The sequence below is a fragment of the Pseudomonas sp. NFPP12 genome, assembly GCF_900103205.1.
GTDB classification, from domain to species: Bacteria; Pseudomonadota; Gammaproteobacteria; order Pseudomonadales; family Pseudomonadaceae; genus Aquipseudomonas; species Aquipseudomonas protegens.
The window spans coordinates 230,687-287,053 of record NZ_FMWW01000002.1; the positions used below are offsets into that span (position 1 = coordinate 230,687).

Consider the following 56,367-nt stretch of genomic DNA (forward strand, 5'->3'; position numbering starts at 1 on the left):
GATCGGCGAGTTTTCCAGCAACTTGCCCACCTGGGCCTTCATGGCCGGGGTCGGCCCTCGGAAGGAGTCCAGCAGGTTGGTCTGGAAGAACGACGGGCAGACCACATGCACGCCGATTTCATGCTGCGCGAGCTCGATCAACAGGCTCTCGGAAAGCGCCACCACTCCGGCCTTGGCCACGTTGTAGTTGCTCATGGCCGGGCCCTGCATCAAGGCCGCCATGGAAGCGATATTGATGATCTTGCCCTTGCTCTGCTCCAGCAGCGGCAGGAAGGCCTTGCAGCCCTTGACCACCCCCATCAGGTTGATCGCGATCTGCCAGTCCCAATCCTCCAGCGACAGTTCACTGAAGAACCCGCCAGAGGCCACGCCGGCGTTGTTGACGATGATGTCGATACCGCCGAACTTCACCTCGCAGGCCTGAGCGAAGGCGGTCAACTGGCTGTAGTCACGCACATCGCAACGCTGCACAAAACCGTCACCACCGGCTGCACGCACCAGCTTCAGGGTTTCCTGCAGGCCCGCCTCGCTGACATCGGACAAGGCCAGCCGCCAGCCCTCGCGGGCCCAGCGCAAAGCGATTTCGCGACCCAGGCCGGAGCCGGCGCCAGTGATCATCATGCGATTTTGCATAAGAGTTGCCTTGTTGTTCCGGGGAAGATGAGCCGCAGTGTAGCGAAGGCCCCTGCGCCACCCACGCACCATCAGGGTGCTGAATGCCCCGGGCAAACCGCCGGCCCGGTGCCCCCGACCTGTCATCCGCCCCCCTGCTCCGGGCAGGCGCAAAGGAAATAAGACCGAAAGCGGAAAGCTTTAAAAATACTTGGAATTTTCTGGAGGGGCGCAGAGTCGGATTTATTAAGCGGTTCGCTTTATCCCTAAAACGAACTTGTCCTTGAATAACTGCGTTGTTCAACTCTATTCCAATAAGGAAACAGCCATGGGCACCATTCTGATCGTTATTCTGATTCTGCTGCTGATTGGCGGCCTGCCAGTATTCCCGCACTCCAGAAGCTGGGGTTATGGGCCTTCAGGAATCATTGGCGTCGTGCTGGTGGTGCTGTTGGTACTCTTGCTGCTGGGCAGGATATAACGCCCTTATTGCTCGCCCCAGAGCATGTTTGAACGTAAAAAGGCGCCGGTCTTCACCGGCGCCTTTTTATTAGCCCGAATAAAAAACACCCCACTTGTGGGGTGTTTTATTCACGCGGGCAACTTGCGCCAACCCCGCATGACAGGGCCGGCGCTACAGCGTTTAGTCCGGTTTCCCGTTGACCACGCCTGCGGTGTTGTCGAGCAAGCTCTTGGTCGCCGTCTGCAGGAAGGATTCCAGCTTCTGCTTGAGCTGCGCCTCATCGGCAGAATCCGGGATCAGTTCGCCCCCCGGTGCCGAACCCAGTTCGTACTTGTACAGCCGTGGCGGCATTTCCTTGGGCAATACCAGCACCCGGTCCGCCGTCAGCAGCGCTACGGTCTGGTCACTGCCCGAAGGCTTGATCACGCCGAAGCCCTTGTCGCCTTCCGGCAGGTTGAGCAGGTCGCGCCCCCAGCACTGGTGCAGTACGTCGCCACCCAGGCGGCCCATGATGGTGGGCACGATGTCGATCTGGGTGCCCACGGTGTGGTCACGCTGGCCGAACTTTTCCTGGATGCCCGGAGCGATCATCAGCATGGGCACGTTGAAGCGCCCCAGGTCCATTTCGGTGATCTGCTGCTCGTTGCCGAAGCCATGGTCGCCCACCACCACGAACAGGGTTTCCTTGAAGTAAGGCTCCTTGCGCGCTTTCTCGAAGAACTGGCCCAGGGCCCAGTCGGAGTAGCGCATGGCCGTCAGGTGTTCGTTGAGGCTGCCGCGGTCGGTCACCTTGTCCACCGGCAAAGGCGTGGGCAGGGCATACGGCGTGTGGTTGGACAGGGTCTGCAGCAGGGCATAGAACGGCCCCTTGCCTTCCCGGGCCTTCAACTCTTCCAGGCCGCGGTTGAACATGTCCTGGTCGGACACGCCCCAGGTCGGGTCGGAGAACACCGGATTGACGAAGTCGTTACGGCCGATGAAGTTGGTCATGCCCTGGTTGCTGAAGAACCCCGACTGGTTGTCCCAGGCGAAATCGCCGTTGTAGACATACACGTCATCGTAGTTGCGAGCACTGAGCAGTTGCGGCAGGCCGGACAGCTTGTGGCTGCCTTCCGGGGTCTGCATCAGGTATTCGAAGCCAGGCAGGTTGGGGAAGCACGCCATGGTGGCGAACATGCCCTGGTGGGTGTGGGTGCCGTTGGAGAAGAAGCGGTCGAACAGCAGGCCTTCCTTGGACAGTTTGTCGAAGTACGGAGTGATCTCCCCCGGACGTCCCAGGGCGCCCACCGAATGCCCGGCGAAGCTTTCCATCAGGATCACCACGACGTTCTTGATCGGCAGGGTCTTTTCCCCATCCGGCGTGTAGGTGCGGCGTACAGCGGCGATGTCGGCATCCACCAGCTTGTCACTCGGCACCAGCAGCATGTCGCGCACGGTCTGCTGCGCCAGAGGCTGAGGCAAGGTGGCCTTCCAGATATTGGTGCGGTCCTCGGACAGACGATCCTTGGCCGCCGCCATCAATTGCAGCGTGCCATTGAGGCCCAACTGGTTGGCGAAGTTGGATTCGGTGGTGTAGACGTCACCCCAACGCATCGGCGGGCCCTGGCGCAGAGTGCCACGGGCTGCAACCACGCAGATCAGCAGACACACCACGAACACCGCAATGCGCGCATACCAGGGGGCAATCTGCCGGGTGCCGACATTGCCGCCGCTGAACGGGCCGCGGGGCCGGGTGGCGCGGTCGGCCCCCTTGAATGCCAGGCTCAGGATCCAGGTGCCCACGGCCCAGGCCAGCAGGTAGCGGACCACCGGGAAGCCGTACCAGAGCATGCTCATCACGGTTTTCGGGTCTTCCTTCACATACTGGAAGACCAGGCCGTTGAGGCGCTGGTGGAACTCGCGGTAGAAGTCCATCTCCATCAGGCCGAGGAACAGCGCGATGCTGGAGGTGACCGTCAGCCAGAAGCGCAACACCCCGCGAGCCGCCATGGCCCGGGCGCTGAACAGCGCCAGCAGCAGCGGTACGCTGAGGTAGACCACCAGCCGCAGGTCAAAACGCAGCCCGTTAGCAAACGCTTCGAGGAAGGTCGAGGCCGGAGTGTCGAGAATCATCTCGCGGTTGTAGATCAGCAGCGCGACGCGCAACAGGGAAAGCATCACCATCATGACCAGGGCGCACAATAGCGTGTAGGCCAGATGGGATTTAACGGTCGGTTGCAGCAGGCGATTCGAGGATCGCTGCTGACTCAGGGCATCCGAGTTTGCCATGTGGTTTTAGGACCCATTGGAAGTTTAAGTTGCAAAGATAAAGCTGCGTTCTGCCCTCTTGTTGCCGCCAGGGCGACGGGGGAATTCGCGGTGCGCAAATGTTGCACGATCACTCAAGGCATTGCCATTGATTAGTGGGCAGCACCGAAAAACCCACTGCCAACGGCTCTGGGACAAGAGATTGCAGAGAGTTATACCGGGGGAAAAGCGCCGGCGAATTGTCTTAGAGCGTTTGTGAAAATTTCGTTCAACGCATGTTTAGTCACACAAAAAAGGGCCTGACGGCCCTTTTCCCTGTGCAACCTGCGTCTTCCGCTTCAGAGCCGCACATTGCCTCGCGGCCCGGCGATCGCCCAGATGATCAGCCCCAGCACCGGCAGGAGAATGATCAAGAGCACCCAGAGGATCTTCATCCCGGTTTCGGCGCCGCTTTTGAGTACGTTGATGATGGCCCAGATATCCAGGGCCAGAATGATCAGGCCAACCAGGCCATTGAAGGTGGAACCCATGGTGTCGCTCCCTAAATGATGGCGTGCCTCTTTAGGATAGCCGTGCTGGATCAGGGTTCCGTTTTATTCCACAGCCGCTCGGGCTTCAGACATGAACGGCGATCTTCAAGGCTTCCAGGGCCGGCGCTGCGGCGATCCCGACCTCGGCGCACAGCTCCAGCACCCGCGGCACGTCGTTGCCGTAGACCAGTACCATCTGCAACTCGTCATCCAGCAACTGGCTGAAGTTCATCAACACATAGCCGCCGTTTTCCGGGTTCATGCTGCCCATCTGGATCTGGATGCGGTTCAAGGCCGTCAGGGCTTCGATCTTGGCCAACTGCTTGGGCTTGATGTTGAAAGCCACGTCCTTGCCGAACGAGGCGACGATCTGGGCGAACAGGTCGACATAGGTATCGGCCTGAAACAACACGGTTTCCGGCAGGCTGCCGACCACCACCCATTCCCCCAGGGAAATGGGGAAGCTGTCGTCGTAGTTGATATCCGGGTTGGCTGCCAGGAATCCCTGAGGGTCGGCGTAGGCCTGGCTCGCCTCCTCGGCGATCTGCTGGATCTCGGCATCGCCCATGCACCCGGAGCTGATCTTGCTAATGAGTTCGATAAGGGCGGTTTTCATGGGCACATCCTGGAAGCTAGGAAATCAAGGGGCGCGAAGGATAGCCTAAAGTGCCCGAGCTATCACGCCAGGCAGCATCTGACGCCTGCACGCCCTGATCATCGCCGGCTCAGGCCAGGAGTTTTTCGAGCTGCGCCGTGGTATCCATGGCGCCCATGGTCTTGGCCGCTTCCAGGGCACTCACGCCATTGCTGTCGCGGGCCTTGGGGTCGGCGCCCTGGCTGATCAGGTAGGTGACGATTTCCGTGCGATTGAACATCGCCGCCATCATCAGCGCGGTACGTCCGTCGAAGGACGAGCCTTCCACCTGGGCGCCCCCCTCCACCAGCGCCTTGACCACCGCCAGGTCGCCCTTGAAGGCAGCCCCGGCAATCGGGCTCTGGCCGTTATCGTTGCGGATCTCGGGGTCGGCCTGGTGCTTGAGCAGCACCTGCACCGCGTCCACATGGCCGTGATAGGCGGCGAGCATCAGCAGCGTGTCGCCCTTGTGATTGCGCAAGTTGACCGGCAGGCCACTGGCAGCCAGCTTGTCGAGCATCTGTGCGTCGCCCTGGCGGGCCACGTTGAACACCTGTTCGACAAACTGGGCGGCCTCTTCTTCAGTCATCTGGCGGCTTTTGTCGGTCATCGGAAACTCCAGGTTCGGCAATTCGGAAAGGCGCTAGTTTCCCCAAGCCGGCGCCAGCCTGTCATCCCTTTTTTCCCGAGAGCCACCATAGGCAGAATCAATAACGCAGGCGCCCACCCTGAATGTCCGCGAGAATCTGCGGGGTCAGCCGCACATAGGTATCCGAGCCCGGCAACCAGGCATACACCGGCTCGTCCCCGATTTGCTGCAGATCGAATGCCTGCTCCTTGAGGCGACTCTTCTGGTACTTGAAGGTGCCGGTGGTGTCCATCTTCACTTTGATCCGCAGGAACAGCGGCACTGCATAGGCCGGCAACTGCTGCCGGGCGAACTGCAGCAACTCGCTGAAATCCAGGGTCGCCAGGGATTCTGCCGGAGTGATCGCCACCATCCCGGCCCGACCGTTGGTGTTGTGGATCTCGACCCCATAGGCCACCACCTCGGCAACCTGCGGGTGCCCCAGGAGGACGTTCTCCACCTCGGTGGTGGAAACGTTCTCTCCCTTCCAGCGATAGGTATCTCCCAGCCGGTCGACGAACTGCACATGGCCAAAGCCGATATCGCGCAGCAGATCGCCGGTGTTGAAGTAGCAGTCGCCCTTCTCGAATACGTCCTTGAGAATCACCTTGAGGTTCTTTTCCGGGTCGGTGTAGCCATCCAGGGGCGCCTTGTCGTCGATCTTCGCCAGCAACAGCCCCTGGCCGCCCTTGGCCACCTTCTGCATGAAGCCCTGGCTGTTGCGTAGTGGCGCACCGGTGTCGTGGGCGTATTCCACCAGCGCCCAGGGGATCAGGGAAAAGCCCACGGTATTGTCGAAGTTGAGGATGTTGCTGAAACCGATATTGCCGTCACTGGCGGCATACAACTCACAGATATGACCGACGCCGAAACGTTGCTTGAACTCGCTCCAGACGCCCGGGCGCAGCCCGTTGCCGATCATCTTCGAGACCCCGTGCTCGGTATCCCGTGCGCAAGCCGGCTGGTCGATCAGGTAGCGGCACAACTCCCCGACATAACCCACGGTCGTGGCCTTGTAGCGGCGCACGTCATCCCAGAACTGGCTGGCGCTGAATTTGCGGCGGATGGCAAAGCCCGAGGCGCCGGTAATCGCCGAGCCCCAGCACACGCACAGACCCGTGGCGTGGTACAGCGGCAAGGTGCAATACACCACGTCGCCGGGCTGCATATCCAGGGCGATGGTGCCGAAGCCGGCAGAGGTGCGCATCCAGCGCCCATGCTTGAAGATCCCGGCCTTGGGCAACCCCGTGGTGCCGGAGGTATAGATGTAGAAGCAAGGGTCGTTGAGGAAGATGCGCTGGGTCTGCGCCAGGTTGTCCGATGGGTAACCGGCGCTCTCGGCCATCAGGTTGCGCATTCCCTCGGGGGTCGTCCCGGGGTCGGCAAAGGTGTCCTGATCGGCCACGAACCAGGTGCGCTGCGGATCGATGCCCACCTGCTCGCGTACCGCCGAGTAAGCGGCCTGCAGCTCGCCGCCGAGGATGATCGCCGCCGGTTTCACCAACGCCAGGCTGTGCGCCAGCACGCCCTGGGTCTGCGCGGTGTTGAGCATCGCGCAAATGCCTCCGAGCTTGGCCACCGCCAGCACCGTGACCAGCAATTCCGGGCGGTTCTCGATGAAGATCGCCAGCACATCACCCTTGCCGATGCCCTGCTCCTGCAGGTAGGCAGCAATGCGGTTGGCCCATTGATTGACCTGTGCATAACTGAGCACCCGATCACCGTACAGCAAGGCCGGCCCCTCGGGGTTGCGCAGGGTCGCCTGCTCAAAGCTCCAGCCCAGGCCGCAGGGCTGGTCCGGGTTGTCGATATTGCCCGCCTTCATGCCCCGCACCACCCGCGGCAGTGCCCTGGCAATGGAGGGCACCTTACGCAGCATCATGCCCCAGGTGATCATGTCGCTCTTGTGCTTGTTCATGGTTGCTCCGGTTGCACAGCAAGGATCTGGGCCCGGGCCTGGCCGGCCGGGCGTTGGCAACAGCGGCGCAAGGCTCAACCGGGGGTAGCGATCCAGGGTGCGGCGAGCGGCACGCGGGAGCTGTGGATATCTCTCGCAACGGGATGAAGGCAGGACAAGCGCAGGGCTGCAAAGAGCACCGGCGATGAGGCGCAGGAAAGGTTCATGGAGAGCGTCCTATGTTCTTATTATTGGTCGGGCGGGATCGCAAGATCGCGCCACAACACATTCCATGTCGCAGAAACGCCGTTCAAGCCGCTTTCGCGGGGCCGCCGAGGCCAGGTTGAACCAACGTGACTGGCTGGAAAATACGTCAGCTCTCGCGACGCTGTACACGGGGTTTTTGCAAACTTTTGTATCTACCCTCGGTCTCCCCACGCAGCGTACTTGTCCCCGCTTCAACGATTGAATTTTCCACCCTGGCCCGCGGTCACAACACTGCCACGGCACCCGCCAACACCCCCTGCGGACCTGCAAAATGCAGGATGCACGATGGCCATTCATGCAATTTGCACGAACAGGCGCTTTTTTGATTTTTATAAGTTGTTGTTTTTAAAGCATATTTTAAAAAAACAATACTGGCACAATCGCTGCACCTATCACTCCACGCTTGCCCTTCAAGAGCTAACGGAGCTGATAGACATGAGCCTGATCCAAGAAAAATTTTCTTCCCTGTTCTCCAACTTCGAAGTGACCACCCAGCCACGCCCTGACGGTGGCATCCTGTTGACCCTGCGCAGCAGCGAAGGCAAACAGTTCAAGCGTTCGATCTCCTACGCACAGTTGCACGCCGCCGACCAACTGTCGTGGGTCATCAGCGCAATTCGTCGGGACTTGGCCGAACAGGCCAGTGAGTTGCCACAGATCTCCATGCTGCAAAGCCAGAACCGCTTTGCCCTGCCGACTTACCACTCCGCGTAAGCCGCTTGCGCTGCACCTGTCCGGGCCGGCCCCATCTTGCGTGGGTCCGGCCCGTTGACGTTGTGCTCCCCGCTCAATCGTCCAGGCGTGGGAACTGGCTGGCGATCGCGTCTCCGGTCAGGCTGGCGTTCCAGCCCTGGGGGTTGTTGAACAAGCGGATGGCTACCAGGTTCGGCCGCTCGCCCATGTCGAACCAATGGGCGGTGCCCGCCGGCACCGAGATCAGGTCATTCCTCTCGCACAGTACGGCGTACACATAGTCATCGATGTGCAGGTTGAACAGGCCCCGGCCCGCAACGAAGAAACGTACTTCATCCTCGCTGTGGCGGTGCTCATCGAGAAAGCTGGCGCGCAGTTCGGCCTTCTGCGGATGGTCTTCATCGAGGCTGATGACATCCACGCTGGCATAGCCACCCTCGGTCATCAGGCGATCGACCTGCTCCTGATAGGCGCTTATCACTTCTTGCTGGCCGGTGCCCGGTGCAACACGCGTGGTGGCAGGCCAGCGGTCGAAACGAATCCCCTGCTCGGCCAGGGTTGCAGCGATATCGTCGAAGTGGGTCAAGACCTTGTTCGGCAGGTCCGGACTGGATACGTGGTAGACGGACAGGCTGCTCATTACGGCAACTCCTCTTGCATGCGGGTGGCAATGATAACGGCTGCGGCCAAGGCTGCGACGCTGGCAATACTAAAGGTCAATGTGGGGCCCAGGACATTCCAGCTATAACCCGAATACAGGGCCCCCAGGGCGCCCCCGGTTCCCGCCAGGGCCGCGTACAACGCCTGGCCCTGGCCTTGCTGGCGGGCACCGAAACTGCGCTGCACAAAATGAATGGCGGCGGCGTGGAAACTGCCGAAGGTCGCCGCGTGCAGCACCTGAGCCAACAACAGCACCCCGAGGTGTTCCGCCAGGCTGCCCAGCAGCAACCAGCGCAGAGCCGCCAGCAGGAAGCTCGCCAGCAGCACCCGCCGCACGGAAAAGCGCGCCAGGAGCCAGCTCATCGCCAGAAACATCAACACTTCGGCCACCACACCCAGGGCCCAGAGCATGCCGATCAGCCCGCGGGTATAGCCCAGGCGCTCCAGGTGCAGAGTCAGGAAAGTGTAATAGGGGCCGTGGCTCATCTGCATCAGTGCCACGCACAGGTAGAAGGCCAGCACACCGGGGCTACGCAGTTGCCTGACAAAGCCCTCCCCGGCGTGCCGCGGCCCCTGCACCCGAGGCTGGGCGTTAGGCACCCACAGGCTGCTGAGGACGATGCCCGCCATGATCACCACCAGCGCTACCGGGTAGATGTCCAGGCTCAACCACTCGAACAAACGCCCCAGGGCCACCACGGTAAGAATGAAGCCGATGGAGCCCCAGAGGCGGATCTGGCTGTAGCGCGAGGCCTGGCCTTGCAGGTGCGCCAGGGTGATCACTTCGAACTGCGGCAGCACCGCGTGCCAGAAAAAAGCATGCAGGGCCATGACCATGGCCAGCCAGGCATAGCTCTTGTCGACGAAGATCAGGGAGAAACAGACCAGGGTGCAGAACGCACCAAAACGCACGATCGCCAGGCGCCGCCCGGTATAGTCCCCCAGCCAGCCCCAAAGGTTGGGCGCCACGCAGCGCATGAGCATGGGAATGGCCACCAGTTCGCCGATGCGCGCGCTGGAGAACCCCAGGTGATCGAAATACAGCGCCAGGAATGGCGCGGTCGAGCCCAGCAGCGCGAAATAGAACAGGTAGAAACTGGAAAGCCGCCAGTAGGGAAGTGCCGCCACGGCCTTCAGACCGTGGCGACTGGCAGGACCGGCATTACAGCTGGCCCAGCACCGGCGTGCTGACGCGCACGTCGGCATTCTGGCCGCGGTGGCGCAGCAGATGATCCATCAGCACGATGGCCATCATCGCCTCGGCGATCGGCGTGGCGCGAATGCCCACGCACGGGTCGTGGCGCCCCTTGGTGATCACGTCCACCGGGTTGCCGTCGATATCGATGGAGCGCCCGGGGGTGGTAATGCTGGAGGTCGGCTTGAGCGCCAGGTGAGCGACGATCGGCTGTCCCGAGGAGATGCCGCCCAGAATGCCGCCGGCGTTATTGCTGAGGAAACCTTGCGGGGTCAGTTCGTCACGGTGCTCGGTGCCGCGCTGGGCAACGCAGGCGAAACCGGCGCCGATCTCCACGCCCTTGACCGCGTTGATGCTCATCAGCGCATGGGCCAGCTCGGCGTCCAGGCGATCGAAAATCGGCTCGCCCAGGCCCGGCATCACCCCTTCGGCCACCACAGTGATCTTCGCTCCGACCGAATCCTGGTCTCGACGCAACTGGTCCATATAGGCTTCCAGTTCCGCAACCTTGTCCGGATCGGGGCTGAAGAAGGCGTTGTTCTCTACCGAATCCCAGGTCTTGAAGGGAATCTCGATCGGGCCCAGCTGGCTCATGTAGCCGCGAATCACGATGCCCTGGCTGGCCAGGTACTTCTTGGCGATGGCCCCGGCCGCCACGCGCATGGCGGTTTCCCGGGCCGAGCTGCGGCCGCCACCACGGTAGTCGCGGATGCCGTACTTGTGGTGGTAGCTGTAGTCGGCGTGAGCCGGGCGGAACAGGTCCTTGATCGCCGAATAGTCCTTGGACTTCTGATCGGTGTTGCGGATCAACAAGCCGATGGAACAGCCGGTGGTCTTGCCTTCGAACACCCCGGAGAGGATCTCGACCTCGTCGGGTTCCTGGCGCTGGGTGGTGTGGCGGCTGGTGCCAGGCTTGCGCCGGTCCAGGTCACGCTGCAGGTCCTCCAGCGTCAGTTCCAGGCCCGGCGGGCAGCCGTCGACAATGGCGACCAACGCCGGACCATGGCTTTCGCCCGCGGTGGTGACAGTGAACAGCTTGCCGTAGGTATTGCCGGACATGCAGGGAGCTCCGTGAAATCAGCCGAAATAACTCAATCTGGATTAGCGCGTGCGCCAGTATACGCAGGCTACCCAACTAGTTCATCCTCGAACCTTCTGCCTGTTACCGAGTCAAACCGGCACCTTATCCATGATGGCGCGATGATGCTGCGAGTTCTTCTCTTGAGCCTTTCCCTGTTCACCGGCCTGGTTCATGCGGCCGTCCTGCAACGCCCCGTGAGCCTGGACACCGGGCACGGTGAGCTGTACGGCTCGCTGCTGCTACCCAAGTCCGAGCAGCCGGTGCCGGTGGTGCTGATCATTTCCGGCTCCGGCCCCACTGACCGCGACGGCAACAACCCCGATGGCGGGCGCAACGACAGCCTCAAGCGCCTGGCCTGGGTACTGGCCAAGCACAACATCGCCAGCGTGCGTTATGACAAGCGCGGCGTGGCCGCCAGCCTCGCCGCGACCCCGGACGAACGCAACCTGACCCTGGACGCCTATGTCGCAGATGCCGTGGCCTGGGGCAACAAGCTCAAGGCCGATCCACGCCTGGGCCAACTGATAGTCCTGGGGCATAGCGAAGGCGCACTGATCGCCACGCTGGCGGCACCGCATCTGAATGCCGCAGGCGTTATCTCGATCTCCGGAACCGCCCGCCCGGTGGACCAGATCCTGCGCCAGCAGTTGAGCTACCGCCTGCCACCGGCGCTGATGCTGCGCAGCAATGAGCTGCTGGACAGCCTCAAGGCCGGCAAGGTCGACCCGGATGTACCCCCTGCCCTGCAAGTCATCTTTCGCCCCAGCGTGCAGCCTTACCTGATCACCCTGTTTCGCGAAGACCCGGCGGCGGCCTTCGCCCGCCTGAAGATGCCGGCGCTAATCATCCAGGGCAGCAACGACATCCAGGTCAGCGTCGATGACGCCAGGGTCCTCAAGGCCGCCAAACCGGATGCGCAACTGGCACTGATCGAGGGCATGAACCATGTAATGCGCATCGTGCCCAATGACCTCAAGCGCCAGCTGGCCTCCTACAAGGACCCGCAATTGCCCCTGGCAGCGGAACTGGGCAGCGCGATCATCGATTTTATTGACGGACTTCACACCCGTTAGGCTGTTTTTGCCCTCCAGTCCTGAAAAAAACGGCCGATAAGCCTTTGCCGGCCGTTCAATTGCTGTCGGCGCGCAGCGATTGGACAGGATCTCGCCGTTATGACTGATACCCCGAATTCACCCGCCACCGAGCAGGAAGCCGCCGCCCCTGAAGCGCCGCCGCTGCCGTGGGCCGATGTGCAGGCCGAGCACCACAAGATGCTGCGCCTGGCACCCTTGCAGACCGATCGCGCCACGGGCGGACGGCCTCTGCGCTTTGTCGAGTTCGGTTATGCCGAACGCAACAACAAAGAGCACAGCCTGCTGCGCATGACCATCAGCCTCCCCGGCCAACGGGTGCGCAAGGAACAGAATCACCTGGATGTGTGGGTCGAGCACGACACTCGCCGGGTGCACTTCGAGCCCGAAGGCGGCCTGCAGGTCGAACCGCTGAACCGCGGAATCGGCCGTTTCCTGCTGGCCCAGGCAGCGCAGTGGGCCCAGAAGAAGTGGCCGCACTACCGGGTCGACGGCTTCGACCTGGCAAACAAGGATGCCCTCAACGAAGACACGCGCCTGCGTCGCGACCACGTGCTGCGCACCCAGGGTTTCGATGTGGTGTATGCCGATGCCCAGCACCTCAAGGGCAGCGTCAAGGATGTCCAGGTGGGTGAACTGCTGGGCCAGTGGAATAGCGAAAAACTGCAGTTCGTGGAGATTCTGGAAGCGGCGCAGATGCTCCAGCAGGCCGAACAGAATCTTGAAGAACTGGAAGTGAAGCTGCGCAAGCAGGAAGAGAAAGTCACCAAGTACAAGCGCGAGGACACCGGTCTGCGCTTCACCATCACCTGCCTGGTGGCCTTTGCGGTGTTCCAGGCCGGGCTGCTGATCTGGATTGCGACTCATCGCTGAGCCGCAACGCCTGACCACCAGAGGCCCGCGCTGCGCGGGCCGGCAATCGGCTCAGACCCGGGACGCGAACAACGCCTGATGTTCGCGGCACTGCTCCGCGGTCAGCATGAACACACCGTGGCCACCGCGCTCGAAGTCCAGCCAGGCGAAGTCGACCTCCGGGTACAGCGCCTCGACATGCACCTGGCTGTTGCCCACCTCGACAATCAGCAAGCCCTTCTCGGTCAGGTGGTCCGCCGCCTCGGCTAGCATCCGCCGCACCAGGTTCAGGCCATCCTCGCCACAGGCCAGGCCCAGCTCGGGCTCGTGCTGGTATTCATCCGGCATGTCGGCGAAGTCTTCGGCATCGACATAGGGCGGGTTGGACACGATCAGGTCGAAGCGCTGCCCGGGCAGGCCATCGAAGCCGTCGCCCTGGACCGTGAACACCCGCTCATCGACGCCATGGCGCTCGATGTTCTGGTTGGCCACTTCGAGGGCTTCGAAGGACAGGTCCGCCAACACCACCTCGGCATCACGGAATTCATAGGCACAAGCGATACCGATGCAGCCGGAACCGGTACACAGGTCGAGAATCCGTGCCGGCTCGCTGCCCAGCCAGGGTTCGAAACGTTTTTCGATCAGCTCGCCAATCGGCGAACGGGGGATCAGCACGCGCTCATCGACAATGAACGACATGCCGCAGAACCAGGCCTCGCCCAGCAGGTAGGCGGTAGGCACGCGCTCCTGGATACGGCGCTTGAGCAGGTGCTGCACATGGACCAGCTCGTCGTCTTCCAACGCGCAATCAAGGTAACTGTCGGCAATTTCCCAAGGCAGGTGCAAGGCGCCGAGCACCAGTTGACGGGCCTCGTCCCAGGCATTGTCGGTACCATGGCCGAAGAACAGATCCTCCCCATGAAAGCGGCTGACAGCCCAGCGGATATGGTCGCGCAAGGTGCGCAGGCGGGAAGTGATCACGGGACAGACTCCTGACAAAACGACCGGCGATTCTAACAGCCAAAACGCTTGCCGACGACGAATGAAAAACCAGCGACGGGCAATGGTGTTCAAGCGTTTTTTTCTCGGGAAGGCTGCATACCTTGCCCCACTTGACAAGGCTACAGGCCAGCAACGGCGCACCTTACGTTAGTAGCGATTCACAGAAGCGCTCCGCCAGAGGACAATGGCGCAAAAGCCCCACTCACAGGAGCCCCAGAATGTCCGTTCCAAAGACGATGTTTCAACTCAGCGGTCGTGGTTATGCAGCGGCCAATTTGAGCCACGCGACCCTTGTGATCATCGACGCCCAGAAAGAATACCTCAGCGGCCCGCTGGCCCTGTCCGGCATGGACGCGGCAGTGGCCAACATCCGCCAACTGCTGGCCGCGGCCCGGGCTGCCGGTCGCCCAGTGGTGCACGTACGCCACCTCGGTACCGTCGGCGGCCTGTTCGACCCACAAGGCGAGCGCGGCGAGTTCATTCCCGGCCTTGAACCCCAAGGCGACGAAACCATCATCGGCAAACTGCTGCCCAGCGCGTTCCACGGCACCGAACTGGAAAAGCGCCTGCAAGACCTCGGTTCCCTGGACCTGATCGTCGCCGGTTTCATGAGCCACTCCAGCGTCAGCACCACCGTGCGCGCGGCCAAGAACCTGGGCTTTCGCTGCACCCTGGTAGAAGACGCCTGCGCCACCCGCGACCTGCCCTACAAGGGTGGCATCCTCAGCGCCGAGCACGTTCAGCAAACCGAAATGGCAATCATGGCCGACAACTTCGCCACCCTCGCCCAGACCGCAAGCCTGATCTGATCAGCCCTGGTGAGCGGCTGGCGGGCCGCTCATCCATAAACCCCTCGCCTTTGCAGCAATTGCCTTAGCCTCAGGAACCACCCGGTCAACTTCCGGTCGAAGGGCCGATACCCATTGAGGAAGGTCGGAATGAAGATATCCGATGGTTTTGACGCACGCCGATTGCGGCCCAAAAGCCCGCGAAACTGGCGGTTGCGCCTGGGTGCGGGATTCTCCGCGCTACTGGCGACATTTGGCGTGCTGCTGGCGATGGCCGGTACTGCGAGCCTGCTGGGCCGCGCCCCGGCGCTGGGGGAAATGAATGCCAGCCCGGCGGGCTCGGCGGTGATCCTGGTGGTCGGCCTGTTGCTGCTGTATGTCGGCGTACGCTTGTGGCGGCGCTGCCGGCGGCGCATGCGCCAGCCCCTGGCGCTGAACATGGCGCCGCACCTGATGAAAAAACACGACTGACATTCCCGAGGCGCGATTTGCGCGCCTTAAGGTGTTCCGAGTTGGGTAAACTAGCCGCCCTTCGCGGAGGCTGACATGCAAGACGACGATTTTTCCCTGTTCAAAAACGAGATCCGCGGCGTCAAGCCGATCAAGCACGATCGTGCCGATACGGGCAAACCCAAGAGCGACCGGGCGCAGATCGCCAAGTTGCGCCAGGCGGCCACCGTACGCAGCGAGACCACCACAGTGGACGGGCTGTCCGACCAGTTCGTCATCGACGTGGGGCCGGAAGATGAGCTGATGTGGGCCCGCGACGGGGTCCAGGAAAGCCAGATGCGCAAGCTGAAGATCGGCCAGATCCCCTTTGAAGGCAGCCTCGACCTGCATGGCATGACCGTGGAAAAGGCCCGGGAAACCCTCTGGGCCTTTCTCGCTGAAGCCACCCAGTTCGAAATCCGCTGCGTGCGCGTCACCCACGGCAAGGCTGTGCGCCTGGACGGCAAGCGACCGATGATCAAGAGCCACGTCAACACCTGGCTGCGCCAGCATCCGCAGGTGCTGGGCTTCACTTCCTGCCAGGCCAGGCATGGCGGTACCGGGGCGCTGTACGTCATGCTCAAGCGCACCATGATGGAAGGCCGTGACGAATAAAGCCGCTGCATCACGCTTGCAGCGTCGTGTCCGCCACCGTACCCTTGCCCTTTGCGTAAAATCCCACAGGTAGTTTCATGTCCCTGGAACAGAATTACACCGCGATCCTCGGCCAACTGGGCGAGGACGTCTCCCGCGAGGGCCTGCTCGACACGCCCAAGCGTGCCGCCAAAGCCATGCAGTACCTCTGCCGCGGTTATGCCCAAACCCTGGAAGAGGTCACCAACGGTGCCTTGTTCAGCTCCGACAACAGCGAAATGGTCCTGGTCAAGGACATCGAGCTCTACTCGTTGTGCGAACACCACCTGCTGCCGTTCATCGGCAAGGCCCATGTCGCCTACATTCCCAGCGGCAAGGTCCTGGGGCTGTCGAAAGTCGCGCGCATCGTCGATATGTACGCCCGCCGCCTGCAGATCCAGGAAAACCTCAGCCGGCAGATCGCCGACGCCGTCCAACAAGTGACCGGCGCCCTCGGGGTGGCCGTGGTGATCGAGGCCAAGCACATGTGCATGATGATGCGCGGTGTGGAGAAACAGAATTCGTCGATGATCACCTCGGTGATGCTGGGCGAGTTCCGCGAGAATGCCGCGACCCGCAGCGAATTCCTCAGCCTGATCAAGTAACAGGCTGCAGGCGAAAAAGCCGGCGTTGATCGCCGGTTTTTTTTCGCCCGGGAAAAATCAGGTAAGCTGCCGCCCCTTCATTCATGGGCAAGAGGCAATAACCGTGATCGTCAAAGCGCTGCGAGTCGGCCTGGGCCAACTCATCATTTTCATCGACTTCATCACCCGCCCACGCAAGCAGCAGCGGGACGCCGCCGCTCAGGCGCAAGTCGTGGAAGCCGCCAAGGGCCTGACCCTGTACCAGTTTCACGCCTGCCCGTTCTGCGTGAAGACCCGCCGTACCCTGCATCGCCTGAATGTGCCGGTGGCCTTGCGCGACGCAAAAAACAACGAGCAGGACCGCCAGGCCCTGTTGGAGCAGGGCGGCAAGATCAAGGTGCCGTGCCTGCGCATCGAAGAGAACGGCCAGACCACCTGGATGTATGAATCCAAGGTGATCATCGATTACCTGAACCAGCGCTTCGCGACCGTCTGACGCCCTCCCCGGGGCTCTTCAGCCCCGAGCCAACTGCAAGTCAAGCAAGGCCGCGCCCAAGCACTTGCCGTGGGCATCCAGCGCCAGGGAGCGGGTCACTCCGCCGCGCAGGATGCCCGGCAAGACAAAGTTCAAGGCCCGCACATTCTCCAGGACATAGCGCTGCACCGGCGCCGCATCGCTCCCCAGCAAGCCGGCGAAATATTGCGCCACGCGCTCGGCGGTAAGCTGCTCGCAAAGAAAGGCAAAGTCCTCGGCGCGGTAGGCAATCACCGAAATATTCGAAGTGTCGCCCTTGTCCCCCGTACGCGAGTGCGCCAAGTCACGCAATTTGACCTCATTCATGCCCGTACCTCCTGATGCAAGGTGACCCTGACGGCCTCCCGGGGCAGTAACAGCGAAGCCACCGCCACCACCTGCCGCAGGCTTTTACTGGCCCCGCCGCCACCAGCGGGCCCATTGGTATAGAGGGTTTCCACCTCATTGCCGACGCGCACCGCTTCGGCCTTGTCCGTGCAGCGAGCCGCCACCCGCAGGCGCACTTCCCAGGGTTCGGCAGGCGCTCGCTGGCCCAGTTCAACACCGTGCAAGGCATCGATGCCGATCAGCTCCGCGCGCACTTCCTGCATCTGTACCCCGGTCAGGGCCAGGCGCTCGAGCACGATATCCCGGGCCAGCCGCGCCCTGGCCACAGCCCCAGGGCCGCCATAGGAAATCTGCCCTTCGCCGATCCAGCCATCCAGGTAGCCGACGCTGACCTTGAGCCGCTCAGGCCGTGGGCTGCCTGCCGCCCCTTGCAGCCGCACCCGGTCCGGTGCCTCCTCGACAAAGCCCACTGCGGAAAAGTCGGCACAGACATCCGGCGTCAGGTAGGCCGCCGGGTCATGCACTTCGTAGATCAACTGCTCGGTACAGGTAGCGCTGCTGACCTGCCCCCCGGAGCCCTTGACCTTGGTGATCAGCGCCGCGCCCTGTGCATCCACTTCGGCCAGGGGGAACCCCAGGCGCGCCAGACCGGCCACATTCTTGACCCCCGGATCGGCAAAGTAGCCGCCGCTGACCTGCCCTGCGCACTCCAGCAGATGCCCCACCAGGGTCCCGCGCCCCAGGCGCAGCCAGTCATCCTCGGCCCAGCCGAACTCGAAGATCTGCGGCGCCAGGAACAACGAGGGGTCGGCCACCCGCCCAGTGATCACTACGTCGGCATCAGCCCGCAGCGCGTCGACGATGCCCTGGGCGCCCAGGTAGGCATTGGCGGAAATCAGCCGCTGCCCCAGCGAGCCCAGGGTCTGCCCGTTGTCCAGCACCCACTCCGGCCGGGCCCGCAGAGTCTCGAGCACATCGTCCCCCAGCACCGCGATCACCTTGAGCCCTGGCAAGCCCAACTCGGCCGCGATCCGTTGCACCTCGGCCACCGCCGCCAACGGATTGGCCGCCCCCATGTTGCTGATGATGCGCAAACGCCGCCCCGAGGCCGTGGCGCCGACAAAGGGCAGCACCCCGCGCATCCGTGCCCCCAGCAACGGGTCGTAGCCGCTGTGCGGGTCGGCCAGGCGCGCCTGCTGCGCCAGGGCGATGGTGCGCTCGGCCAGGCATTCGAACACCAGGTAATCCAGGTCGCCCTGTTGCGCCAACTCGATGGCGGGCTCGATACGGTCACCGGAGTAACCGGCGCCGGAGCCGATACGTAGGCTTTTCATCTTAAAAAACTCCCAGCAGCAGCGCGGTCAGGGTCATCAACACTGACGCAGCGAATAGAAAGGGGATGGTGAAACGCTGGTGGTCGGCCAGTTCGATCTTGCACAGGCCCACCAGCAGGAAGGTCGCCGGGGTCAGCGGGCTTACCGGGAAACCGGTGGTGTGCACGCCGAGCAACGAAGCCTGGGCCACTTGCAGCGGGTCGACACCCAGGGCCTTGCCCACTTCGGCAATCACCGGCATCACCCCGAAGTAGTAGGAGTCGGGGTCGAACAGCATGCTCAGAGGCATGGACAGGAACCCCACCACAGTCGGAATCAGCTTGCCGTGACCGGCAGGAATCTGCGCCACCGCCACTTCGGCAATCGCCTTGAGCATGCCGCTGCCCTGCATGATGCCGGTGAACACACCGGCCGCCAGGAGAATGCTGGCCATGGTCAGGGCCGTCTTGGCATGAGCATCGATGCGTGCCCGCTGGGCCTCGACATCCGGATAGTTGATGCACAGCGCCAGCACCGTGCCGACCATGAACATCACCACCGGATCGACCCAGCCGGCAATCATCACCAGCATCACCAGCACCGTGAGCAGCAGGTTGATCCAGAAGCGCCCGGGACGGCGTAGCGCCTCTTCGGCGGGGCTCAATACCCGGGTCGGGATGCCTGCACCGGCCGTGGCATCGGCACCGAGCCCCAGGCGGCGCTCCTCCCGGCGGCCGAGCCACCAGGCGCTGGCGAAGACGAACAGCAGGCCGACGATCTGCACCGGGATCAGCGGCTGGAACAGATCCGCCACCGGCACATGCAGGGCCGCTGATGAGCGCAGTACCGGGCCGGTCCAGGGCAGGAAATTGACCCCCGCGGCCATCGCCGCGACGCAGGCCAGAATCCGTCGATCGATGCCCAGCCGGGTATACAGCGGCAGCATTGCCGGCACCGTCACCAGGAAGGTCACCGCGCCGGAACCGTCCAGGTGCACCAGCAGCGCCAGAAGCGCCGTACCGACCACGATCCGCGTCGGCCGGGTGCCGACGGTACGCAGGATGCGGTCGATGATCGGGTCGAGCATGCCGGCGTCGGTCATGATGCCGAAGAACAGGATAGCGAACACGAACATGCCTACCACGGGGGCGACGTTCTTGATGCCGGTGACGATGAAGGCGCTGGTCTGCAGACCGAAGCCGCCGATCAGCGCGGCGATGATCGGCAGCGCAATCAGCGCGACCAGAGGCGACAGGCGCTTGCTCATGACGGCCGCGAGCAGGCAGAGAATGGTGATGACACCCAGGGTGGCGAGCATGGAGCAACTCCAGTGTGCCGCCTCTTCAAGCCGGGGCGGGAAGGCGGACGGTTATTGTTTTTCTGGAGTATTGAAATCGCGCTAGTCTTTGTAAATTGGAATATTCGGCGCCTTGCATTCGGAAAAACAAAATGAAGAACTCGATCCAGCATATCCAGGCCTTCCTCGCCGTGGCCCGCAGCGGCAACTTCAGCAAAGCCGCCGCCGAGCTGCACCTGTCGCCATCAGCCCTTACCGTGCAGGTCCAGCAACTGGAGGAATGGCTGGGGGTCGCCCTGCTCGATCGCAGCCCGCGCCATGTCAGCCTGACCGCTGCTGGGCTGCAGGCTCGGGGACCGATGGAGAAACTGCTGCTGGACCTGGACAACATCGTCAGTGGCTCCCGGGACCTGGCCGCCCTGCGTCGGGGCGTGGTCACCCTCGCCGCGCTGCCGTCGGTCTGCGCCGGGGTGCTGCCGCCGGCCTTGCGCCAGTTTCGCGAGCAATTTGCCGGAATCGAGGTACGCCTGCAGGACCTGGTGGCTCACCGCATTCATGCCCAGGTCCGGGCCGGCGAGGTGGATTTCGGTATCGGCGGGCGCGCCCGGCTCAGCCACGGGCTGGATTTCCAACCTCTGCTGGAGGATCGCCTGTGCCTGTTCGTGGCCACCGATCATCCCCTGGCCCAGCGCCAGTCAGTGACGCTGAAGGACCTGGCCCGCCAGCCGATCATTCTCACCGGCCGCGACAGCAGCGTGCGCGAGCAGGTCGAAGCGCTGTTCGACGACAGCCGACTGTCCCTGCTTCCAGCCATGGAAGCCAACTACATGAGCACGGTGCTGGCGCTGGTACGCCAGGGGCTGGGCATTACCCTGCTGCCGGAATCCGCCGATGACGGCCGTGAGGGCCTGCGCCGGATTGCCATCAAACACCCGGGGGTCAGCCGCGAGATCGGCCTGATCCGCCGCAGTGGCCAGCAACTGAGCCCAGCGGCGCAGCGCTGTTATGAGTTGCTGCGCCAGAACCTGGCCGGCAAACATCGTTAGCGGGCCCCACAACGCACCGAACCGGCACAAGGCCGGTCCAGTGGGGATGAAAGCACCCGCTCAGTCGAGCATCGGCACGTGTCGCGGATGGCTTTGCACCCGCTGCATCCAGGCCTGGATGCCCGGGTAGCGGCTCAGGTCGAAACCGCCCTCATCGGCCACGTGGGTGTAGGCATAGAGCGCAATATCGGCGATCGAATAGTGCTCGCCCACCAGGTACGGGGTGCGGCTCAATTGTTTCTCCATCACGTCCAGCGCCTTGTAGCCACGCTTGTGCAACTTCAGGTATTCCTCGCGGCGCTCCTCCGGCAGCCCTTCGTAAAGCTGGATGAAACGCGCCACCGCGATGTAGGGCTCATGGCTGTACTGCTCGAAGAACTGCCATTGCAGAACCTGGGTGCGCAAGCGCGGTTCGCTGGGCAGGAACTGACTGCCGTCGGCGAGGAAGTTGAGAATAGCGTTGGACTCCCACAGGCAGGTGCCGTCTTCCAGTTCCAGAACCGGAATCTTGCCGTTGGGGTTCTTTGCCAGGAAGGCCTCGGTCTGGGTATCGCCCCCGAGAATATCCACCGCCTGCCATTCATAAGGCAGCCCCAGCAGATTGAGCATCAGCTTGATCTTGTAGCAGTTGCCCGAACGGTAATCGCCATAAACCTTGTACATGGCCCTCCCCTTAGGCTGCCTGTGCAGCCTGTGCTTGACGTATCACGGTGGCCAGCCGCTTGAGGCCTTCGTCCAGCCGCGCCGGATCGATATGGCTGAAATTCAACCGCAGATGCCCGGGGTTGCGTTCCGGATCGGCAAAGAACGGCTCACCGGGCATGAATGTGACGTCGTGCTCCAACGCCGACTTGAGCAAAGTGCGGGTATCCAGGGGCTGTTTCAAGCTCAGCCAGAAAAACAATCCGCCCTGGGGCACCTGCCAATCCGCCAGATCGGCGAAATGGGTGAGCAAGGCGCCCTGGAATTCATCCCGGCGCTGGCGATAGAAACTGCGCAACTGATCCAGGTGCGCCTGATACCGCTCGCTGCCGATCCACTGCATGGCCTGCCACTGGCCAACCCGATTGGTGTGCAGGTCCGCCGACTGCTTCAGCCGCAGCAGGTGCGGAAACAGGTCCGGGCTGGCAATCAGGTAACCCACCCGCAGGCCCGGCAACAGGGTTTTAGACACGGTGCCGGTGTAGATCCAACTGGCTTTTTCCAGACGGCCGACAATAGGCGTGGCACTGCCACCATCGAACGTCAGCTCACGGTAGGGCTCGTCCTCGATCAGGGTCACGCCGAACTCGTCCAGCAAAGCCGCCACGGCATCACGCTTGGCTTCGCTGTAGCGCACCGCCGAGGGGTTCTGGAACGTCGGAATCAGGTAGATGAACGCCGGCCGGTGCTGCTCCAGGCGCGCGCGCATCTGCACCAGGTCCGGCCCATCGGCCTGCAGCGGTACGGTCAGGCAGTCGGCGCCGAACAGCTGGAAAATCTGCAGGGCGGCCAGGTAGGTCGGCGCTTCCAGCATGATCTGGGTGCCCTTGTCGATGTACAGCTTGGCTGCCAGATCGAGGGTCTGCTGGGAACCACTGACCACCAGCACCTGGCTCGCCTCGCAAGGCACCCCGAGCTGGCGCGCCTGGGCCGCCAGGGCTTCACGCAATTGCGGCTCGCCTTCGCTCATGCCGTATTGGCCCATGGCCAACGGCATGTCCTGCCATTGCACCTTGGGCAGCATCACTTCGGCCGGCAGGCCCCCGGCGAACGACATCATTTCCGGGCGCTGGGCCGCGGCAAGGATTTCACGGATCAGAGAGCTTTTGAGACGCGATACACGTTCGGAGAAGGCCATGGAGATCACCGCTAGCGAAGGCTGAGGAAAATACGTCAAACTGCTTGACCGAAATTACGCCGACCTTTGCAGATACGTCAATATGCTTGACCTTAAAAACCAGGCTTCGCAACAAGCGGCCATGGAAGCTTTCTTCTTCGGCTATCAGGCGTTTACCGCCAAGGCCGACGAAATGCTCGAACGCCGGGGCCTGAGCCGGGTGCACCAGCGCATCGTGTTTTTCATCGCCCGCTATCCCGGGCTCAGCGTCAAGGAACTGCTCAATCTGCTGGGGGTGAGCAAGCAGGCATTGAACACACCGTTGCGCCAATTGATGGAAATGCACCTGGTGGACAGCGTCGCCCCGGACAGCGACAAGCGTAAGCGCCTGTTGCAGTTGACCGCCGATGGCACAGGCTTCGAGCAATCCCTGCGCCGCGAGCAGGTCAAACTCCTGCAACGGGCCTTCAGCGAAGCTGGCGAGAGTGCGGTCAATGGCTGGCTGGCGGTGAACCAGGCGCTGGCCGGCAAACCCGTCGAAGACTGAGCCCCTGCGGGCGCCATTCATTGGTGCGCCGGCCCCGGCCTTGCCCCAAACCCTTGCACACCCCGGCGCAACGTCGGGGCCGCGATATAGCCATGTTCGCGGATTTTTCGCACACAACCCCAAAAACATTATTTGCTTTCTTTGTATACAAACGCATAATTCGCCCGACGAGTTCTTGACCCACAGGTCAACAAAACCCGCACGCCTTACCTGCCTCAAAGAGCCGCTGCCCACCCTTGCGTGTCCGGCTCTGGAAAAAACAATAAAACTCTTGAGGAGTACTCGCTGTGGAAAGCCGCAAATCCGAAGCCTCTACGCTCGATCTCTCGCCGTCGCTGAACAGCGGCTGGCTGGAGCGCATCTTCAAACTCAGGTTGCATGGCACCACGGTGAAGACCGAGTTGATTGCCGGTCTGACAACCTTCATCACCATGGCCTACATCATCTTCGTCAACCCCAACATCATGGCCGACGCCGGCATCGATCACGGAGCAGCCTTCGTCGCCACCTGTATCGCCGCCGCCCTGGGCTGCCTGTTGATGGGCCTGTACGCCAACTGGCCGGTGGGCCTCGCACCGGGCATGGGGCTCAACGCCTTCTTCACCTACACCGTGGTCGGCACCATGGGCTACCACTGGGAAACCGCCCTTGGCGCGGTGTTCATTTCCGGTGTGCTGTTCATGATCCTGACCCTGTCGCGGGTACGTGAATGGCTGCTCAACAGCATTCCGGTGAGCCTGCGGTTCGCCATGGGTGCCGGGGTCGGGCTGTTTCTCGGCCTGATCGGCCTGAAGACGGCCAACATCATCGTCGACAGCCCGGCCACCCTGATCAAGCTCGGCAACCTGCGAGACCCCGGCCCACTGCTGGCGGCCGTCTGCTTCTTGATGATCGCAGTGCTCAGCTATCACCGGGTCTTCGGCGCGATTCTCATCAGTATCATCGCCGTGACCCTGGCCGGCTGGGGCCTGGACCTGGTGCACTACAACGGGATCATGTCCACTCCGCCGAGCCTGGCGCCGACCTGGATGGCCATGGACATCGCCGGGGTGTTCAACGTCAGCATGATCAGCGTGGTCCTGGCGTTCCTCTTCGTGCACATGTTCGACACCGCCGGCACCCTGATGGGCGTGGCCCAGCGCGCCGGCCTGGTGAACGCCGATGGCAAGATCGAGAACCTCTCCCGCGCACTCAAGGCGGACAGTGCCTCCAGCGTGTTCGGTGCCGTGGTCGGTGTACCACCAGTCACCAGCTATGTGGAAAGTGCCGCCGGGGTCGCCGCTGGTGGCCGCACCGGGCTGACCGCGGTCACCGTGGGCGTGCTGTTCATTGCCGCAATGTTCTTCGCTCCCCTGGCAGGCATGATCCCCGCCTATGCCACCGCCGGCGCGCTGATCTATGTGGCGATGCTGATGATGGGCGGCATGGCCCACATCAACTGGGACGAGGCCACCGACAGCATTCCGGCCATCGTCACCGCGATCATGATGCCCCTGACCTTTTCCGTCGCCGATGGCATTGCCCTGGGCTTCATCACCTATGTGGTGCTGAAGGCCGGCACCGGCAAGTACAAGGAAATCTCCATCAGCCTGTATGTGCTGTGCGCGATTTTCATCGCCAAGTTCATTTTCCTCTAGGGCGCCCTGCTCCACACAGGCCCCGTCCCGCTGGATGGGGCTTTTTCATTGCCGATGATCGGCTGTGGCCAGCAAGTCCGGGGCGGTCACAGGGCCCTTTCGGCGGCGAGCCGGCTCCTGCGGGATCGAGTGGAGCCGACGACCAGTGAAGGCTTTATGCCAGACGAAAAAAAGCCCGCAGTGTGGGCGGGCAAGGACCAAAGAAGCTATTTGCGCAGGATTCTTGGGGGGAAAGTCCTAGCTTCCTCTGTAGGTCGAATAGCTGTAAGGCGAGATCAGTAGCGGTACGTGATAGTGGTCCTGCTCGGCGCTGATGCCGAACCGCAGTACCACCACATCCAGGAACGCCGGCTGCGGCAGTTGCACACCACGGGCACGGTAGTAGTCACCGGCATGGAAGTGCAGTTGGTACACCCCGGAACGGTAGTCATCACCCTGCAGCAGCGGCGCATCGCAACGGCCATCGCTGTTGGTCAGGGTGCTGGCGACCAATTCCAGCTGGGTCCCTTCCACTCGATACAGCTCGACCTTGATAGCGCTGCCAGGGCAGCCATGTGCGGCATCCAAAACGTGTGTAGTCAAACGTCCCATTGATTCTGCGTGCCTGGCGCCTTCAAGCGTTCAGGCCTCGCGCCTCCCGGAGTCAGTAATTGAAGGAGACCGCAGCGTTTCGACCAGTGAAAAGCTGCGGCGAGAGCAAGATTAAGACATTTTTCAAAAAAATTGTACACAATAATAATCGCAAATATTCCCGGCCCCGAGCCCCTTCGAATGCATCAGCGGATTTGCCTGAACGCCATAGCGACAGACGACTTGTCATCCATTAGCTGACCATCCAGGCAAGTTTCTTGCAGGTGACAGCCATAGCGATGAAAGCGGAAAAATGCAAAAAATCAGGCTTACAAAGTGAAGACAAACTTGTATACAATAATTCCATCGCAGTGACGCCCACCTGGCTTTCCGGCTTCAGGTTCCGCCACGCCACCGTTATCACGAATAAGAAGGAAGACTGCAGTGAGCGCTGACTACCCTCGCGACCTGATCGGTTACGGCTCCAACCCTCCTCACCCTCACTGGCCGGGCAATGCCCGCGTCGCCCTGTCCTTCGTGCTCAATTACGAAGAGGGCGGCGAGCGCAACATCCTTCATGGCGACAAGGAATCGGAAGCCTTCCTCTCGGAAATGGTCTCGGCGCAACCGCTGCAGGGCGAGCGCAACATGAGCATGGAATCGCTGTACGAGTATGGCAGCCGTGCCGGCGTCTGGCGGATTCTCAAGCTGTTCAAGGAATTCGACATTCCACTGACCATCTTCGCCGTGGCCATGGCCGCCCAGCGTCACCCGGACGTGATCCGCGCCATGGTCGAAGCCGGCCACGAGATCTGCAGCCACGGCTACCGCTGGATCGACTACCAGTACATGGACGAGGCCCAGGAACGCGAGCACATGCTCGAAGCGATCCGCATCCTCACCGAAATCACCGGCGAACGCCCACTGGGCTGGTACACCGGCCGCACCGGCCCGAACACCCGGCGCCTGGTGATGGAGGAAGGCGGCTTCCTCTATGACTGCGACACCTACGACGACGACCTGCCCTACTGGGAACCCAACAACCCCACCGGCAAACCGCACCTGGTAATCCCCTACACCCTGGACACCAACGACATGCGCTTTACCCAGGTGCAGGGCTTCAACAAGGGCGACGACTTCTTCCAGTACCTGAAGGACGCCTTCGATGTGCTCTACGCCGAAGGTGCCGAAGCGCCGAAGATGCTTTCCATCGGCCTGCACTGCCGCCTGATCGGCCGCCCGGCGCGCCTGGCCTCGCTCAAGCGCTTCCTCGAATACGTCAAGGGCCACGAGCAGGTGTGGTTCAGCCGCCGGGTGGACATCGCCCGTCACTGGCAACAGACCCACCCTTACCAGGGAGCGGCGAAATGACTGCCTTCCAGAGCCTCAAGCCCTCGACCCTGAGCCGCGAAGATTTCGTCAGGGCCTTCGCCGACATCTACGAACACTCGCCGTGGGTTGCCGAAAAGGCCTACGAACTGGGGCTCGACGCCTCCGTCGACCAGATCGAGACCCTGCACCAGCGCATGAGCGACATCCTGTTGAGCGCCGATCACGCCAGCCAGCTGGCACTGATCAACGCTCACCCGGACCTGGCCGGCAAAGCCGCCGTCCAGGGCCAGTTGACCGAAGCCAGTACCAATGAGCAGGCCGGCGCAGGTATTCACCAATGCACCGCCGAAGAGTTCCAGCGCTTCACCGAGCTCAACGACGCCTACAAGGCCAAGTTCAAGTTTCCCTTCATCATGGCGGTGAAGGGCAGCAATCGGCACCAGATCCTCGCCGCATTCGAAACCCGCATCCACAACTCGGTGGACACCGAGTTCAAATGCGCACTGGCAGAAATCAACAAGATCGCCCTGTTCCGCTTGCTGACCCTGTAGCGATTGCCCGCCTGGCCCGAGAAAGCATCTGCACCGATGCATTTCCCAGGGCCTCGCGAGCACCCCGGCCACTGAATTCAAGGCAGACAAGAAGAATGAAAACCAACGCCGTAGCTTTCGAGAAGTTCGTCAACCTGGCCGATGCCCGGCTGGGGACCAAGATCATCTCGGTCACCGATGACTGGTTCGCCGACGCCAACCGCCTGTTCCAACCGACTCCGGCGGTGTGGAAGGAAGGCGTATTCGATGACAACGGCAAGTGGATGGATGGCTGGGAATCACGCCGCAAGCGCTTCGAAGGCTACGACAGTGCGGTCATCCGTCTCGGCGTGGCCGGCTCGATCAAGGGCGTGGACATCGACACTTCATTCTTCACGGGCAACTTCCCGCCCTCGGCCTCCCTGGAAGCCTGCTTCCTGGCCGCAGGCGAACCGGATGAAAACACCCAGTGGACCGAAGTGCTGTCGGCGGTGGAGTTGCAGGGCAACAGCCACCACTACCACGAGATCCACCACCACCAGCCGTTCAGCCACCTGCGCTTCAACATCTACCCCGATGGCGGCGTAGCACGGCTGCGGGTCTACGGCATTCCCTACCGCGACTGGTCGGCCATCGGCGATGACGAACAGGTCGACCTGGCTGCCGCCCTCAACGGCGGCCGCGCCCTGGCCTGCTCCGACGAGCACTTCGGGCACATGGGCAACCTCCTCAACCCCGGCCGCGGCATCAACATGGGTGACGGCTGGGAAACCGCCCGGCGCCGTACTCCCGGCAACGACTGGGTGATCATCGCCCTGGGCCATGCCGGTGAAATCGAAAAGATCATCGTCGACACCCTGCACTTCAAAGGCAACTACCCGGACAGCTGCTCGATCCAGGGCGCCTTCGTCAAGGGTGGCACCGACAGCCAGATCGAAACCCAGAGCCTGTTCTGGCGTGAACTGCTACCCAGCCAGAAGTTGGAAATGCACGCCGAACACAGCTTCGTCGAACAGATCAGGGCACTGGGGGCTATTACCCACGTGCGCCTGAATGTATTCCCGGACGGTGGCGTCAGCCGCCTGAGACTGCTGGGCAAGGTCAAAAAATAAAGGGTCGCGCAGCGCGCGGGCGACCGGTTTGCCCGCAGTAGCCACGGACCAGACAACAACGAACTCGAGATAAGAAGAACAGCATGCGCACATTAGTGATTGAGCCCCTGAGCAAAGAAGCCTTCGCCCCTTTCGGTGACGTAATCGAGACCGACGGCAGCGATCACTTCATGATCAACAACGGTTCGACCATGCGCTTCCACCGCCTGGCAACGGTCGAGACCGCTCAGCCGGAAGACCAGGCCATCATCAGCATCTTCCGCGCCGACGCGCTGGACATGCCGCTGACCATCCGCATGCTGGAACGCCATCCGCTGGGCAGCCAGGCTTTCATCCCGCTGCTCGGCAATCCCTTTCTGATCGTGGTCGCGCCACTTGGCGATGAACCTGTATCGGGCTTGGTCCGTGCCTTTGTCAGTAATGGCAGGCAGGGCATTAATTACCATCGCGGCGTCTGGCACCACCCGGTGCTGACGATCGAAAAGCGGGATGACTTCCTGGTGGTTGATCGCAGTGGCACTGGCAACAACTGCGATGAGCATTTCTTCAAAGAGGATGAGCGTTTGATCCTCGCCCCCCACCAATAAGAGAAGGTCTGATCACCCGACAACAAGGGTGGCAGGCAAGAGGTAAAGACTGTGGAAGCACATCTGTTGGAATGGCTCAACCTGAGCGTGCGTTGGGTACATATGATCACTGGTGTGGCCTGGATCGGCGCATCGTTCTATTTCGTCTGGCTGGAGAACAACCTCAACCGCGTCAACCCCAAGGACGGCCTGTCCGGCGACCTCTGGGCGATTCACGGCGGTGGTATCTATCACCTGGAAAAATACAAGCTGGCACCGCCCTCGATGCCGGAGAACCTGCACTGGTTCAAATGGGAAGCCTACTTCACCTGGATGTCCGGGATTGCCCTGCTGTGCCTGGTGTTCTACTTCAACCCGATGCTCTACCTGGTTGCCCCCGGCAGCGGTCTGACCGGCCCTGAAGGCGTGGCCATCGGTATCGGTGCGTTGATCGCCGGCTGGTTCGTCTATGACTTCCTCTGCGATTCGCCACTGGGCAAGAAACCCGCCCTGCTCGGCTTCATCCTGTTCCTCCTGCTGATCGGCGCTGCCTATGGCTTCAGCAAGGTGTTCAGTGGCCGTGGCGCGTACCTGCATGTGGGCGCCATCATCGGCACCATCATGGTGGGCAACGTGTTCCGCATCATCATGCCGGCCCAGCGCGCGCTGGTGGCAGCGATCGCGGAAAACCGCACCCCCGACCCGACCCTGCCGGCCAAGGGCCTGCTGCGCTCGCGTCACAACAACTACTTCACCCTACCCGTGCTGTTCATCATGATCAGCAACCACTTCCCGAGCACCTACGGCAGCCAGTACAACTGGTTGATCCTGGCCGGGATCGCGGTCCTGGCGGTATTGGTGCGTCATTACTTCAACACCCGTCATGACAGCCACAAGTTCGCCTGGACCCTGCCCGTCGCGGCACTGGGCATGATCTGCCTGGCCTACGTGACCGGCCCGACCCCGGCGCCAAGCGCTCCGGAAGTGGCCAAGGCCCAGACCCAGTACCAGCCACTGCCTGAAACCGCCCTGGGCGGCAAGCCGGCAACCTCGGCTGCGACAGAGGCACCGCCACCGGCCGCTCCAGCCGCTGCGGCAACGGCTCCGGCCAGCGCCCCGGCGCAGGCGGCCAATGCCGGCCCGTCCTTCGACAAGGTGCATAGCGTGATCCAGGAGCGTTGCGCGGTCTGCCATTCGGCCAAGCCAACCAGCCCCCTGTTCAGCGCAGCACCGGCAGGGGTGATGTTCGACACTCCAGAGCAGATCCGCCTGCAAGCCGCGCGGATCCAGGCCCAGGCCGTCGCCAGCCAGATCATGCCGCTGGGCAACATCACCCAGATGACCCAGCAGGAACGTGAACTGGTCGGTGCCTGGATTGCCCAGGGAGCCCAGACCAACTGATCAGCCTGGTTCCCGGCTGATTCGCGAGCAAGCTCGCTCCTACAGGACCGCAACTGTCTGTAGGAGCGGGCTTTCTTGCCATCAGTCAGAAGATTCGCCTGTTGCAAACACGTTGCGCGTAAAGACGCAGCGGTTAAATCACAAGAATAAAAAGATCCGAGGTGTTGCATGTCCGATTCATCCGAACAGTGCGTCCCCGATGCGCCCGCCATTCAGCGCTTGCCCTTCCTGCAACTGATCCTGGTCGGTCTGCAGCACGTCCTGCTGATGTATGGCGGTGCAATCGCGGTACCGCTGATCATCGGACAGGCCGCTGGCCTGAGTCGTGAAGAAATCGCCTTCCTGATCAATGCCGACCTGCTGGTTGCCGGGATTGCCACCATCGTCCAGTCAATGGGCATCGGCCCCATGGGCATTCGCATGCCGGTGATGATGGGGGCCAGCTTCGCCGCGGTGGGCAGCATGGTGGCCATGGCCGGCATGCCCGGCATCGGCATGCAGGGAATTTTCGGCGCAACCATCGCCGCCGGTTTCTTCGGCATGCTGATCGCGCCGTTCATGTCCAAGGTGGTGCGCTTCTTCCCGCCGCTGGTCACTGGCACGGTCATCACCTCGATCGGTCTCTCGCTGTTTCCCGTGGCGGTGAACTGGGCAGGCGGAGGCAGCAGCGCAGCCCAGTTCGGCTCGCCCATCTACCTGACCATCGCCGCCCTGGTGCTGGGTACCATCCTGCTGATCCACCGCTTCATGCGCGGCTTCTGGGTGAACATCTCGGTACTGATCGGCATGGGCCTGGGCTACATCCTCTGCGGCCTGATCGGTATGGTCGACCTCAGCGGCATGGCCCAGGCACCCTGGCTGCAGGTGGTCACACCGCTGCACTTCGGCATGCCGCAGTTCCACCTGGCCCCGATCCTCTCCATGTGCCTGGTGGTGGTGATCATCTTCGTCGAGTCCACCGGGATGTTCCTGGCCCTGGGCAAGATCACCGGCCAGGAGGTCACCCCACGCATGCTGCGTCGCGGCTTGCTGTGTGATGCCGGGGCATCGTTCTTCGCTGGCTTCCTCAACACCTTCACCCACTCCTCCTTTGCCCAGAACATCGGCCTGGTGCAGATGACCGGCGTGCGCTGCCGTTCCGTGACCATGGTCGCCGGCGGCCTGCTGATCGTCCTCAGCCTGCTGCCCAAGGCGGCGTTCCTGGTGGCGTCGATTCCACCGGCGGTGCTGGGGGGCGCGGCCATCGCCATGTTCGGCATGGTGGCTGCGACCGGGATCAAGATCCTCCAGGAAGCTGACATCGCCGACCGGCGCAATCAGTTGCTGGTGGCCGTGAGCATCGGCATGGGCCTGATTCCCGTGGTGCGCCCGGAGTTCTTCGCCCACCTGCCCCTGTGGATGAGCCCCATCACCCACAGTGGCATCGCCATGGCGACCTTGAGTGCGCTGGTGCTGAACCTGCTGTTCAACATTCTCGGGGGCAGCGAGCGCGCGGCCAGCAATGCGCATCACGCCCATCAGCACTGAATCACCAACAGGGTGCCGGCTCGGCGCCCTGACCTTGCTTCACCGTTCACGCTTGACCGCAGCGCTCGCCCACTCAGGATCGAGCGCTGCCCATTAGACGCTGCGCCTTGAAAATAAGAACAAACAGGGAGCAACACCTATGCAGCCTGCCCAGGCTTTCCTGGCGGTGGCCGCTGGACGGCCATTAGCGCCATGCAATCCCCCTGACGGCCGCCAGTCATTGGCACTCTATTGCCCTTCAATGCGGATGCTTGCCTGAGATGGCCCGCATACCCGCCCCAAAGTGGTTGCAAGTGCGCCGTTGCGGAGCACTTGAGCCCTGCCGTGAGAGCCAGTATTCTCCGCGGCCGCGCAAGTCTGGTCTAAAAAAAAGCCCGGATGAAAAACCTGACCCAATAGCCAACTTATCCCGGCCTGGACAGGTAACAAGGCGCAAGAAAACATCGCGAAAAACACTCTCGCCCGGCGGTATCGCTACAGCCGGACGGGAGTTTTTTGCTTTTTTTCGGCCTTGGCTCAGCTCTTGCTAACAGCAACAAAGCTGACCGATCGGATGGTTTTTTGCAGCAACGAAAAAAGGCGCCAAACCAGAGCGCCAAGCCAAAAAAACGTGGAACTACCTACTTGGGAGCAACCGAATGAAACCGATGTGCAAGAGCCTGATGTTGGCCGCCAGCTTGCTGGCCGGGGGGCAGGCCGTGGCTGGCGACCTGTTGCAATGGCAGAACAACAGCCTGACTTACTTGTATGGCAAGAACTTCGAAGTTAACCCGCAGATTCAACAGACGGTTACTTTCGAACATGCCGATGCCTGGAAGTACGGGGATAACTTTTTCTTCCTCGACCGCATCTTCTATAACGGCAAGGAAGACGGCAACGTCGGCCCGGACACTTACTACGGCGAGTTCACGCCACGCCTGTCGTTCGGCAAGATCTTCGACCAGAAACTTGAATTCGGCCCAATCAAGGACGTGCTCCTGGCGTTCACCTACGAGTTTGGCGAAGGTGACAACGAGTCCTACCTGATCGGCCCGGGCTTCGACCTGGCAGTCCCTGGCTTCGACTATTTCCAGCTGAACTTCTACCAGCGCCACACCGAGGGCAGCCGCCCGGGCGACAACGTCTGGCAGATCACGCCAGTGTGGTCCTACACCATTCCCGTGGGCCGCTCGGACATCCTGATCGACGGCTACATGGACTGGGTGGTGGACAACGACCAGAACGCCAAGGGTACCTACCACGCCAACCTGCACTTCAACCCGCAGATCAAGTACGACCTGGGCAAGGCGCTGAACTGGGGCGCCAAGCAGCTGTACGTCGGCTTCGAGTACGACTACTGGAAGAACAAGTACGGTATCGAGGACTCGCGCAACTTCGAGACCAACCAGGACACCGCCAGCCTGCTGGTCAAGTACCACTTCTGATGCTTGGCTGATGCCGCCTGCGCCCCTCCATGGAGGGGCGCAGGCGGTATTTGCCATCAGGCAATGCGTGAACCGGAATCCCGCCAGAATGCCGGATCGGCACTCTTGAGCCGCTCCACCGCGTTATGGATGTGGCTCAGCGCCGCTTGCCTCGCCCCTTCGACATCCCGCGCCGCAATCGCCCGATAGACCGCCAGATGCTCGGCGCGCACCGTGCGCGCCAGATCCTTGCGCCGTTCCTCATTGGAGCGGGTGATACGAATCGCTTCCTTGATGAATTGCGCAATGAATTCATGCAGGGAGGGGTACAGCGGGTTACCGGTGGCCTGGGAAATCGACAGATGGAACGCCAGGTCCTGCTCCACCCCATCCTGACCCGCCTGCTCGGCGCTATCGATAGCCAGCAGCGCCTGATGAATCGCCTCTAACTGCGAAGGGGTATGGCGCTGGGCCGCCAGGGCCGCCGCCTCGCCTTCGATACCACGACGCAGTTCGGTGACCCTGAGCACCGCCTCGATCGAGCCACGTACGTCCAGGTCGATAGTGAACGCCTTGATATGGGCGCCCTCACACACCACGGTGCCGCTGCCTTGGCGCACCTCCACCAGACCCGCCGATTTCAAGCGCGATATGGCCTCGCGGATGACGGTGCGGCTGACGCCGAAACGCTCGCACAGAACCGGTTCGGTGGGCAGGCGCGCTCCCGGCGGGACTTCGCCATTGGCGATGTGTGCCTTGAGCGCCGCAGTCACCTGGTCCGCCAGCGTGCCCTTGGCCGAATCCTTGAGCGTCGCCAGGGAATCGGCAGCGGGGAAAGCGTTATCAGGCTTGGACATGGGCATCTCGGTAGTCAAATTGGCTAACGGTACTGCATTTCAGGCGCGCCGTCCTGCCCGAAGCCCGCCATTGAATTCGTATGATGTATTATGTTATCTAAGCCATGTCAGCAAGTCCGATAAAAACAAAATCACCCAAATACAAGAAACAAGGATGGGTAAAGACATGCCTGAATCACTGTCGCAAACCGCATCGGCCCCGGTCACCGCCTCCTTCGAGGACCTGGCCTACCGTAAAGTCGCCTGGCGCATCCTGCCGCTACTGTTGCTGTGCTACCTGGTGGCCTATCTGGACCGGGTCAACGTCGGCTTCGCCAAGCTGCAGATGTCCGAAGACCTGCAGTTTTCCGAAGCGGTCTATGGCCTGGGCGCCGGGATCTTCTTCATTGCCTACTTTCTGGTGGAGATCCCCAGCAACCTGATCCTGCATCGAGTCGGCGCGCGGCTGTGGATCGCGCGCATCATGATCAGCTGGGGCCTCATTTCCTCGTGCATGGCCTTCGTCAACACCCCCACTTCCTTCTATGTCATGCGCTTTCTACTGGGCATCGCCGAGGCCGGGTTCTACCCGGGGGTGATCCTCTACCTGTCGTACTGGTTCCCCTCCAACCGCCGCGGCAAGATGTACGCACTGTTCGCTACCGCCGTGCCGCTTTCGGGGCTGATCGGCGCACCGCTATCCGGCTGGATCATGAGCGCCCTCAATGGCCATCACGGATTCGCCGGCTGGCAGTGGATGTTCTTTCTCGAAGGCCTGCCCTCGATTCTGGTGGGCGGCCTGGTGATCTACTGCCTCAGCGACCGGATCGCCGACGCCGGCTGGCTGACCCGGGAACAGAAGACCCTGCTGCAGAGCAGGATCGAAGCCGAAACCGACGGCCACCAGGTACACAGCGTGCGCCAAGTGTTCGGGCAGCCACGGATCTGGCTGCTGACCGCCATCTACTTCTGCATGATCGCCGGCTTCTACACAGTCGGATTCTGGCTGCCCTCCTTGATTCGCCAGGCAGGCGTCAGCGACGTCTTCCAGGTCGGCATGCTCACCGCGATTCCCTATGCCGCAGCGGCACTGACCATGGTGTTGATATCCCGCAGTGCCGACCGCCTGCGCGAACGTCGCTGGCACCTGGCGCTGACCGCGGTGCTGGGTGGGGTGGGGCTGATGATTTCCGCCACCTGGAGCGACAACTTCACAGTGTCGATGATCGGCCTGACCCTGGGAGCCATGGGCGCCTTCAGCACCCTGCCACTGTTCTGGAGCCTGCCCACCGCCTTTCTCGGCGGTACCGCTGCGGCAGCCGGGATTGCCCTGATCAACTCCTGGGGCAATCTCGCCGGGTTCGTTTCGCCCTACCTGATGGGCTTTCTCAAGGACCTGACCCAGAGCACCACCATCGGCATGTACGTGATGGCCAGTGCGCTGTTCGTCGGAGCCCTGCTGGTCTTCAAGATCCCCGGAAAACTGGTCAATCGCTGATAGTTGGAGTCACTCATGAATATTCTTGTCACCGGCGCCGCCGGGTTTCTCGGACGCCGCCTGATCCAGGCCCTGCTCGAGCGCGGCTCACTCACCGACCGTCACGGCCAGTTGCGCCCCATTCAGCGGATTACCGCGTTCGACCGCGACCCCGTGCAAGGCCTCGACGACCCTCGGGTCCAGGTCAAGGGTGGGGATATCACCGATCCCCAGGTACTGGCGCACCTGATCGACGCCGACACCCAAAGCATCTTTCACCTGGCCGCAGTGGTCTCCAGCCAGGCAGAAAGCGATTTCGATCTGGGCATGCGCGTCAACTTCAGCGCCACCCAGGGACTGCTGGAACGCGCGCGACAGTTGGGTGCTTGCCCAAAGTGGGTGATGACCAGCTCGGTGGCCGTCTTCGGTGGGCAACTGCCGGACACCGTCGGCGATGATCAAGTCTGGTCACCTCAGAGTTCCTATGGCACCCAGAAAGCCATGAACGACCTGCTGCTGGCCGACTATAGCCGTCGCGGCTTCGTCGATGGCCGCAGCCTGCGCATGCCCACCATCGTCGTGCGCCCGGGCAAGCCGAATCTGGCGGCATCAAGCTTTGCCAGCGGCATCATCCGTGAGCCCCTCAACGGTCAGGCCAGTGTCTGCCCGGTGCCCTTGAACACCCGACTATGGCTGATGTCACCGGCACAGGCCATTGCCAACCTGGTTCACGGTCACGAGCTGGCCGCCGAGCGCTTGAGCCAGGGCCGAGTAATCAACATGCCCGGTTTGTCACAGACAGTGGAGCAGATGATCGATGCGCTGCGCGAGGTGGCCGGTGACGCAGTAGCCCGGCAGGTTCAATTGCGGCCGGATGCAGCCGTCGAGCGCATCGTCGGCTCTTGGCCGGGAGCGTTCAGCACACCTTATGCAAACCAACTGGGCTTCACCGCGGACCCGGACTTTGCCAGCGTGATCCGACAGTTCATCAGGGATTATCTGCATCGTTGAACAACGGACCGCCCCCAGGATGGCCTCCTTGAGCTGGAGGCCGTCCTCGCTGGGTTTGCCACAAGACCTGCAAGCACTACCAGCTGTAGCTCAGGTTCAACTGCCCGCCGTAACCGTACTCGCTGGCGCTTCCCGAATGGCCGAATAGATGACTGGATAGCTCCACATCCCGAGCGACCCGCACCTGGGCTCCTACCTTCAATTCCAGAGCATCCCGCGATGGCCTGGCATCGAAGCTGTTACTCCCCATCCGTACCGACGGCACCGCTTCGCTATGCAGCCAGTTGGCTTCGAGAAAGGGTCGCAGCACCGATTCATCGGCTGCCTGACCAGGCTGCTGGTAGAGCCGCACGCCAATACTGGAACGCCAGGAATCGGCAGTGCCACTGCGCAACCGCGTATCCCGCAAGTCTGCGGCCCTGGCGGTATAACGGCTATAGATCAGCTGCCCGCGAGGCTCCACCACCCAGGCCCGGAAGGGAGAATCAGCGGCAAATGGCGCCAATGCATAGCCGGACTCCAGGGAGGTCGACCATAGGTTCGAATCATAATCGGCGGACCCCAGTTCACTGCTCAGCCGGTTGGTATAGCGACCGTACTGCAACCAGGTGTCGACATAGGCGCCCAGCCGGTTCACGTCATCCGCATAGAAAGTGCCATACACGCCCGCCGAATAACCCGAGACCTTGCCATGGGCCTTCGCGCGAACAGCAGTATTGGTGTCGCGGCGCATCAATGTGGAGGTCGAGTCGATGCGCGCGTCGCCATAGCCCGCCATGAGCCCGGCATAGAGCGCGCCTTGCGCGCCCACCGGCCGACGCAGCAAGGCTCCGCCCATCTGCACCACATCGCTGCTGGAATCGATATCGACCTTGCCTTCGGCCATGCGCATGCCCTTGTCATGCCGCCCCTGGGCCCGCATCCAGAGTCCCGAATCCTGGCGGTCGGCCCCCAGGCTGCGCTTGCTGGCACGGTCCTGCAGGCCATGGTCGAACATTGTCCTGGTGGCCTGCTGGGTGCCGATATATGCCCCGCCTTCCGGTGCCACCTGGTGGGCTTCTGAGGTCAGGTACCAGTCATTCGTGTTGCCCGAGTTGCCACCTTGCACCAGGCTGTACTCATAGCCATTGATCGAAAGGCTGCCGACGCTCCAACGATAACCGCTGGAGCCCGTGTCCAGGTAGAAGGCGTCGGCTGCGATGGTTCCGCCATTGATCGCCTGCACCAGGGGGATCCCCACCTGCGTCAGCCCCCCCTTACCGCCAGCGTTGAGCACTCGCACTGCGGTTCGGCCACTAGCCGTTCCACCATCGATGACCAGCCGGTCGCTGGGGGACGTGTCGTCGCCCAGGTGGCTGCTGAATACCATCGTGCCATTACCGATGTAGTCGTTAACGGTCAGGGTCTGGAAACCTGCTGCGCCGAACACCAGCGTACCGTTGTTGGTCAAGGTGCCCAGTGTCGAGTCACTGCGTATGTTCCAGCGGCTGCTGTCATCGAGCAGCAGGCTGTTGATCCGCCCTCCACTCTCGGCCCGCAGAGCCCCCGTCAATTCCGAGCCGGCGCTGAGGCTCAGGTCCACACTGCCGCTCTGGGCAAAGACATCGCCCACCAGCGTCGAGCCGCTGGCCTCGACACTGACCTGGCCGGTATCGACGGGAACATTGTTCAACATTGCCTGGTGGGTCTGCAGAAAGATGCCCTGGGCCTCCTGCCCATCGGCACGCGCAACAATGCTCGAGTTCATCAGAGTGAACTGATGATCGCCGCCACTGGCCAGCAAGCCTGCGCCATCCTGGGTACTGATCTGACTGCCGGTCAGCGAAAGGCTATTGCTCGCCGTCCCGCTGTTGACATAACTCCAGACGCCAGACGCCAGGTCCCCGTGAGTGGCCAGCCGGGAGTTCTCCAAAATTGCTACCGCACCATTGCCCAGTGCCAGGGCGGACGCACCGTTGCCGTTGGTGATGACCTCGGTGCTACTGGCGGCCAGACGTACATCGTCCGCCCGCACGAACAGACCATGGGCCGCTTGCCCATGGGTGACGACCTCAGACTGTGCCAGGCGCAGGTCGGCTCCCGTAGTTTGTGCCAGGGCGCCGAAGGATCCGGCGCCGAAGGTTTCAATCCTGATATTGCTCGCCTCAATGCTGGCATCGCTGTCGAACTGGTTGTACAGGTACAAACCCAGCGAATTCGCACCGTGAGTAGTGATGCTGCCGTTGCTCAGCGTCGCCTGGCCGGCCCGATTATCCAGCCCGTGGGCAGACTGGGCGCCGTAGGTGTCGATGCTGAAGCGATCGGCCACCAGCTTCGTCTCGGGCATGAACATCCATATTCCGCCTGCTTGAGCTCCAGAGGAACTGATGCGGACGTTATTCAACGTGGCGCTGGCGGCGTCGCCATTGAGGTTGAGCCCATAGCCATTGCTGGAGCTCAGCGTTGCATCGCGAATATCGGCTGACGAGCCAACGCCGTCGAAGTCGTACCCCAGAAATACTGCGTCCTCGTGGGCGGTGAGGCTGCCGCCAAGCATCGAGAACTTGCCACCATAAAGTCGGGCGCCGGAGTAGCTTGCAGAAGTGCCATGGCTGTCGATGAAGGCCAGGCTTGATCCGGCCCCCCTGACATACAGAACCGAAGCGTCCTCGCCCGCCGTATTGATGGTGACCGCCTCCAGCGTCATTGAGGCGCGCTGGGACACCTCGGCGCCATATCCGTTGGCATTACTGGTAGAGATGCTCAGATTGCGAGCGTCCAGAGCCGTTCCCGCGTCCGAGGCGACCACGCCATGACCATAGGTGCCGAGGGTGGTAATGCTGCCACCGTCAAGCGTGATACGGCCCCCACCGTGCGCGTACGCACCAAATGATTGCCGGGAAGTGAGCGAGGTGCCACTAGCGACGATCTCACTGCCAGAGCCACGGGCTTCGAGCGCGTAAGTGCGGTGGCTCAGTACCTGGCTATCCACCAGAGTCACGTGTCCACCATCGCTGGCGCTGACCCCAACCGTGAAGTTGCCGACCGGGGAACCGGCCTGGATATCAACCCCTTCGGCATTCAGGTCATTGCCCTTGGCCGAAATGTTGATCGCCGCCCCCGGGCCGTCATAGATCACGGAGTCGCCCGGATGCAGGCTCATCGAATCACCGCCAGCCGGATTGGAGAGATCGATCTGGCCGTATTCAGCAGCTCGCGCCTGGATCGACACAGCCACGAGGGACATCGTAAAAAGGCCCGACAGCGTCGAGCGGACCAATAGTTGCATGGGACTACCTACCACATTTGCGTCGCAGGCTCCTCAAGACAATGTCCACAATTGACAGCAAATGGCCGCAGAAAGCAGGAGGAACCGCGATGATGATCGACATTGATCTCCACCATCATCCAAGCGATCCCGAACCTTTGTAATCAGATTGCTCTTAAAAGACTGCGCCGGCCCTTGGCAGCGCCGGCAATAGAGAGCAGGCAGGGCTGCGCGCATTGTTCCGCACGCAGGCGCTTGCATGCTTCCAAGCGGACTCAGGCCCGTGGCGCGCTCGCCAGCCCAAGGAAGCGCGCCAGCTCCTCGCGCTTGGCCAGGGCGTCACTGCGGCCCAGCTCGATCAGCTCGTTGCAGTAGGCCGCTTCGAACAGCAGATAGCTCAAGACCCCTGCGCCGCTGGTGCGGGTCGCCCCGGGGCCGCGCAGAAACACTCGCAGCGCCGCTGGCAACTCATGCCGGTGGCGTGCTGCTATCTCGTCGATAGGCTGGCTGGGGGCAATCACCAGTACTTCCACTGGAGCAATACCCAGGGCGCGGTCGGCCGCACTGCCGGGCAGCAACCGGCTGAAGTGATTGAGCCGCTCCAGCAATTCGATATCGCTTTCCAGGCTGTCAATGAAGGTGCTGTTGAGCATGTGCCCGCCAATCTGCGCCAGGGTCGGCTCCTGACCGGTATAGGTCCGCTGCCCGGCACTCTCCGGATCGTTGCCCCGCGGGTTGCCGCTGACGCCCACCACCAGCACACGGCTGGCCCCCAGGTGCAGGGCCGGGCTGATGGGCGCCGACTGGCGCACCGCCCCATCGCCGAAATACTCCTGGTCGAGCTTCACCGGCGCGAACAGCAAGGGTATCGCCGAACTGGCCAGCAAGTGATCCACCGTCAGATGGGTGGGAATGCCGATCCGTCGATGCCGCAGCCAGGGATCGATCACCCCGCCCCCTTGATAGAAGGTCACCGCCTGGCCGGATTCGTAGCCGAACGCGGTTACCGCCACAGCGTGCAATTGGCCCTGGGCAATCGCGTCGTTGATGCCCGACAGGTGCATGTGTTCGTTGAGCAGCTCGCGCAGCGGCGAGTTGTTGATCAGCGCCACCGGCACCTGGGCACCCAGCCCCAGCAGGCTGTGGCCGACAAAGCGGCTGGCCTGGCGAATGACCCCGGGCCAGTCGCTGCGCATTACCTGATCACTGCGAAAGTTGCGCCAGAACGCCGTGAGGCGCTGGATCGCCGCAGAAAAGTCCGCGGCGCCACTGGCCAGGCTGACGGCATTGATGGCCCCCGCTGAAGTGCCGACGATCACCGGGAACGGGTTGCGCGCCCCCGGGCCCAGCAACTCGGCAATCGCCGCCAGCACGCCGACTTGATAAGCGGCCCGGGCGCCACCGCCGGAAAGAATCAAACCTGTTACCGGTCCAGCACTCATTGCTTCACTCCATCCATGGCGTACCAGGGCCGCTCATCAAGGCCAGAGGATCAGCCGCGCTTCTTATAGAGCTTGGGCTCGCCTGGCGGCCGGCTCTTGAAGCGACGGTGAGCCCAGAGGTACTGCTCGGGGCAGGCGCGCAAAGCGGTTTCCACCCACTGATTGATCCGCAGGCAATCCTCTTCTTCGGTGGCGCCGGGAAAATCCGTCAGGGGAGCATGGATCACCAGACGGTACCCACTGCCATCGGCCAGGCGTTCCTGGGTGAAAGGCACCACCAGCGCCTTGCCCAGGCGGGCAAACTTGCTAGTAGCGGTGACCGTCGCGGCCTGGATACCGAACAGCGGCACGAAAACGCTCTGCTTGGCGCCATAGTCCTGGTCCGGCGCATACCAGATCGCCCGCCCGGACCGCAGCAGCTTGAGCATGCCGCGCACGTCGTCGCGCTCCACCGCCAGGGAATCGAGGTTGTGGCGCTCGCGCCCGCGGCGCTGGATGAAGTCGAACAGTGGGTTCTTGTGTTCGCGGTACATGCCATCGATGGTGTGTTGCTGGCCCAGCAGCGCCGCGCCGATCTCCAGGGTGGTGAAGTGCAGGGCCATGAGAATCACCCCATGACCGTCGCGCTGGGCCTGCTTGAGGTAGTCCAGCCCTTCGACATGGGCCAGCCGAGCCAGCCGCGGCTTGGACCACCACCAGCTCATGGCCATCTCGAAGAAGGCGATCCCGGTGGAGGCGAAGTTCTCCTTGAGCAGGCGTTTGCGTTCCTCGGCGGACTTTTCCGGGAAACACAGTTCCAGGTTGCGCTTGGCAATTCGCCGGCGCTCACCGGCCACCCGGTACATCAGCGCCCCGAGGGCGCGACCGATGTGCAGCAGTGCGGCATAGGGCAACTGGACAATCAGCCATAACACACCAAGCCCCAGCCACAGCGGCCAGAAACGTGGAGACAAGAATGCAGCTCGAAAACGCGGGCGATCCATTACAGATTCCGGGACAGACAACAAGGTCGCGCATTCTACATCGGTTCGACCTGGCTTGCGGGGCGCGGGCGATCTCGTTATAAGTCTCGGCACTTTTAGTGACAAGCCGCCTTCTGCAGACCATGAGCCAAACCGAATCGCTAGACCAAGATCCTGTGTTCCAGTTAAAGGGCAGCATGCTCGCCATCACCGTGCTGGAACTGGCCCGCAACGACCTCGAAGGCCTCGATCGCCAACTGGCCGCGAAAGTCGCCCAGGCGCCGAACTTCTTCAGCAACGCCCCGCTGGTACTGGCCCTGGACAAGCTGCCTGCTGGCGAAGGCTCGGTGGATCTGCCCGGGCTGATGCGCGTCTGCCGCCAGCACGGCCTGCGGACCCTGGCGATCCGCGCCAGCCGCATCGAAGACATTGCCGCGGCGATTGCCGTCGACCTGCCGGTGCTGCCACCTTCCGGCGCCCGGGAGCGGCCGTTGGAACCACCGGAAAGTGAAATCAAGAAGCCGGAAAAACCGCCGGAACCCACCATCAAACCGACTCGCATCATCACCTCGCCCGTACGCGGCGGGCAGCAGATCTATGCCCAGGGTGGCGATCTGGTAGTGGTGTCCTCGGTCAGCCCCGGTGCGGAACTTCTCGCCGATGGCAATATCCATGTATACGGCCCCATGCGCGGTCGCGCCCTGGCCGGAGTCAAGGGTGACACCAAGGCGCGGATTTTCTGTCAGCAATTGAGCGCTGAACTGATCTCCATCGCAGGCCAGTACAAGGTTTCCGAGGACCTGCGACGCGACCCTCTGTGGGGCTCCGGAGTCCAGGTCAGCCTGTCGGGTGACGTGTTGAACATCACACGTCTTTAACGGATACTGCCGCATTTTCCAAGCATCTCTAAAACGTAGCGAAAACGGCTCAAACGAAGTAGGAAATTGGCAATCAGCAGTGTTTATCGACGATAAACCCTGTCGCTGACCGAGCTCCAGCCAAGGCTGTCCGACTGCAGTAGTTTTCAAGAGATGTTTTTCAGGGGCTAAAAGTCCTTTTTCCTTAGGGGTGAAACACCTTGGCCAAGATTCTCGTGGTTACATCCGGCAAGGGTGGTGTGGGTAAAACCACCACCAGCGCCGCTATCGGTACCGGCCTCGCTCTGCGCGGCCACAAAACAGTGATCGTCGACTTCGACGTCGGCCTGCGTAACCTCGACCTGATCATGGGCTGCGAGCGTCGCGTGGTGTATGACTTCGTCAACGTGGTCAACGGCGAAGCCAACCTGCAGCAAGCCCTGATCAAAGACAAGCGCCTGGAAAACCTCTACGTACTGGCCGCCAGCCAGACCCGCGACAAAGACGCGCTGACCCTGGAAGGCGTGGAAAAGGTCCTGATGGAACTCAAGGAAACCTTCGAGTTCGTGGTCTGCGACTCCCCGGCCGGTATCGAGAAAGGCGCGCACCTGGCCATGTACTTCGCCGACGAAGCGATTGTCGTGACCAACCCTGAAGTGTCTTCGGTGCGTGACTCCGACCGTATGCTCGGCCTGCTGGCCAGCAAATCCCGTCGCGCCGAAAAGGGCGAAGACGCGATCAAGGAACACCTGCTGTTGACCCGCTACAACCCGGAGCGTGTCAGCAATGGCGAAATGCTCGGTGTTGAAGACGTCAAAGAAATTCTGGCAGTGACCCTGCTCGGCGTCATTCCGGAATCCCAGGCAGTGCTCAAGGCTTCCAACCAGGGCGTGCCGGTGATTCTCGACGACCAGAGTGATGCTGGCCAGGCCTACAGCGATGCGGTTGACCGCCTGCTGGGCAAAACCGTGGAGCACCGGTTCCTTGATGTCGAGAAGAAGGGATTCTTCGAGCGCCTGTTTGGAGGTAGATAATGAATCTTTTTGACTTCTTTCGTGCCAGCAAAAAGGTCAGCACCGCGTCGGTAGCGAAAGAGCGTCTACAGATCATCGTGGCGCATGAACGCGGCCAGCGCAGCACCCCTGATTACTTGCCCGCCTTGCAGAAGGAACTGGTGGAAGTGATCCGCAAGTACGTCAATATCGGGTCCGACGACGTGCACGTCGCTCTGGAAAACCAGGGCAGCTGCTCGATCCTGGAACTCAATATCACCCTGCCTGATCGCTGATTGATCCGACGGGAGCCACGGCGGCTCGCGGGCCTCATGCATTGCATCGAGGTCGGCGAGCCGCCGTTGGCGTTTGTTACGAGGCTGTTTCAATGCCGTTGTCGAATATCCACATCCTGCATCAGGACGCCGCCGTCCTGGTGGTGAACAAACCCACCCTGCTGCTCTCCGTCCCCGGCCGCGCCGACGACAACAAGGATTGCCTGATTACCCGCCTGCAGGAAAACGGCTACCCGGAAGCCCGCATCGTCCACCGCCTGGACTGGGAAACCTCGGGGATCATTCTGCTGGCTCGGGACGCAGACACTCATCGCGAACTGTCCCGACAGTTTCATGACCGCGAAACGGAAAAAGCCTACACCGCACTCTGCTGGGGCCAGCCAGAACTGGACAGCGGCAGCATTGACCTGCCCCTGCGCTACGACCCGCCCACCAAGCCCCGGCACGTGGTGGACCACGAATTCGGCAAGCATGCCCTGACCTTCTGGCGCGTCCTGGAACGCTGCGGCGATTGGTGCCGGGTCGAATTGACCCCCATCACCGGCCGCTCCCATCAGTTGCGGGTACACATGCTGTCCATCGGCCACCCGCTGCTGGGCGATGGCCTGTACGCCCATCCCCAGGCGCTGGCGGCCTGGCCACGCCTGTGCCTGCACGCCAGCATGCTCAGCTTCACCCACCCCCAGACCGGCGAGCGCCTGCGCTTCGACTGCCCCGCGCCGTTCTGAGCGCACGCCGCCCAAGCCGGCTTGCGGGCAAAGGCCGCCCCAGCGGCCCTTGCCCGCAAGCCGGCTCCTACAAGGCACTCCTATACGTTAAACTCGCGCCACTGCTGTCTGGAGCTACTTATGCGCGAAGAGTTGAACCAAGGCCTGATCGACTTTCTCAAGGCCTCCCCTACCCCTTTCCATGCCACTGCCAGCCTCGTTCAGCGCCTGGAAGCGGCGGGTTACCAGCGCCTCGACGAGCGCGAGCCATGGACCACCGAAGCCAACGGCCGCTACTACGTCACCCGTAACGACTCCTCCATCGTCGCCTTCAAACTGGGCCGGCATTCGCCCCTGCAAGGCGGTATCCGCCTGGTAGGCGCCCACACCGACAGCCCCTGCCTGCGGGTCAAGCCCCAGCCGGAACTGCAACGCCAGGGCTTCTGGCAACTGGGCGTCGAAGTCTACGGCGGCGCATTGCTGGCTCCGTGGTTCGACCGCGACCTGTCCCTGGCCGGCCGCGTGACCTTCCGCCGCGACGGCAAGGTGGAAAGCCAGCTGATCGACTTCAAGGCACCGATCGCGATCATTCCCAACCTGGCCATTCACCTCAACCGTGAAGCCAACCAGGGCTGGGCGATCAACGCGCAGAACGAACTACCACCGATCCTGGCCCAGTTCGCCGGTGACGAGCGGGTGGATTTCCGCGCGGTGCTGACCGACCAACTGGCCCGCGAGCATGGTTTGAACGCCGACGTGGTGCTGGACTACGAACTGAGCTTCTACGACACCCAGAGCGCCGCGGTGATAGGCCTGCACGGTGACTTCATAGCCGGTGCACGCCTGGACAACCTGCTGTCCTGCTACGCCGGGCTGCAGGCCCTGCTGACGGCCGACAGCGATGAAACCTGCGTACTGGTGTGCAACGACCACGAAGAAGTCGGCTCCTGCTCGGCCTGCGGCGCCGACGGCCCGATGCTCGAACAGACCCTGCGCCGCCTGTTGCCCGAAGGTGACGAATTCGTCCGTACCATTCAGAAGTCGCTGTTGATCTCCGCAGACAACGCCCACGGCGTGCACCCCAACTATGCCGACAAGCACGACGCCAACCACGGGCCGAAGCTCAATGCCGGCCCGGTGATCAAGGTCAACAGCAACCAGCGCTACGCCACCAACAGCGAAACCGCCGGCTTCTTCCGCCACCTGTGCATGGCCGAAGAAGTGCCGGTACAGAGCTTCGTGGTGCGCAGCGACATGGGTTGCGGCTCGACCATCGGCCCGATCACCGCCAGCCATCTGGGGGTACGCACTGTGGACATCGGCCTGCCGACCTTCGCCATGCACTCGATCCGCGAGCTCTGTGGCAGCCATGACCTGGCTCATCTGGTGAAAGTGCTGAGCGCCTTCTACGCTAGCCACGAACTGCCATGAGGCAGAGGGCGGGCGCGTGGACACACGCCCGCCTGTTTCTGATGCACATCAACCCGGGCCGCGACAAAGCGACCTAGACTTACAGTTACTCCTCCTGACAAGGCTGTCGCCATGATCTCGATGTCTTCGTTCCACTCCATGCTCATCCCCATTCTCACGGGCATGATCCTGCTGGCCATCGGCTTCAACTTCCGGGACAAGAACCTCGGTGTGTTCAGCATGTGGATCGGCATGCTGCTGATTCTCGGCACCGTGGTCTACAAGATCCTGGCCAAGCTCGCGGAATAAATGCAGCACTCACCCTCGCATTGAATTTGGCGGCCTCGTACACTCGGTCGATCCATTTTCCCCGAGGTTGACCGCCCAGTGTTCGCTCGTCTTTTTGCCCTGCCCTGCTATGTGCTCGTCTGCCTGCTGACCCTGCTGCCCCTGGGGAGCGCCCAGGCGGTGGGCTTGCCTGGCTTGCTGGGCAACCAGACCAAGGCGCAGCCCCAGGCTGAGGAACCCCTGGGGCAATCCCTGGACGAGGTGATCAAGTCCCTGGAGAACGACCAGCAACGGGCCAAGCTGCTGGCGGACCTGAAGAAACTGCGGGATGCCACGAAAAAAGCCCAGCCCACGCCAGAAGAAGGCGTACTGGGCCTGATCGGCGGCACCCTGTCGAACCTGGAAAAGCAATTCTCCGGGGCCGACAGCCCGGTTACCCGCTGGTCCGACGAGTTCGACCTGGCCAAGGAAGAACTCTCGGCACTGATGCTGCCAGCCAGCCAGTGGCTGCCGATCATCTTTGCCTTTGCCCTGATCCTCATGGTCTGGAGCCTGCTGGCAGCAGCGCTGATCTGGCTCAGCCACCGGGTGCGCCTGCGCTTCGGCCTGACCGAAGACCTGCCCCAGCACCCCAAGACCTGGGACCTGCTGCGCTTTGCCCTGCGCAAGCTCGGCCCCTGGCTGATCGCCCTGTTGATCACGGTCTACATGACCTACTCCCTGCCCTCCTCCCTGGGCAAGGACCTGGCCATGGTCCTGGCCTACGCCCTGGTGGTCGGCACCTGTTTCTCGGCGATCTGCGTGGTGGCGTTCTCCGTACTCGACGGCCCGCACCGCCATCGCGCCCTGTACATCCTGCGGCGCCAGGCCTTCCGCCCGCTGTGGTGGATCGGCAGCTTCGCCGCCTTTGGCGAGGCCCTGAGCGACCCACGCATGGTGGCCAGCCTGGGCCAGCACCTGGCCCATACCGCGGCGACCTTCGCCAATGTCATGGCAGCGCTGTCCACCGGCGTGTTCATCCTGCGTTTCCGCCGCCCCATCGCCCACCTGATCCGCAACCAGCCGCTGTCACGGCGCCTGACCCGCCGGGCCCTGAGCGACACCATCGAGATCATTGGCACCTTCTGGTACCTGCCGGCCCTGGTGCTGGTAGGTATCTCGCTGTTCGCCACCTTCGTTTCCGCCGGCGACACCAGCACCGCCCTGCGCCAGTCGTTGCTGTGCACGGTACTGCTGGTGCTGTGCATGGTGATCAACGGCCTGGTACGCCGCCATGCCCTCAAGCCCCAGCGCGGGCACAAACGCCATGCGCTGTACTCCGAGCGGCTGAAAAGCTTCTTCTACACCCTGGCTCACCTGGCGGTCTGGCTGGCATTCATCGAGCTCGGCCTGCGGGTCTGGGGCATGTCGCTGATCCGCTTCACCGAAGGCGATGGCCATGAAGTCAGCGTCAAGCTGTTCAGCCTCGGCGGCACCCTGATCTTTGCCTGGCTGATCTGGATTCTCAGCGACACCGCGGTGCATCACGCCCTGACCCGTTCGCGCAAGGGCCTGGCCAACGCGCGCGCGCAAACCATGATGCCACTGATCCGCAACGTGCTGTTCGTGGCGATCTTCATCATTGCCACCATCGTTGCCCTGGCGAACATGGGCATGAACGTCACGCCGCTGCTGGCCGGTGCCGGTGTCATCGGCCTGGCCATCGGTTTCGGCGCCCAGTCCCTGGTGGCGGACTTGATCACCGGCCTGTTCATCATCATCGAGGACTCCCTGGCCATCGACGACTACGTCGATGTCGGCGGCCACCTGGGTACCGTCGAGGGCCTGACTATCCGTACCGTGCGCCTGCGGGACATCGACGGCATCGTGCACACCATCCCGTTCAGCGAAATCAAGAGCATCAAGAACTACTCCCGGGAGTTCGGCTACGCGATCTTCCGCGTGGCGATCCCGTACAACATGGAAATCGACGACGCAATCAAGCTGATGCGCGATGTCGGCCAGAAGATGCGCACCGACCCCCTGCAGCGCCGCAATATCTGGTCGCCGCTGGAAATCCAGGGGGTGGAGAGTTTCGAGTCCGGCAGCGCCATCCTCCGGGCCCGCTTCAAGACCGCACCGATCAAGCAGTGGGAAGTGTCCCGGGCGTTCAACCTGTCCCTCAAGCGTCACCTCGACGAAGCCGGGCTGGACCTGGCTACGCCGCGCATGAGCATCCAGGTGATCACCGCAGGCGGCGGCGCGGAAAAGGAGTAATCCTGTAGGAGCCGGCTTGCCGGCTAACGACACTGGCGCCTAAAGAACGTCAACACCGACATGAATCGCGTCATGGCGCCAGAACTCCAGGTCGCAATCGATCAGCCGCTCGTGCTGGTCATAGTTCACCCGGGCAATCCGCAGCCCCGGGCTGCCCACCGAGACCTTCAAGGCCGCCGCCGCTTCCGGCTGCAGTGAGGTGGGCACGATTTCAAAGCGCACCCGTCCGTAGTGCAGGTCGTAATGCCGGGCATAGAGTTCGGTGATCGACTGGTTCAGGTCCAGATCGAGAATCTTCGGAAAATACTTGGGGTTCAGGTAGTGCTCGACATACAGCACCAGCCGCTCATCGATGCGTCGTGCGCGGCAGATCTGGATCACGCTGGACAGTGCTGGCAATTGCAGCCAGGCGCAGACCGCCGCCGATGCCGGTTGCAGGCGCGCGGAAATCACCTCGGTGGAGGGCACCCGCCCCTGGGCGCTGACCATGGCGTGGAAGTGGCTGCGCTGCATCAGGTTGTAGGCCAGGCGCGGCGGCGAGACAAACCAGCCACGACGCTCTTCACGGTAGATCTGGCCCTGGGCCTCCAGTTGCAGCAGGGCTTCACGCACAGTGATGCGGGTGGTGGCGAACAGCTCGCTGAGCTTGCGTTCGGCCGGCAGCTTGCTACCGGGCGCCAACAGCCCGTGGGCGATCTGCTCCTGCAGGACCTGGCCGATGGCTGTCACCGCTTTGGTTGCATCAATACGCATCAACGTTACCTATCTGGACTAGACCAGCACTGTTTCAGGGCAGCGCAATGGCCGGGGCAGTGCTCTGCATCCGTGCCCAAAGCCTAGGCAATGCATATGACTGACAGATGACAAAGGCGCTCAACGGGCCTGCCACCGACTTGCAAATTACCCGCCAGATCCTTGCTCTGCGCGTGTTTGGCCATGGTCTACGCTTATTTCGCAGCCCTGGACCTGCGCCCTAATCCTCGCGCCGATCATGGGTACCGACATCAAAGTGTCATCCAACCCACCTAAATTGGCTCAGGTATTGCTGACCTAGACCAACCCACCGCAAGACTGTCGATAAAACGCAGCGTTGAACACGCCCAAAGGAGCTTCGGATGAAACAGCTTTTCCTGGCATCACTGTTAGGCTCGACCATTGCCCTGTGCACCGCCGCCATGGCTGCTGATAACGATTTGAAAACCCTGGAAGCCGCTGCGAAAGCAGAAGGCGCGGTCAACAGCGTCGGCATGCCCGATGACTGGGCCAACTGGAAAGGCACCTGGGAAGACCTGGCCAAGACCTACGGCCTCAAGCACATCGATACCGACATGAGCTCGGCCCAGGAGATCGCCAAGTTCGCCGCCGAGAAAGACAATGCCAGCGCCGATATCGGCGACGTTGGCGCAGCCTTCGGCCCGATCGCGGTCAAGCAGGGCGTGGCCCAGCCTTACAAGCCGAGCACCTGGGCCCAGGTCCCAGATTGGGCCAAGGACAAGGACGGCAACTGGGCGCTGGCCTACACCGGCACCATCGCCTTCATCATCAACAAGAAGCTGCTGCACGGCTCCGAAGCGCCGAAGAGCTGGGCCGACCTGGAAAAGGGCAAGTACAAGGTTTCCATCGGTGACGTGAGCACCGCCGCCCAGGCCGCCAACGGCGTACTGGCCGCCGCCATCGCCAAGGGCGGTGACGAGAAGAACATCCAGCCGGCGCTGCTGATGTTCGCCGAAATTGCCAAGCAGGGGCGCCTGTCCCTGGCCAACCCGACCATCGCCACCATGGAAAAGGGTGAAGTGGAAGTGGGCGTGGTCTGGGACTTCAACGGCCTGAGCTACCGCAACAAGATGGTCAACAAGGACGACTACATCGTGCTGATCCCGTCGGACGGCTCGGTGATCTCCGGCTACACCACCATCATCAACAAGTACGCCAAGCATCCCAACGCCGCCAAGCTGACCCGCGAGTACATCTTCAGCGACGCCGGCCAGACCAACCTGGCCCGCGGCAATGCGCGGCCGATCCGTGCCGAGCACCTGACCCTGCCGGCGGACGTCCAGGCCAACCTGCTGCCCAACGAGCAGTACAAGCACGTAACGCCGATCAAGGACGCCGATGCCTGGGAGAAAACCTCCAAGGGCCTGCCGCAGAAGTGGCAGGAAGAAGTGATCATCAACATGCAGTAAGGCTGCATCCCTGTAGGAGCCGGCTTGCCGGCGAATGGCTCAAAGGCGCTGCACAGACAAGCGCACACAGGCCACTCGCCGACAAGCTGGCGCCTACACACCCGATCCCGGAGTCCTCCACCTCATGAAGCACAACGTCATCCTTGTGGTGCTCGACGGCCTCAACCACGAAGTTGCCCGACACGCCATGGGGCACCTGCAAGCCTACGTCGGTGCTGGCCGCGCCGCCCTGTACAAACTGCAATGCGAACTACCTGCCCTCTCCCGCCCGCTGTACGAATGCATACTCACCGGCGTGCGGCCGATCGACAGCGGTATCGTGCACAACCAGGTCTCGCGCCTGTCCAACCAGCGCAGCCTGTTCCACTACGCCCGCGAGGCCGGCCTGAGCACTGCCGCCGCGGCCTATCACTGGGTCAGCGAGCTGTACAACCGTTCGCCCTTCAACGCCCCGCAAGACCGGCACACCGCAAACCCTGAACTGCCGATCCAGTACGGCCACTTCTACTGGAGCGATCATTACCCCGATTCCCATCTGTTCGCCGACGCCGAGGACCTGCGCCTGCGCCATCAGCCCAACCTGCTGCTGGTGCATCCGATGAACATCGACGACGCCGGACACAAGCATGGCCTGGACAGTTCGCAGTACCGCAACAGCGCGCGCTCGGCGGACATCATTCTCGCCGACTACCTGCAAGGCTGGCTCAACGCCGGCTACCAGGTGCTGGTGACGGCCGACCACGGCATGAACAACGACCGCTCGCACAATGGCCTGCTGGCCGAGGAGCGAGAGGTCCCGCTGTTCGTTCTCGGCGACGCTTTCAGCCTCGACCCCGCTGCCGCGCCGAAACAGACCGAACTGTGCGGCACCGTCTGCCAATTGCTGGGCGAGCCCCATGACAAACCTTTCTGCCGGGAGCTGTTGAAGTGAATTCAGTCACCCGTGGCAAATGGCTGGCGGCCCTGTGCCTGGTGCCCTTCGCCCTGTTCTTCATCGTGTTCCAGATTGCCCCCCTGGTGTGGGTGCTGATCAACAGCCTGCAATCGGAAGAGTTCGGCTGGGGCCTGGCCAACTTCACCAGGATCTTCAGCTCGAAGTTCTACCTGCAGGCCATCCAGTACAGCCTGGAGATCAGTTTCTGGTCCAGCGTGTTCGGCATCATCATCGCGGTGCTGGGCAGCTACTCGCTGCGCCGGGTGGATTCGCGCCTGCGCAACTTCGTCAATGCCTTCGCCAACATGACCAGCAACTTCGCCGGGGTGCCCCTGGCTTTCGCCTTCATCATCCTGCTGGGCTTCAACGGCACCATCACCATCATGCTCAAGCAGTCGGGGATCATTCAGGATTTCAACCTGTACTCCAAGACCGGGTTGATCATTCTCTATACCTACTTCCAGATCCCCCTTGGCGTGCTGCTGCTCTACCCGGCCTTCGACGCCCTGCGCGAGGACTGGCGTGAGTCCGCCGCCTTGCTGGGAGCCAACGGCTGGCAGTTCTGGCGGCATATCGGCCTGCCGGTGCTGACCCCGGCGCTGCTGGGCACCTTCGTCATCCTGCTGGCCAACGCCCTGGGCGCCTACGCCACGGTCTACGCCCTGACCACCGGCAACTTCAACGTCCTGCCGATCCGCATCGCCGCCATGGTCTCCGGGGACATCTCCCTGGATCCGAACATGGCCAGCGCCCTGGCCGTGGTGCTGGTGGCGCTGATGACCCTGGTGACCATCGTCCATCAACTGCTGTTGAAGAGGAGCTACCATGTCTCGCGCTGAACCCGGCTCCGCCGCGCTCTACCACCGAGTGATGGTCTACCTGCTGTTTGCCGTCCTTCTGCTGCCGCTGCTGGGGACCTTCGTCTACTCGATTGCCAGCAGCTGGTCGGCGACCATCCTGCCCAGCGGCTTCACCTTCAAGTGGTACCTGCAGCTGTGGAGCGACCCACGGTTTCTCAATGCCTTCGGCCAGTCATTGCTGGTCTGCGTGGGTGCGCTGGTGCTTTCAGTGGTGCTGATCCTGCCGCTGCTGTTCGTGGTGCACTACCACTTCCCCAAGCTCGATGCGCTGATGAACATCCTGATCCTGCTGCCCTTCGCGGTGCCGCCGGTGGTGTCCTCGGTGGGCCTGCTGCAACTCTATGGTTCGGGGCCCTTCGCCATGGTCGGCACGCCCTGGATCCTCATCGGCTGCTACTTCACCGTGGCATTGCCGTTCATGTACCGGGCCATCACCAACAACTTGCAGGCGATCAACCTGCGGGACCTGATGGACGCGGCCCAACTGCTGGGCGCCAGTACCTGGCAGGCGGCCTTCCTGGTGGTCCTGCCGAACCTGCGCAAGGGCCTGATGGTGGCGCTGCTGCTGTCCTTCTCGTTCCTGTTCGGCGAGTTCGTGTTCGCCAACATCCTGGTGGGCACCCGCTATGAAACCCTGCAGGTCTACCTGAACAACATGCGCAACAGCAGCGGCCACTTCACCAGCGCCCTGGTGATTTCCTACTTCTTCTTCGTGCTGCTTCTGACCTGGGCCGCCAACATCTTGAACAAGGACAAAAGCCAATGAGCTTCGTCAGCGTCCAACACCTGCAAAAGAACTATGCGGGCACCACGGTATTCAGCGACATCAATTGCGAAATCCGCAAGGGCGAGTTCGTCACCCTGCTCGGCCCTTCCGGCTGCGGCAAGTCGACCCTGCTGCGCTGCATCGCCGGACTGACCCCGGTGGACGGCGGCAAGATCCTCCTCGACGGCCAGGACATCGTGCCCCTGAGCCCGCAGAAACGCGGGATCGGCATGGTGTTCCAGAGCTACGCGCTGTTTCCCAACATGACCGTGGAACAGAACGTCGCCTTTGGCCTGCGCATGCAGAAGGTCGGCGCCGAAGACAGCCGCAAGCGGGTCCAGGAAGCCTTGCAACTGGTGGAGCTCAACGACTTCGCCAGCCGCTACCCGCACCAGCTGTCCGGTGGCCAGTGCCAGCGCGTGGCCCTGGCCCGCTCTCTGGTGACCCGCCCGCGCCTGCTGTTGCTGGACGAACCGCTGTCGGCCCTGGATGCACGGATCCGCAAGCACTTGCGCGAACAGATCCGCAACATCCAGCGGGAACTGGGCCTGACGACGATCTTCGTCACCCACGACCAGGAAGAAGCCCTGACCATGTCCGACCGGATCTTCCTGATGAACCAGGGCAGGATCGTCCAGAGCGGCGATGCCGAAACCCTCTACACCGCCCCGGTGGACGCCTTCGCCGCGGGCTTTATCGGCAACTACAACCTGCTGGATGCCGACAGCGCCAGCAAGCTGCTGCAACGGCCGGTCAGCGGCCGCATCGCCATCCGGCCGGAAGCCATCGAACTGCGCAAGGAAGGCCCACTGGATGCGCTGGTACGCAGCCACAGCCTGCTGGGCAACGTGATCCGCTATCGGGTCGAGGCCCGAGGCGTGGAGCTGGTGGTGGATGTACTCAACCGCTCAGCCGATGATCTGCACGCCGACGGCCAGCGTCTGGCATTGAGCATCGATCCGACAGCCCTGTGTGAGGTAGCCTGATGGCATTCACGCAATTGATCCTGAAGAGAGAGCGGCACTGATGGCCTTGGCAATTTTTGATCTGGACGAAACCCTGATTCACGGCGACTGCGCCACCCTCTGGAGCGAACAGATGGGCCGCCTGGGCTGGGTCGACAGCGAGTCGTTCATGCGTCGCAACCATGAGCTGATGGACGCCTACAGCCATGGCAAGCTGGCCATGGAGGAGTTCATGGACTTCAGCCTGGAACCCATGAGCGGACGCACCCCGGAAGAGGTCGCGCACCTGGTCGAACCCTGGGTCGAAGAGGTGATCGAGCCGATCATCTTCAGCGACGCCTGCAAGGCCATTGCCGCCCACCGCCAGGCCGGCGACCGGATCCTGGTGATCTCGGCCTCGGGCACTCACCTGGTGAAGCCGATTGCCGCGCGCCTGGGTATCGACGAAGTCCTGGGAATCGAGCTGGAGGTGCAGCATGGGGTCTACAGCGGCCGCACCGTTGGCACCCTGACCTACCGCGAGGGCAAGATCACCCGCCTGCTGCAATGGCTGGATGCCGAGGAAGAAAACCTGGAAGGCGCGACCTTCTACTCCGACTCGCGCAATGACCTGCCGTTGCTGCTGCGCGTGGACCACCCGCAGGTGGTGAACCCGGATCCGGTGCTGCGTGAACATGCGCAGAAAGCCGGCTGGCCGATCCACCACTGGAAGTGACCCGCCCCAGAGATCCCCGGAGCTGGCTTGTGTAGGAGCTGGCTTGCCAGCGAACAGACCGCCAGGCCTGACGCCCCCTTCGCCGGCAAGCCGGCTCCTGCAGGGCTCAGGTCAGGCTGGGGTCGATCACCAGCACCAGCTTGCCCGAGACCTGATTGGTCGCCAGCTCCGCAAAAGCGGCTTCTGCATCCTGGATCGCAAAGGTCCTGGCCAATTGCGGGCTCAGGCGCCCTTCGCTGAACAACGGCCAGACATTCTGCCCAAGGTCGCTCAACAGGTCGGCCTTGAACTGGTCATTCCGGCTGCGCAGGGTCGACCCCAGAAACTGGATCCGCTTGGCCAGCACCTGGGCCAGGTCCAGCTGCGCTTCGCGCCCGCCCATCAAGCCGATCAGCACCCAACGTCCATCCAGGGCCAGCAGCTTGAGGTTGTTGGCCACATAATTGGCGCCCACCGGGTCGAGAATCACATCAAAAGGCCCAAAGTCCCGCAGCGCCTCAATGCCATCGGTACGCACCACACCGCCCTGGGCACCGAGGCTCTCGCAGTAGGCCAGGCGATCGGCTGAACCAACGCTCACCCAGCACGGGTTGCCGAACGCCTTGCACAGCTGGATAGCCGCCGAGCCGACGCCACTGGCGCCAGCGTGCAGCAGGACCTTCTCGCCCGGCTTGAGCGCTGCCAGCTGGAACAGATTCAGCCAGGCTGTGCTGTAGACCTCGGGCAGCGCCGCAGCCTCGGCCAGGGACAACCCTTCGGGTACTGGCAGTACATGGCGGGCATCGACCACCACCTCTTCAGCCATGCCTCCGCCCGCCAGCAGGGCACAGACCCGATCACCCACTTGCCAGGACG

The 56,367-nt window shown here is 62.3% G+C and carries 56 protein-coding genes (2 of these 56 only partly in view); 34 read left to right on the forward strand and 22 right to left on the reverse strand.

Annotation, left to right across the window (positions count from 1 at the left end):
* Nucleotides 1–633: the 5' portion of an SDR family oxidoreductase gene (locus BLS75_RS08570; protein WP_072450653.1), read on the reverse strand. The gene continues 183 nt to the left of window position 1, outside the view; the window shows 633 of its 816 coding nt (coding positions 1–633); the start codon lies at nt 631–633; its stop codon lies beyond the left edge, outside the window.
* A gap of 307 nt (nt 634–940) precedes the next feature.
* Between BLS75_RS08570 and BLS75_RS08575 the strand changes: the two genes are divergently transcribed.
* Nucleotides 941–1,093, forward strand: a complete 153-nt coding sequence (locus tag BLS75_RS08575; protein WP_007945780.1) for a DUF3309 family protein — start codon at nt 941–943, stop codon at nt 1,091–1,093.
* A gap of 162 nt (nt 1,094–1,255) precedes the next feature.
* Here the strand turns inward: BLS75_RS08575 and BLS75_RS08580 are convergent, their stop codons facing one another.
* The 5 genes from BLS75_RS08580 to BLS75_RS08600 form a co-directional block, all read right to left on the reverse strand.
* On the reverse strand, nt 1,256–3,343 hold the full coding sequence (locus BLS75_RS08580; RefSeq protein ID WP_011062610.1) for an LTA synthase family protein: 2,088 nt from the start codon (nt 3,341–3,343) through the stop codon (nt 1,256–1,258).
* Between the two features lie 317 nt (nt 3,344–3,660).
* Entirely contained in the window at nt 3,661–3,852 is a 192-nt protein-coding gene (locus tag BLS75_RS08585) for a PLDc N-terminal domain-containing protein (RefSeq protein WP_011062611.1), read from the reverse strand.
* Nucleotides 3,853–3,937: 85 nt separating this feature from the next.
* Nucleotides 3,938–4,468 carry a hypothetical protein gene (locus BLS75_RS08590; protein WP_072450654.1) on the reverse strand — a complete coding sequence of 177 codons (531 nt, stop codon included), beginning with the start codon at nt 4,466–4,468 and terminating at the stop codon, nt 3,938–3,940.
* Nucleotides 4,469–4,577: 109 nt separating this feature from the next.
* Nucleotides 4,578–5,096 (reverse strand): ankyrin repeat domain-containing protein, encoded by a 519-nt coding sequence (locus BLS75_RS08595; protein WP_011062613.1) that lies wholly within the window; start codon nt 5,094–5,096, stop codon nt 4,578–4,580.
* A gap of 97 nt (nt 5,097–5,193) precedes the next feature.
* On the reverse strand, nt 5,194–7,032 hold the full coding sequence (locus BLS75_RS08600; protein WP_072450655.1) for a long-chain-acyl-CoA synthetase: 1,839 nt from the start codon (nt 7,030–7,032) through the stop codon (nt 5,194–5,196).
* A gap of 681 nt (nt 7,033–7,713) precedes the next feature.
* Here BLS75_RS08600 and BLS75_RS08605 point away from each other — a divergent pair.
* The gene (locus BLS75_RS08605; protein WP_072450656.1) at nt 7,714–7,992 is read left to right on the forward strand and encodes a DUF3509 domain-containing protein; all 279 of its coding nucleotides are present in this window, start codon (nt 7,714–7,716) and stop codon (nt 7,990–7,992) included.
* A 73-nt stretch (nt 7,993–8,065) separates the two neighbouring features.
* On the opposite strand, the gene BLS75_RS08610 is transcribed toward BLS75_RS08605, so the two are convergent.
* The 3 genes from BLS75_RS08610 to aroC are packed head-to-tail and all read right to left on the reverse strand — an operon-like array spanning nt 8,066 to nt 10,885.
* The gene (locus BLS75_RS08610; RefSeq protein WP_072450657.1) at nt 8,066–8,611 is read right to left on the reverse strand and encodes a 1,2-dihydroxy-3-keto-5-methylthiopentene dioxygenase; all 546 of its coding nucleotides are present in this window, start codon (nt 8,609–8,611) and stop codon (nt 8,066–8,068) included.
* Nucleotides 8,611–9,759: an MFS transporter gene (locus BLS75_RS08615; RefSeq protein WP_072450658.1), complete on the reverse strand. Its 1,149-nt coding sequence runs from the start codon at nt 9,757–9,759 to the stop codon at nt 8,611–8,613. The genes BLS75_RS08610 and BLS75_RS08615 overlap by 1 nt, the downstream gene beginning before the upstream one ends.
* A gap of 34 nt (nt 9,760–9,793) precedes the next feature.
* Nucleotides 9,794–10,885 (reverse strand): chorismate synthase, encoded by a 1,092-nt coding sequence (gene aroC / locus BLS75_RS08620; RefSeq protein ID WP_011062618.1) that lies wholly within the window; start codon nt 10,883–10,885, stop codon nt 9,794–9,796.
* Nucleotides 10,886–11,026: 141 nt separating this feature from the next.
* On the opposite strand from aroC, the gene BLS75_RS08625 reads away from it, so the two are divergent.
* The gene (locus tag BLS75_RS08625) at nt 11,027–11,980 is read left to right on the forward strand and encodes an alpha/beta hydrolase (protein WP_072450659.1); all 954 of its coding nucleotides are present in this window, start codon (nt 11,027–11,029) and stop codon (nt 11,978–11,980) included.
* Between the two features lie 99 nt (nt 11,981–12,079).
* On the forward strand, nt 12,080–12,871 hold the full coding sequence (locus tag BLS75_RS08630) for a hypothetical protein (protein WP_011062620.1): 792 nt from the start codon (nt 12,080–12,082) through the stop codon (nt 12,869–12,871).
* A gap of 51 nt (nt 12,872–12,922) precedes the next feature.
* Here BLS75_RS08630 and prmB read toward each other — a convergent pair whose 3' ends face one another.
* A complete protein-coding gene (gene prmB / locus BLS75_RS08635) occupies nt 12,923–13,831 on the reverse strand; it encodes a 50S ribosomal protein L3 N(5)-glutamine methyltransferase (RefSeq protein ID WP_011062621.1) in 909 nt (302 codons plus the stop codon).
* Between the two features lie 239 nt (nt 13,832–14,070).
* Here prmB and BLS75_RS08640 point away from each other — a divergent pair, with 239 nt between their 5' ends.
* The 5 genes from BLS75_RS08640 (at nt 14,071) to BLS75_RS08660 (ending at nt 16,842) form a co-directional block, all read left to right on the forward strand.
* Nucleotides 14,071–14,661: a cysteine hydrolase family protein gene (locus tag BLS75_RS08640; protein ID WP_011062622.1), complete on the forward strand. Its 591-nt coding sequence runs from the start codon at nt 14,071–14,073 to the stop codon at nt 14,659–14,661.
* Between the two features lie 129 nt (nt 14,662–14,790).
* Nucleotides 14,791–15,111: a hypothetical protein gene (locus tag BLS75_RS08645; protein WP_011062623.1), complete on the forward strand. Its 321-nt coding sequence runs from the start codon at nt 14,791–14,793 to the stop codon at nt 15,109–15,111.
* 75 nt (nt 15,112–15,186) lie between these two features.
* Nucleotides 15,187–15,744 (forward strand): Smr/MutS family protein, encoded by a 558-nt coding sequence (locus tag BLS75_RS08650; protein WP_011062624.1) that lies wholly within the window; start codon nt 15,187–15,189, stop codon nt 15,742–15,744.
* Between the two features lie 77 nt (nt 15,745–15,821).
* Nucleotides 15,822–16,367 carry a GTP cyclohydrolase I FolE gene (folE, locus tag BLS75_RS08655; protein ID WP_011062625.1) on the forward strand — a complete coding sequence of 182 codons (546 nt, stop codon included), beginning with the start codon at nt 15,822–15,824 and terminating at the stop codon, nt 16,365–16,367.
* 103 nt (nt 16,368–16,470) lie between these two features.
* Entirely contained in the window at nt 16,471–16,842 is a 372-nt protein-coding gene (locus tag BLS75_RS08660; RefSeq protein ID WP_065365442.1) for a glutathione S-transferase N-terminal domain-containing protein, read from the forward strand.
* Nucleotides 16,843–16,860: 18 nt separating this feature from the next.
* On the opposite strand, the gene BLS75_RS08665 is transcribed toward BLS75_RS08660, so the two are convergent.
* From BLS75_RS08665 to BLS75_RS08675, 3 genes are read right to left on the reverse strand one after another with little or no spacing between them, the layout of a single operon-like run.
* A complete protein-coding gene (locus tag BLS75_RS08665; RefSeq protein WP_011062627.1) occupies nt 16,861–17,187 on the reverse strand; it encodes an AtuA-related protein in 327 nt (108 codons plus the stop codon).
* A complete protein-coding gene (locus BLS75_RS08670) occupies nt 17,184–18,542 on the reverse strand; it encodes an acyclic terpene utilization AtuA family protein (protein ID WP_053159745.1) in 1,359 nt (452 codons plus the stop codon). Before BLS75_RS08670 ends, BLS75_RS08665 begins: the two co-directional genes overlap by 4 nt.
* A 1-nt stretch (nt 18,543) precedes the next feature.
* Nucleotides 18,544–19,839 carry a CitMHS family transporter gene (locus BLS75_RS08675; protein ID WP_011062629.1) on the reverse strand — a complete coding sequence of 432 codons (1,296 nt, stop codon included), beginning with the start codon at nt 19,837–19,839 and terminating at the stop codon, nt 18,544–18,546.
* 131 nt (nt 19,840–19,970) lie between these two features.
* On the opposite strand from BLS75_RS08675, the gene BLS75_RS08680 reads away from it, so the two are divergent.
* Nucleotides 19,971–20,864: a LysR family transcriptional regulator gene (locus BLS75_RS08680; protein WP_011062630.1), complete on the forward strand. Its 894-nt coding sequence runs from the start codon at nt 19,971–19,973 to the stop codon at nt 20,862–20,864.
* Nucleotides 20,865–20,924: 60 nt separating this feature from the next.
* On the opposite strand, the gene BLS75_RS08685 is transcribed toward BLS75_RS08680, so the two are convergent.
* Together BLS75_RS08685 and BLS75_RS08690 are read right to left on the reverse strand one after the other, a co-directional pair.
* Complete coding sequence (locus BLS75_RS08685) at nt 20,925–21,527, reverse strand: glutathione S-transferase family protein (RefSeq protein ID WP_011062631.1); 603 nt, start codon at nt 21,525–21,527, stop codon at nt 20,925–20,927.
* A 10-nt stretch (nt 21,528–21,537) separates the two neighbouring features.
* A complete protein-coding gene (locus BLS75_RS08690; protein WP_072450985.1) occupies nt 21,538–22,704 on the reverse strand; it encodes an aminotransferase-like domain-containing protein in 1,167 nt (388 codons plus the stop codon).
* 82 nt (nt 22,705–22,786) lie between these two features.
* Between BLS75_RS08690 and BLS75_RS08695 the strand changes: the two genes are divergently transcribed.
* Nucleotides 22,787–23,230 (forward strand): MarR family transcriptional regulator, encoded by a 444-nt coding sequence (locus tag BLS75_RS08695; RefSeq protein ID WP_011062633.1) that lies wholly within the window; start codon nt 22,787–22,789, stop codon nt 23,228–23,230.
* 287 nt (nt 23,231–23,517) lie between these two features.
* A complete protein-coding gene (locus tag BLS75_RS08700; RefSeq protein WP_015636600.1) occupies nt 23,518–24,867 on the forward strand; it encodes an NCS2 family permease in 1,350 nt (449 codons plus the stop codon).
* A gap of 237 nt (nt 24,868–25,104) precedes the next feature.
* On the opposite strand, the gene uraH is transcribed toward BLS75_RS08700, so the two are convergent.
* The gene (gene uraH / locus BLS75_RS08705; protein ID WP_072450660.1) at nt 25,105–25,458 is read right to left on the reverse strand and encodes a hydroxyisourate hydrolase; all 354 of its coding nucleotides are present in this window, start codon (nt 25,456–25,458) and stop codon (nt 25,105–25,107) included.
* 423 nt (nt 25,459–25,881) lie between these two features.
* Here uraH and puuE point away from each other — a divergent pair, with 423 nt between their 5' ends.
* The 7 genes from puuE (at nt 25,882) to BLS75_RS08740 (ending at nt 33,329) form a co-directional block, all read left to right on the forward strand.
* Complete coding sequence (puuE, locus tag BLS75_RS08710; RefSeq protein ID WP_011062636.1) at nt 25,882–26,808, forward strand: allantoinase PuuE; 927 nt, start codon at nt 25,882–25,884, stop codon at nt 26,806–26,808.
* Nucleotides 26,805–27,320 (forward strand): 2-oxo-4-hydroxy-4-carboxy-5-ureidoimidazoline decarboxylase, encoded by a 516-nt coding sequence (uraD, locus tag BLS75_RS08715; protein WP_072450661.1) that lies wholly within the window; start codon nt 26,805–26,807, stop codon nt 27,318–27,320. Before puuE ends, uraD begins: the two co-directional genes overlap by 4 nt.
* Before the next feature lie 95 nt (nt 27,321–27,415).
* Nucleotides 27,416–28,411, forward strand: coding sequence for an allantoicase (alc, locus tag BLS75_RS08720; RefSeq protein WP_072450662.1), 996 nt, complete (start codon nt 27,416–27,418; stop codon nt 28,409–28,411).
* Nucleotides 28,412–28,494: 83 nt separating this feature from the next.
* Nucleotides 28,495–28,998 (forward strand): ureidoglycolate lyase, encoded by a 504-nt coding sequence (locus BLS75_RS08725; RefSeq protein WP_011062639.1) that lies wholly within the window; start codon nt 28,495–28,497, stop codon nt 28,996–28,998.
* Nucleotides 28,999–29,049: 51 nt separating this feature from the next.
* The gene (locus BLS75_RS08730) at nt 29,050–30,378 is read left to right on the forward strand and encodes a urate hydroxylase PuuD (protein ID WP_072450663.1); all 1,329 of its coding nucleotides are present in this window, start codon (nt 29,050–29,052) and stop codon (nt 30,376–30,378) included.
* A 168-nt stretch (nt 30,379–30,546) separates the two neighbouring features.
* Nucleotides 30,547–31,905: a nucleobase:cation symporter-2 family protein gene (locus BLS75_RS08735; RefSeq protein ID WP_015636603.1), complete on the forward strand. Its 1,359-nt coding sequence runs from the start codon at nt 30,547–30,549 to the stop codon at nt 31,903–31,905.
* A gap of 638 nt (nt 31,906–32,543) precedes the next feature.
* Nucleotides 32,544–33,329, forward strand: a complete 786-nt coding sequence (locus BLS75_RS08740) for an outer membrane protein OmpK (RefSeq protein ID WP_011062642.1) — start codon at nt 32,544–32,546, stop codon at nt 33,327–33,329.
* Between the two features lie 56 nt (nt 33,330–33,385).
* Here BLS75_RS08740 and BLS75_RS08745 read toward each other — a convergent pair whose 3' ends face one another.
* A complete protein-coding gene (locus BLS75_RS08745; RefSeq protein ID WP_072450664.1) occupies nt 33,386–34,171 on the reverse strand; it encodes a GntR family transcriptional regulator in 786 nt (261 codons plus the stop codon).
* Between the two features lie 160 nt (nt 34,172–34,331).
* Between BLS75_RS08745 and BLS75_RS08750 the strand changes: the two genes are divergently transcribed.
* Together BLS75_RS08750 and denD are read left to right on the forward strand one after the other, a co-directional pair.
* Complete coding sequence (locus BLS75_RS08750; protein ID WP_072450665.1) at nt 34,332–35,642, forward strand: MFS transporter; 1,311 nt, start codon at nt 34,332–34,334, stop codon at nt 35,640–35,642.
* Between the two features lie 15 nt (nt 35,643–35,657).
* Nucleotides 35,658–36,632, forward strand: a complete 975-nt coding sequence (denD, locus tag BLS75_RS08755; protein WP_072450666.1) for a D-erythronate dehydrogenase — start codon at nt 35,658–35,660, stop codon at nt 36,630–36,632.
* Nucleotides 36,633–36,708: 76 nt separating this feature from the next.
* Here denD and BLS75_RS08760 read toward each other — a convergent pair whose 3' ends face one another.
* From BLS75_RS08760 to BLS75_RS08770, 3 genes are all read right to left on the reverse strand, one after another.
* Entirely contained in the window at nt 36,709–39,900 is a 3,192-nt protein-coding gene (locus BLS75_RS08760; protein WP_239690653.1) for an autotransporter family protein, read from the reverse strand.
* 254 nt (nt 39,901–40,154) lie between these two features.
* Nucleotides 40,155–41,321: a patatin-like phospholipase family protein gene (locus tag BLS75_RS08765; protein WP_072450668.1), complete on the reverse strand. Its 1,167-nt coding sequence runs from the start codon at nt 41,319–41,321 to the stop codon at nt 40,155–40,157.
* A 50-nt stretch (nt 41,322–41,371) separates the two neighbouring features.
* Nucleotides 41,372–42,304: a lipid A biosynthesis lauroyl acyltransferase gene (locus tag BLS75_RS08770; RefSeq protein WP_072450669.1), complete on the reverse strand. Its 933-nt coding sequence runs from the start codon at nt 42,302–42,304 to the stop codon at nt 41,372–41,374.
* Nucleotides 42,305–42,426: 122 nt separating this feature from the next.
* On the opposite strand from BLS75_RS08770, the gene minC reads away from it, so the two are divergent.
* From minC to BLS75_RS08800, 7 genes are all read left to right on the forward strand, one after another.
* A complete protein-coding gene (minC, locus tag BLS75_RS08775) occupies nt 42,427–43,161 on the forward strand; it encodes a septum site-determining protein MinC (RefSeq protein ID WP_011062649.1) in 735 nt (244 codons plus the stop codon).
* Between the two features lie 200 nt (nt 43,162–43,361).
* On the forward strand, nt 43,362–44,174 hold the full coding sequence (gene minD / locus BLS75_RS08780; RefSeq protein ID WP_011062650.1) for a septum site-determining protein MinD: 813 nt from the start codon (nt 43,362–43,364) through the stop codon (nt 44,172–44,174).
* The gene (gene minE, locus BLS75_RS08785) at nt 44,174–44,428 is read left to right on the forward strand and encodes a cell division topological specificity factor MinE (protein WP_007898843.1); all 255 of its coding nucleotides are present in this window, start codon (nt 44,174–44,176) and stop codon (nt 44,426–44,428) included. Before minD ends, minE begins: the two co-directional genes overlap by 1 nt.
* Nucleotides 44,429–44,520: 92 nt before the next feature.
* Complete coding sequence (locus tag BLS75_RS08790) at nt 44,521–45,156, forward strand: RluA family pseudouridine synthase (RefSeq protein WP_041119453.1); 636 nt, start codon at nt 44,521–44,523, stop codon at nt 45,154–45,156.
* Between the two features lie 120 nt (nt 45,157–45,276).
* A complete protein-coding gene (locus tag BLS75_RS08795) occupies nt 45,277–46,566 on the forward strand; it encodes a M18 family aminopeptidase (RefSeq protein WP_041119454.1) in 1,290 nt (429 codons plus the stop codon).
* Nucleotides 46,567–46,677: 111 nt separating this feature from the next.
* Complete coding sequence (locus BLS75_RS32375) at nt 46,678–46,854, forward strand: hypothetical protein (protein ID WP_011062653.1); 177 nt, start codon at nt 46,678–46,680, stop codon at nt 46,852–46,854.
* Nucleotides 46,855–46,932: 78 nt separating this feature from the next.
* A complete protein-coding gene (locus BLS75_RS08800) occupies nt 46,933–49,089 on the forward strand; it encodes a mechanosensitive ion channel family protein (RefSeq protein ID WP_041119455.1) in 2,157 nt (718 codons plus the stop codon).
* Nucleotides 49,090–49,128: 39 nt separating this feature from the next.
* Here BLS75_RS08800 and BLS75_RS08805 read toward each other — a convergent pair whose 3' ends face one another.
* Nucleotides 49,129–49,842, reverse strand: coding sequence for a UTRA domain-containing protein (locus BLS75_RS08805; protein WP_011062655.1), 714 nt, complete (start codon nt 49,840–49,842; stop codon nt 49,129–49,131).
* A 362-nt stretch (nt 49,843–50,204) separates the two neighbouring features.
* On the opposite strand from BLS75_RS08805, the gene BLS75_RS08810 reads away from it, so the two are divergent.
* The 6 genes from BLS75_RS08810 (at nt 50,205) to BLS75_RS08835 (ending at nt 55,512) form a co-directional block, all read left to right on the forward strand.
* Nucleotides 50,205–51,272: an ABC transporter substrate-binding protein gene (locus BLS75_RS08810; protein ID WP_015636612.1), complete on the forward strand. Its 1,068-nt coding sequence runs from the start codon at nt 50,205–50,207 to the stop codon at nt 51,270–51,272.
* 124 nt (nt 51,273–51,396) lie between these two features.
* On the forward strand, nt 51,397–52,203 hold the full coding sequence (locus tag BLS75_RS08815) for an alkaline phosphatase family protein (RefSeq protein ID WP_072450670.1): 807 nt from the start codon (nt 51,397–51,399) through the stop codon (nt 52,201–52,203).
* A complete protein-coding gene (locus BLS75_RS08820; RefSeq protein WP_011062658.1) occupies nt 52,200–53,045 on the forward strand; it encodes an ABC transporter permease in 846 nt (281 codons plus the stop codon). The genes BLS75_RS08815 and BLS75_RS08820 overlap by 4 nt, the downstream gene beginning before the upstream one ends.
* Nucleotides 53,032–53,832 carry an ABC transporter permease gene (locus BLS75_RS08825; protein ID WP_072450671.1) on the forward strand — a complete coding sequence of 267 codons (801 nt, stop codon included), beginning with the start codon at nt 53,032–53,034 and terminating at the stop codon, nt 53,830–53,832. Before BLS75_RS08820 ends, BLS75_RS08825 begins: the two co-directional genes overlap by 14 nt.
* Nucleotides 53,829–54,818 (forward strand): ABC transporter ATP-binding protein, encoded by a 990-nt coding sequence (locus BLS75_RS08830; protein WP_011062660.1) that lies wholly within the window; start codon nt 53,829–53,831, stop codon nt 54,816–54,818. The genes BLS75_RS08825 and BLS75_RS08830 overlap by 4 nt, the downstream gene beginning before the upstream one ends.
* A gap of 40 nt (nt 54,819–54,858) precedes the next feature.
* Nucleotides 54,859–55,512 (forward strand): HAD family hydrolase, encoded by a 654-nt coding sequence (locus tag BLS75_RS08835; RefSeq protein ID WP_011062661.1) that lies wholly within the window; start codon nt 54,859–54,861, stop codon nt 55,510–55,512.
* A gap of 106 nt (nt 55,513–55,618) precedes the next feature.
* Here BLS75_RS08835 and BLS75_RS08840 read toward each other — a convergent pair whose 3' ends face one another.
* Nucleotides 55,619–56,367: the 3' portion of an NAD(P)H-quinone oxidoreductase gene (locus tag BLS75_RS08840; RefSeq protein ID WP_011062662.1), read on the reverse strand. It continues 214 nt past the right edge of the window; only the last 749 of its 963 coding nucleotides appear in the window; the start codon falls outside the window, past its right edge; the stop codon is at nt 55,619–55,621.

Bases quoted from the DNA above. Each gene is read 5' to 3' on its own strand.
- BLS75_RS08575 (WP_007945780.1), top strand. From the start codon at position 941: ATGGGCACCATTCTGATCGTTATTCTGATTCTGCTGCTGATTGGCGGC.
- BLS75_RS08580 (WP_011062610.1), bottom strand. From the start codon at position 3,343: ATGGCAAACTCGGATGCCCTGAGTCAGCAGCGATCCTCGAATCGCCTG.
- BLS75_RS08585 (WP_011062611.1), bottom strand. From the start codon at position 3,852: ATGGGTTCCACCTTCAATGGCCTGGTTGGCCTGATCATTCTGGCCCTG.
- BLS75_RS08590 (WP_072450654.1), bottom strand. From the start codon at position 4,468: ATGAAAACCGCCCTTATCGAACTCATTAGCAAGATCAGCTCCGGGTGC.
- BLS75_RS08595 (WP_011062613.1), bottom strand. From the start codon at position 5,096: ATGACCGACAAAAGCCGCCAGATGACTGAAGAAGAGGCCGCCCAGTTT.
- BLS75_RS08600 (WP_072450655.1), bottom strand. From the start codon at position 7,032: ATGAACAAGCACAAGAGCGACATGATCACCTGGGGCATGATGCTGCGT.
- BLS75_RS08605 (WP_072450656.1), top strand. From the start codon at position 7,714: ATGAGCCTGATCCAAGAAAAATTTTCTTCCCTGTTCTCCAACTTCGAA.
- BLS75_RS08610 (WP_072450657.1), bottom strand. From the start codon at position 8,611: ATGAGCAGCCTGTCCGTCTACCACGTATCCAGTCCGGACCTGCCGAAC.
- aroC (WP_011062618.1), bottom strand. From the start codon at position 10,885: ATGTCCGGCAATACCTACGGCAAGCTGTTCACTGTCACCACCGCGGGC.
- BLS75_RS08625 (WP_072450659.1), top strand. From the start codon at position 11,027: ATGATGCTGCGAGTTCTTCTCTTGAGCCTTTCCCTGTTCACCGGCCTG.
- BLS75_RS08630 (WP_011062620.1), top strand. From the start codon at position 12,080: ATGACTGATACCCCGAATTCACCCGCCACCGAGCAGGAAGCCGCCGCC.
- BLS75_RS08640 (WP_011062622.1), top strand. From the start codon at position 14,071: ATGTCCGTTCCAAAGACGATGTTTCAACTCAGCGGTCGTGGTTATGCA.
- BLS75_RS08645 (WP_011062623.1), top strand. From the start codon at position 14,791: ATGAAGATATCCGATGGTTTTGACGCACGCCGATTGCGGCCCAAAAGC.
- BLS75_RS08650 (WP_011062624.1), top strand. From the start codon at position 15,187: ATGCAAGACGACGATTTTTCCCTGTTCAAAAACGAGATCCGCGGCGTC.
- folE (WP_011062625.1), top strand. From the start codon at position 15,822: ATGTCCCTGGAACAGAATTACACCGCGATCCTCGGCCAACTGGGCGAG.
- BLS75_RS08665 (WP_011062627.1), bottom strand. From the start codon at position 17,187: ATGAATGAGGTCAAATTGCGTGACTTGGCGCACTCGCGTACGGGGGAC.
- BLS75_RS08670 (WP_053159745.1), bottom strand. From the start codon at position 18,542: ATGAAAAGCCTACGTATCGGCTCCGGCGCCGGTTACTCCGGTGACCGT.
- BLS75_RS08675 (WP_011062629.1), bottom strand. From the start codon at position 19,839: ATGCTCGCCACCCTGGGTGTCATCACCATTCTCTGCCTGCTCGCGGCC.
- BLS75_RS08680 (WP_011062630.1), top strand. From the start codon at position 19,971: ATGAAGAACTCGATCCAGCATATCCAGGCCTTCCTCGCCGTGGCCCGC.
- BLS75_RS08685 (WP_011062631.1), bottom strand. From the start codon at position 21,527: ATGTACAAGGTTTATGGCGATTACCGTTCGGGCAACTGCTACAAGATC.
- BLS75_RS08690 (WP_072450985.1), bottom strand. From the start codon at position 22,704: ATGGCCTTCTCCGAACGTGTATCGCGTCTCAAAAGCTCTCTGATCCGT.
- BLS75_RS08695 (WP_011062633.1), top strand. From the start codon at position 22,787: ATGCTTGACCTTAAAAACCAGGCTTCGCAACAAGCGGCCATGGAAGCT.
- uraH (WP_072450660.1), bottom strand. From the start codon at position 25,458: ATGGGACGTTTGACTACACACGTTTTGGATGCCGCACATGGCTGCCCT.
- uraD (WP_072450661.1), top strand. From the start codon at position 26,805: ATGACTGCCTTCCAGAGCCTCAAGCCCTCGACCCTGAGCCGCGAAGAT.
- alc (WP_072450662.1), top strand. From the start codon at position 27,416: ATGAAAACCAACGCCGTAGCTTTCGAGAAGTTCGTCAACCTGGCCGAT.
- BLS75_RS08725 (WP_011062639.1), top strand. From the start codon at position 28,495: ATGCGCACATTAGTGATTGAGCCCCTGAGCAAAGAAGCCTTCGCCCCT.
- BLS75_RS08735 (WP_015636603.1), top strand. From the start codon at position 30,547: ATGTCCGATTCATCCGAACAGTGCGTCCCCGATGCGCCCGCCATTCAG.
- BLS75_RS08740 (WP_011062642.1), top strand. From the start codon at position 32,544: ATGAAACCGATGTGCAAGAGCCTGATGTTGGCCGCCAGCTTGCTGGCC.
- BLS75_RS08745 (WP_072450664.1), bottom strand. From the start codon at position 34,171: ATGCCCATGTCCAAGCCTGATAACGCTTTCCCCGCTGCCGATTCCCTG.
- BLS75_RS08750 (WP_072450665.1), top strand. From the start codon at position 34,332: ATGCCTGAATCACTGTCGCAAACCGCATCGGCCCCGGTCACCGCCTCC.
- denD (WP_072450666.1), top strand. From the start codon at position 35,658: ATGAATATTCTTGTCACCGGCGCCGCCGGGTTTCTCGGACGCCGCCTG.
- BLS75_RS08760 (WP_239690653.1), bottom strand. From the start codon at position 39,900: ATGCAACTATTGGTCCGCTCGACGCTGTCGGGCCTTTTTACGATGTCC.
- BLS75_RS08765 (WP_072450668.1), bottom strand. From the start codon at position 41,321: ATGAGTGCTGGACCGGTAACAGGTTTGATTCTTTCCGGCGGTGGCGCC.
- BLS75_RS08770 (WP_072450669.1), bottom strand. From the start codon at position 42,304: ATGGATCGCCCGCGTTTTCGAGCTGCATTCTTGTCTCCACGTTTCTGG.
- minC (WP_011062649.1), top strand. From the start codon at position 42,427: ATGAGCCAAACCGAATCGCTAGACCAAGATCCTGTGTTCCAGTTAAAG.
- minE (WP_007898843.1), top strand. From the start codon at position 44,174: ATGAATCTTTTTGACTTCTTTCGTGCCAGCAAAAAGGTCAGCACCGCG.
- BLS75_RS08790 (WP_041119453.1), top strand. From the start codon at position 44,521: ATGCCGTTGTCGAATATCCACATCCTGCATCAGGACGCCGCCGTCCTG.
- BLS75_RS08795 (WP_041119454.1), top strand. From the start codon at position 45,277: ATGCGCGAAGAGTTGAACCAAGGCCTGATCGACTTTCTCAAGGCCTCC.
- BLS75_RS32375 (WP_011062653.1), top strand. From the start codon at position 46,678: ATGATCTCGATGTCTTCGTTCCACTCCATGCTCATCCCCATTCTCACG.
- BLS75_RS08805 (WP_011062655.1), bottom strand. From the start codon at position 49,842: ATGCGTATTGATGCAACCAAAGCGGTGACAGCCATCGGCCAGGTCCTG.
- BLS75_RS08810 (WP_015636612.1), top strand. From the start codon at position 50,205: ATGAAACAGCTTTTCCTGGCATCACTGTTAGGCTCGACCATTGCCCTG.
- BLS75_RS08815 (WP_072450670.1), top strand. From the start codon at position 51,397: ATGAAGCACAACGTCATCCTTGTGGTGCTCGACGGCCTCAACCACGAA.
- BLS75_RS08825 (WP_072450671.1), top strand. From the start codon at position 53,032: ATGTCTCGCGCTGAACCCGGCTCCGCCGCGCTCTACCACCGAGTGATG.
- BLS75_RS08830 (WP_011062660.1), top strand. From the start codon at position 53,829: ATGAGCTTCGTCAGCGTCCAACACCTGCAAAAGAACTATGCGGGCACC.
- BLS75_RS08835 (WP_011062661.1), top strand. From the start codon at position 54,859: ATGGCCTTGGCAATTTTTGATCTGGACGAAACCCTGATTCACGGCGAC.